The sequence below is a fragment of the Pseudomonas sp. JE3303 genome (assembly GCF_056312565.1).
The window spans coordinates 112339-164830 of record NZ_JBWGIF010000006.1; the positions used below are offsets into that span (position 1 = coordinate 112339).

At 62.0% G+C, this 52492-nt stretch carries 75 protein-coding genes and 1 tRNA gene (2 of these 76 running past the window's edge); 43 read left to right on the plus strand and 33 right to left on the minus strand.

The window, feature by feature from the left end; translation table 11 throughout:
* Together AC0ZZU_RS10275 and AC0ZZU_RS10280 are read left to right on the plus strand one after the other, a co-directional pair.
* Positions 1-95, plus strand: partial view of a DNA polymerase II gene (locus AC0ZZU_RS10275; RefSeq protein WP_476340451.1) — the 3' end only. 2278 nt of this gene lie to the left of the window's left edge; only the last 95 of its 2373 coding nucleotides appear in the window; the start codon falls outside the window, past its left edge; it ends in the stop codon at positions 93-95.
* 212 nt (positions 96-307) lie between these two features.
* A complete protein-coding gene (locus AC0ZZU_RS10280; RefSeq protein WP_476340453.1) occupies positions 308-859 on the plus strand; it encodes a DUF4174 domain-containing protein in 552 nt (183 codons plus the stop codon).
* A 16-nt stretch (positions 860-875) separates the two neighbouring features.
* Here the strand turns inward: AC0ZZU_RS10280 and AC0ZZU_RS10285 are convergent, their stop codons facing one another.
* The 7 genes from AC0ZZU_RS10285 to AC0ZZU_RS10315 form a co-directional block, all read right to left on the minus strand.
* Positions 876-1883 carry a GlxA family transcriptional regulator gene (locus AC0ZZU_RS10285; protein WP_476340455.1) on the minus strand — a complete coding sequence of 336 codons (1008 nt, stop codon included), beginning with the start codon at positions 1881-1883 and terminating at the stop codon, positions 876-878.
* Between the two features lie 85 nt (positions 1884-1968).
* Positions 1969-2265 (minus strand): curli-like amyloid fiber formation chaperone CsgH, encoded by a 297-nt coding sequence (locus AC0ZZU_RS10290; RefSeq protein ID WP_476340457.1) that lies wholly within the window; start codon positions 2263-2265, stop codon positions 1969-1971.
* A 2-nt stretch (positions 2266-2267) separates the two neighbouring features.
* Positions 2268-2777, minus strand: coding sequence for a curlin-associated protein (locus AC0ZZU_RS10295; protein WP_476340459.1), 510 nt, complete (start codon positions 2775-2777; stop codon positions 2268-2270).
* The gene (locus tag AC0ZZU_RS10300) at positions 2764-3663 is read right to left on the minus strand and encodes a CsgG/HfaB family protein (protein WP_476340461.1); all 900 of its coding nucleotides are present in this window, start codon (positions 3661-3663) and stop codon (positions 2764-2766) included. The genes AC0ZZU_RS10295 and AC0ZZU_RS10300 overlap by 14 nt, the downstream gene beginning before the upstream one ends.
* A gap of 71 nt (positions 3664-3734) precedes the next feature.
* On the minus strand, positions 3735-4883 hold the full coding sequence (locus AC0ZZU_RS10305) for a hypothetical protein (protein WP_476340462.1): 1149 nt from the start codon (positions 4881-4883) through the stop codon (positions 3735-3737).
* A 117-nt stretch (positions 4884-5000) separates the two neighbouring features.
* Positions 5001-5444, minus strand: a complete 444-nt coding sequence (locus tag AC0ZZU_RS10310; RefSeq protein ID WP_476340463.1) for a curli assembly protein CsgF — start codon at positions 5442-5444, stop codon at positions 5001-5003.
* A complete protein-coding gene (locus AC0ZZU_RS10315; protein WP_476340464.1) occupies positions 5441-5884 on the minus strand; it encodes a CsgE family curli-type amyloid fiber assembly protein in 444 nt (147 codons plus the stop codon). Before AC0ZZU_RS10315 ends, AC0ZZU_RS10310 begins: the two co-directional genes overlap by 4 nt.
* A 508-nt stretch (positions 5885-6392) precedes the next feature.
* Between AC0ZZU_RS10315 and AC0ZZU_RS10320 the strand changes: the two genes are divergently transcribed.
* A complete protein-coding gene (locus AC0ZZU_RS10320) occupies positions 6393-6605 on the plus strand; it encodes a PLD nuclease N-terminal domain-containing protein (protein ID WP_158460741.1) in 213 nt (70 codons plus the stop codon).
* Between the two features lie 96 nt (positions 6606-6701).
* Here AC0ZZU_RS10320 and AC0ZZU_RS10325 read toward each other — a convergent pair whose 3' ends face one another.
* From AC0ZZU_RS10325 to AC0ZZU_RS10360, 8 genes are all read right to left on the minus strand, one after another.
* On the minus strand, positions 6702-7670 hold the full coding sequence (locus tag AC0ZZU_RS10325) for a glutathione S-transferase family protein (protein WP_476340466.1): 969 nt from the start codon (positions 7668-7670) through the stop codon (positions 6702-6704).
* A gap of 105 nt (positions 7671-7775) precedes the next feature.
* Positions 7776-8756 carry a glycosyl transferase family protein gene (locus tag AC0ZZU_RS10330; RefSeq protein WP_476340734.1) on the minus strand — a complete coding sequence of 327 codons (981 nt, stop codon included), beginning with the start codon at positions 8754-8756 and terminating at the stop codon, positions 7776-7778.
* A gap of 14 nt (positions 8757-8770) precedes the next feature.
* Positions 8771-9106, minus strand: a complete 336-nt coding sequence (locus tag AC0ZZU_RS10335) for a TusE/DsrC/DsvC family sulfur relay protein (protein ID WP_476340467.1) — start codon at positions 9104-9106, stop codon at positions 8771-8773.
* Positions 9103-9399: a sulfurtransferase complex subunit TusB gene (gene tusB / locus AC0ZZU_RS10340; RefSeq protein WP_476340469.1), complete on the minus strand. Its 297-nt coding sequence runs from the start codon at positions 9397-9399 to the stop codon at positions 9103-9105. The genes AC0ZZU_RS10335 and tusB overlap by 4 nt, the downstream gene beginning before the upstream one ends.
* The gene (gene tusC, locus AC0ZZU_RS10345; protein ID WP_476340470.1) at positions 9399-9758 is read right to left on the minus strand and encodes a sulfurtransferase complex subunit TusC; all 360 of its coding nucleotides are present in this window, start codon (positions 9756-9758) and stop codon (positions 9399-9401) included. The genes tusB and tusC overlap by 1 nt, the downstream gene beginning before the upstream one ends.
* Position 9759: 1 nt before the next feature.
* The gene (gene tusD / locus AC0ZZU_RS10350) at positions 9760-10152 is read right to left on the minus strand and encodes a sulfurtransferase complex subunit TusD (protein ID WP_476340472.1); all 393 of its coding nucleotides are present in this window, start codon (positions 10150-10152) and stop codon (positions 9760-9762) included.
* Between the two features lie 86 nt (positions 10153-10238).
* Positions 10239-11618, minus strand: a complete 1380-nt coding sequence (locus tag AC0ZZU_RS10355; protein WP_476340473.1) for a nucleobase:cation symporter-2 family protein — start codon at positions 11616-11618, stop codon at positions 10239-10241.
* A 118-nt stretch (positions 11619-11736) separates the two neighbouring features.
* A complete protein-coding gene (locus AC0ZZU_RS10360; RefSeq protein WP_158460733.1) occupies positions 11737-12408 on the minus strand; it encodes a Bax inhibitor-1/YccA family protein in 672 nt (223 codons plus the stop codon).
* 123 nt (positions 12409-12531) lie between these two features.
* On the opposite strand from AC0ZZU_RS10360, the gene AC0ZZU_RS10365 reads away from it, so the two are divergent.
* A tRNA-Ser gene (locus tag AC0ZZU_RS10365) sits at positions 12532-12619 on the plus strand.
* A gap of 111 nt (positions 12620-12730) precedes the next feature.
* Here AC0ZZU_RS10365 and AC0ZZU_RS10370 read toward each other — a convergent pair.
* From AC0ZZU_RS10370 to AC0ZZU_RS10405, 8 genes are all read right to left on the minus strand, one after another.
* Entirely contained in the window at positions 12731-13792 is a 1062-nt protein-coding gene (locus AC0ZZU_RS10370; protein WP_476340475.1) for a tyrosine-type recombinase/integrase, read from the minus strand.
* A 1-nt stretch (position 13793) separates the two neighbouring features.
* On the minus strand, positions 13794-14039 hold the full coding sequence (locus AC0ZZU_RS10375) for a DUF4224 domain-containing protein (protein WP_476340477.1): 246 nt from the start codon (positions 14037-14039) through the stop codon (positions 13794-13796).
* Positions 14040-14078: 39 nt separating this feature from the next.
* Positions 14079-14402, minus strand: a complete 324-nt coding sequence (locus AC0ZZU_RS10380; RefSeq protein ID WP_476340478.1) for a hypothetical protein — start codon at positions 14400-14402, stop codon at positions 14079-14081.
* 64 nt (positions 14403-14466) lie between these two features.
* On the minus strand, positions 14467-14655 hold the full coding sequence (locus AC0ZZU_RS10385) for a hypothetical protein (protein ID WP_476340479.1): 189 nt from the start codon (positions 14653-14655) through the stop codon (positions 14467-14469).
* A gap of 94 nt (positions 14656-14749) precedes the next feature.
* A complete protein-coding gene (locus AC0ZZU_RS10390) occupies positions 14750-15139 on the minus strand; it encodes a hypothetical protein (protein WP_476340480.1) in 390 nt (129 codons plus the stop codon).
* On the minus strand, positions 15136-15408 hold the full coding sequence (locus tag AC0ZZU_RS10395) for a hypothetical protein (RefSeq protein WP_476340481.1): 273 nt from the start codon (positions 15406-15408) through the stop codon (positions 15136-15138). Before AC0ZZU_RS10395 ends, AC0ZZU_RS10390 begins: the two co-directional genes overlap by 4 nt.
* Positions 15405-15728 carry a hypothetical protein gene (locus AC0ZZU_RS10400; RefSeq protein WP_476340483.1) on the minus strand — a complete coding sequence of 108 codons (324 nt, stop codon included), beginning with the start codon at positions 15726-15728 and terminating at the stop codon, positions 15405-15407. Before AC0ZZU_RS10400 ends, AC0ZZU_RS10395 begins: the two co-directional genes overlap by 4 nt.
* Positions 15725-16054: a hypothetical protein gene (locus AC0ZZU_RS10405; RefSeq protein ID WP_476340485.1), complete on the minus strand. Its 330-nt coding sequence runs from the start codon at positions 16052-16054 to the stop codon at positions 15725-15727. The genes AC0ZZU_RS10400 and AC0ZZU_RS10405 overlap by 4 nt, the downstream gene beginning before the upstream one ends.
* A gap of 176 nt (positions 16055-16230) precedes the next feature.
* Here AC0ZZU_RS10405 and AC0ZZU_RS10410 point away from each other — a divergent pair, with 176 nt between their 5' ends.
* Positions 16231-16545, plus strand: a complete 315-nt coding sequence (locus tag AC0ZZU_RS10410) for a hypothetical protein (RefSeq protein WP_476340486.1) — start codon at positions 16231-16233, stop codon at positions 16543-16545.
* Between the two features lie 59 nt (positions 16546-16604).
* Positions 16605-16868, plus strand: a complete 264-nt coding sequence (locus AC0ZZU_RS10415; protein WP_476340488.1) for a hypothetical protein — start codon at positions 16605-16607, stop codon at positions 16866-16868.
* A 2-nt stretch (positions 16869-16870) separates the two neighbouring features.
* On the opposite strand, the gene AC0ZZU_RS10420 is transcribed toward AC0ZZU_RS10415, so the two are convergent.
* Positions 16871-17794 (minus strand): DNA cytosine methyltransferase, encoded by a 924-nt coding sequence (locus AC0ZZU_RS10420; RefSeq protein ID WP_476340489.1) that lies wholly within the window; start codon positions 17792-17794, stop codon positions 16871-16873.
* A 76-nt stretch (positions 17795-17870) separates the two neighbouring features.
* On the opposite strand from AC0ZZU_RS10420, the gene AC0ZZU_RS10425 reads away from it, so the two are divergent.
* Together AC0ZZU_RS10425 and AC0ZZU_RS10430 are read left to right on the plus strand one after the other, a co-directional pair.
* Positions 17871-18608 carry a DUF4145 domain-containing protein gene (locus AC0ZZU_RS10425; protein ID WP_476340491.1) on the plus strand — a complete coding sequence of 246 codons (738 nt, stop codon included), beginning with the start codon at positions 17871-17873 and terminating at the stop codon, positions 18606-18608.
* Between the two features lie 69 nt (positions 18609-18677).
* Entirely contained in the window at positions 18678-18929 is a 252-nt protein-coding gene (locus tag AC0ZZU_RS10430; protein WP_476340493.1) for a hypothetical protein, read from the plus strand.
* Positions 18930-19027: 98 nt separating this feature from the next.
* Here AC0ZZU_RS10430 and AC0ZZU_RS10435 read toward each other — a convergent pair whose 3' ends face one another.
* From AC0ZZU_RS10435 to AC0ZZU_RS10475, 9 genes are all read right to left on the minus strand, one after another.
* Positions 19028-19843, minus strand: a complete 816-nt coding sequence (locus tag AC0ZZU_RS10435) for a DUF2303 family protein (RefSeq protein ID WP_476340494.1) — start codon at positions 19841-19843, stop codon at positions 19028-19030.
* Between the two features lie 21 nt (positions 19844-19864).
* A complete protein-coding gene (locus AC0ZZU_RS10440; RefSeq protein ID WP_476340496.1) occupies positions 19865-20212 on the minus strand; it encodes a hypothetical protein in 348 nt (115 codons plus the stop codon).
* 88 nt (positions 20213-20300) lie between these two features.
* Positions 20301-20849: a hypothetical protein gene (locus AC0ZZU_RS10445; RefSeq protein ID WP_476340497.1), complete on the minus strand. Its 549-nt coding sequence runs from the start codon at positions 20847-20849 to the stop codon at positions 20301-20303.
* Complete coding sequence (locus AC0ZZU_RS10450; protein ID WP_476340499.1) at positions 20846-21115, minus strand: hypothetical protein; 270 nt, start codon at positions 21113-21115, stop codon at positions 20846-20848. The genes AC0ZZU_RS10445 and AC0ZZU_RS10450 overlap by 4 nt, the downstream gene beginning before the upstream one ends.
* 29 nt (positions 21116-21144) lie before the next feature.
* Positions 21145-21525, minus strand: a complete 381-nt coding sequence (locus tag AC0ZZU_RS10455; RefSeq protein ID WP_476340500.1) for a response regulator transcription factor — start codon at positions 21523-21525, stop codon at positions 21145-21147.
* Positions 21526-21687: 162 nt separating this feature from the next.
* Positions 21688-21879 carry a hypothetical protein gene (locus tag AC0ZZU_RS10460; RefSeq protein ID WP_476340501.1) on the minus strand — a complete coding sequence of 64 codons (192 nt, stop codon included), beginning with the start codon at positions 21877-21879 and terminating at the stop codon, positions 21688-21690.
* Positions 21880-21888: 9 nt separating this feature from the next.
* Positions 21889-22098: a hypothetical protein gene (locus AC0ZZU_RS10465; protein ID WP_476340502.1), complete on the minus strand. Its 210-nt coding sequence runs from the start codon at positions 22096-22098 to the stop codon at positions 21889-21891.
* 56 nt (positions 22099-22154) lie between these two features.
* Positions 22155-22466 (minus strand): hypothetical protein, encoded by a 312-nt coding sequence (locus AC0ZZU_RS10470; protein ID WP_476340503.1) that lies wholly within the window; start codon positions 22464-22466, stop codon positions 22155-22157.
* A 683-nt stretch (positions 22467-23149) separates the two neighbouring features.
* Entirely contained in the window at positions 23150-23800 is a 651-nt protein-coding gene (locus tag AC0ZZU_RS10475) for a LexA family protein (protein WP_476340505.1), read from the minus strand.
* Positions 23801-23901: 101 nt separating this feature from the next.
* Here AC0ZZU_RS10475 and AC0ZZU_RS10480 point away from each other — a divergent pair, with 101 nt between their 5' ends.
* From AC0ZZU_RS10480 to AC0ZZU_RS10650, 35 genes are all read left to right on the plus strand, one after another.
* Entirely contained in the window at positions 23902-24093 is a 192-nt protein-coding gene (locus AC0ZZU_RS10480) for a hypothetical protein (RefSeq protein ID WP_476340507.1), read from the plus strand.
* A gap of 623 nt (positions 24094-24716) precedes the next feature.
* Positions 24717-25382 (plus strand): phage antirepressor KilAC domain-containing protein, encoded by a 666-nt coding sequence (locus AC0ZZU_RS10485; protein ID WP_476340509.1) that lies wholly within the window; start codon positions 24717-24719, stop codon positions 25380-25382.
* A gap of 11 nt (positions 25383-25393) precedes the next feature.
* Positions 25394-26122 carry a helix-turn-helix domain-containing protein gene (locus tag AC0ZZU_RS10490; RefSeq protein WP_476340735.1) on the plus strand — a complete coding sequence of 243 codons (729 nt, stop codon included), beginning with the start codon at positions 25394-25396 and terminating at the stop codon, positions 26120-26122.
* On the plus strand, positions 26119-26802 hold the full coding sequence (locus AC0ZZU_RS10495; protein WP_476340510.1) for a replication protein P: 684 nt from the start codon (positions 26119-26121) through the stop codon (positions 26800-26802). Before AC0ZZU_RS10490 ends, AC0ZZU_RS10495 begins: the two co-directional genes overlap by 4 nt.
* Positions 26799-27020: a hypothetical protein gene (locus tag AC0ZZU_RS10500; protein WP_476340511.1), complete on the plus strand. Its 222-nt coding sequence runs from the start codon at positions 26799-26801 to the stop codon at positions 27018-27020. Before AC0ZZU_RS10495 ends, AC0ZZU_RS10500 begins: the two co-directional genes overlap by 4 nt.
* A complete protein-coding gene (locus AC0ZZU_RS10505) occupies positions 27017-28342 on the plus strand; it encodes a tyrosine-type recombinase/integrase (protein WP_476340512.1) in 1326 nt (441 codons plus the stop codon). Before AC0ZZU_RS10500 ends, AC0ZZU_RS10505 begins: the two co-directional genes overlap by 4 nt.
* Positions 28305-28634: a hypothetical protein gene (locus tag AC0ZZU_RS10510; protein WP_476340514.1), complete on the plus strand. Its 330-nt coding sequence runs from the start codon at positions 28305-28307 to the stop codon at positions 28632-28634. The genes AC0ZZU_RS10505 and AC0ZZU_RS10510 overlap by 38 nt, the downstream gene beginning before the upstream one ends.
* 16 nt (positions 28635-28650) lie before the next feature.
* The gene (locus AC0ZZU_RS10515) at positions 28651-28986 is read left to right on the plus strand and encodes an antiterminator Q family protein (RefSeq protein WP_476340736.1); all 336 of its coding nucleotides are present in this window, start codon (positions 28651-28653) and stop codon (positions 28984-28986) included.
* Positions 28987-29180: 194 nt separating this feature from the next.
* On the plus strand, positions 29181-29501 hold the full coding sequence (locus tag AC0ZZU_RS10520; protein WP_476340515.1) for a phage holin family protein: 321 nt from the start codon (positions 29181-29183) through the stop codon (positions 29499-29501).
* Between the two features lie 13 nt (positions 29502-29514).
* Complete coding sequence (locus AC0ZZU_RS10525; RefSeq protein ID WP_476340517.1) at positions 29515-30246, plus strand: hypothetical protein; 732 nt, start codon at positions 29515-29517, stop codon at positions 30244-30246.
* A gap of 191 nt (positions 30247-30437) precedes the next feature.
* Positions 30438-30983, plus strand: coding sequence for a terminase small subunit (locus AC0ZZU_RS10530; protein ID WP_476340519.1), 546 nt, complete (start codon positions 30438-30440; stop codon positions 30981-30983).
* A complete protein-coding gene (locus tag AC0ZZU_RS10535; RefSeq protein WP_476340520.1) occupies positions 30946-32985 on the plus strand; it encodes a phage terminase large subunit family protein in 2040 nt (679 codons plus the stop codon). Before AC0ZZU_RS10530 ends, AC0ZZU_RS10535 begins: the two co-directional genes overlap by 38 nt.
* The gene (locus AC0ZZU_RS10540; RefSeq protein ID WP_476340522.1) at positions 32976-33185 is read left to right on the plus strand and encodes a primosomal replication protein PriB/PriC domain protein; all 210 of its coding nucleotides are present in this window, start codon (positions 32976-32978) and stop codon (positions 33183-33185) included. The genes AC0ZZU_RS10535 and AC0ZZU_RS10540 overlap by 10 nt, the downstream gene beginning before the upstream one ends.
* Positions 33182-34738 (plus strand): phage portal protein, encoded by a 1557-nt coding sequence (locus tag AC0ZZU_RS10545; protein ID WP_476340523.1) that lies wholly within the window; start codon positions 33182-33184, stop codon positions 34736-34738. The genes AC0ZZU_RS10540 and AC0ZZU_RS10545 overlap by 4 nt, the downstream gene beginning before the upstream one ends.
* Entirely contained in the window at positions 34677-36719 is a 2043-nt protein-coding gene (locus AC0ZZU_RS10550) for a ClpP-like prohead protease/major capsid protein fusion protein (RefSeq protein ID WP_476340524.1), read from the plus strand. Before AC0ZZU_RS10545 ends, AC0ZZU_RS10550 begins: the two co-directional genes overlap by 62 nt.
* A 66-nt stretch (positions 36720-36785) precedes the next feature.
* Positions 36786-37100, plus strand: a complete 315-nt coding sequence (locus AC0ZZU_RS10555; protein WP_476340526.1) for a hypothetical protein — start codon at positions 36786-36788, stop codon at positions 37098-37100.
* A 26-nt stretch (positions 37101-37126) separates the two neighbouring features.
* Complete coding sequence (locus AC0ZZU_RS10560; RefSeq protein ID WP_476340528.1) at positions 37127-37483, plus strand: head-tail joining protein; 357 nt, start codon at positions 37127-37129, stop codon at positions 37481-37483.
* Positions 37455-37997 (plus strand): hypothetical protein, encoded by a 543-nt coding sequence (locus AC0ZZU_RS10565; RefSeq protein ID WP_476340529.1) that lies wholly within the window; start codon positions 37455-37457, stop codon positions 37995-37997. The genes AC0ZZU_RS10560 and AC0ZZU_RS10565 overlap by 29 nt, the downstream gene beginning before the upstream one ends.
* A 29-nt stretch (positions 37998-38026) precedes the next feature.
* Complete coding sequence (locus AC0ZZU_RS10570) at positions 38027-38557, plus strand: phage baseplate assembly protein V (RefSeq protein ID WP_476340737.1); 531 nt, start codon at positions 38027-38029, stop codon at positions 38555-38557.
* Between the two features lie 35 nt (positions 38558-38592).
* On the plus strand, positions 38593-38796 hold the full coding sequence (locus tag AC0ZZU_RS10575; protein WP_476340530.1) for a hypothetical protein: 204 nt from the start codon (positions 38593-38595) through the stop codon (positions 38794-38796).
* A 4-nt stretch (positions 38797-38800) separates the two neighbouring features.
* The gene (locus tag AC0ZZU_RS10580) at positions 38801-39127 is read left to right on the plus strand and encodes a GPW/gp25 family protein (RefSeq protein WP_476340531.1); all 327 of its coding nucleotides are present in this window, start codon (positions 38801-38803) and stop codon (positions 39125-39127) included.
* Positions 39124-40005 carry a baseplate assembly protein gene (locus AC0ZZU_RS10585; RefSeq protein WP_476340532.1) on the plus strand — a complete coding sequence of 294 codons (882 nt, stop codon included), beginning with the start codon at positions 39124-39126 and terminating at the stop codon, positions 40003-40005. The genes AC0ZZU_RS10580 and AC0ZZU_RS10585 overlap by 4 nt, the downstream gene beginning before the upstream one ends.
* Position 40006: 1 nt before the next feature.
* A complete protein-coding gene (locus AC0ZZU_RS10590) occupies positions 40007-40612 on the plus strand; it encodes a phage tail protein I (protein ID WP_476340533.1) in 606 nt (201 codons plus the stop codon).
* Positions 40609-42303, plus strand: a complete 1695-nt coding sequence (locus AC0ZZU_RS10595; protein ID WP_476340534.1) for a phage tail protein — start codon at positions 40609-40611, stop codon at positions 42301-42303. Before AC0ZZU_RS10590 ends, AC0ZZU_RS10595 begins: the two co-directional genes overlap by 4 nt.
* 9 nt (positions 42304-42312) lie before the next feature.
* Positions 42313-42753: a tail fiber assembly protein gene (locus AC0ZZU_RS10600; RefSeq protein ID WP_476340535.1), complete on the plus strand. Its 441-nt coding sequence runs from the start codon at positions 42313-42315 to the stop codon at positions 42751-42753.
* A 72-nt stretch (positions 42754-42825) separates the two neighbouring features.
* Positions 42826-44004, plus strand: coding sequence for a phage tail sheath subtilisin-like domain-containing protein (locus tag AC0ZZU_RS10605; RefSeq protein WP_476340536.1), 1179 nt, complete (start codon positions 42826-42828; stop codon positions 44002-44004).
* 12 nt (positions 44005-44016) lie between these two features.
* The gene (locus AC0ZZU_RS10610; RefSeq protein WP_476340537.1) at positions 44017-44526 is read left to right on the plus strand and encodes a phage major tail tube protein; all 510 of its coding nucleotides are present in this window, start codon (positions 44017-44019) and stop codon (positions 44524-44526) included.
* A gap of 28 nt (positions 44527-44554) precedes the next feature.
* Positions 44555-44851, plus strand: a complete 297-nt coding sequence (locus AC0ZZU_RS10615; protein WP_476340538.1) for a phage tail assembly protein — start codon at positions 44555-44557, stop codon at positions 44849-44851.
* A gap of 132 nt (positions 44852-44983) precedes the next feature.
* Entirely contained in the window at positions 44984-48094 is a 3111-nt protein-coding gene (locus tag AC0ZZU_RS10620) for a phage tail tape measure protein (protein WP_476340540.1), read from the plus strand.
* 8 nt (positions 48095-48102) lie between these two features.
* Entirely contained in the window at positions 48103-48948 is an 846-nt protein-coding gene (locus AC0ZZU_RS10625; RefSeq protein ID WP_476340542.1) for a phage tail protein, read from the plus strand.
* Positions 48923-49129 (plus strand): tail protein X, encoded by a 207-nt coding sequence (locus AC0ZZU_RS10630; protein ID WP_476340543.1) that lies wholly within the window; start codon positions 48923-48925, stop codon positions 49127-49129. Before AC0ZZU_RS10625 ends, AC0ZZU_RS10630 begins: the two co-directional genes overlap by 26 nt.
* A 63-nt stretch (positions 49130-49192) precedes the next feature.
* Entirely contained in the window at positions 49193-50239 is a 1047-nt protein-coding gene (locus tag AC0ZZU_RS10635; protein WP_476340545.1) for a phage late control D family protein, read from the plus strand.
* A 34-nt stretch (positions 50240-50273) separates the two neighbouring features.
* A complete protein-coding gene (locus AC0ZZU_RS10640; RefSeq protein WP_476340546.1) occupies positions 50274-50822 on the plus strand; it encodes a glycoside hydrolase family 19 protein in 549 nt (182 codons plus the stop codon).
* Complete coding sequence (locus AC0ZZU_RS10645) at positions 50819-51340, plus strand: lysis system spanin subunit (RefSeq protein WP_476340547.1); 522 nt, start codon at positions 50819-50821, stop codon at positions 51338-51340. Before AC0ZZU_RS10640 ends, AC0ZZU_RS10645 begins: the two co-directional genes overlap by 4 nt.
* A gap of 355 nt (positions 51341-51695) precedes the next feature.
* Positions 51696-52492, plus strand: partial view of a hypothetical protein gene (locus AC0ZZU_RS10650; RefSeq protein ID WP_476340548.1) — the 5' portion only. It continues 184 nt past the right edge of the window; the window shows 797 of its 981 coding nt (coding positions 1-797); the start codon lies at positions 51696-51698; its stop codon lies off the right edge, out of view.

A 52492-nucleotide genomic window follows, 5' to 3' on the forward strand; every position in this document is an offset into this window, starting at 1 on the left:
TGAGCCGCCAGTTGAAGCCGATCGCGGATGCCATCCTGCCCTTTGTGGAGGACGACTTCACGGCGCTGATCAGCCGGCAGATCTCGCTTTTCTGAACCGATTGCAACGCTGTGTCCATCTGCTCATCTGGCAGGGGCTGAACTATGCTCAGTTACAGGGGAATGCCCCTATCCGTGGCGCCTGGACCTGGTAAACGAAAGTTACCTTTGCCTGGCGCACTCGATGCAGAGACTGGTTTAGGCTCGTACGTCGGATATTTCGACAAGATCTGTAGTCTTTGAGTTACGGAAACGTTAAGGAGATGCGCATGTTCGTTCGGTCACTGACCCTCGCCGCCCTGTTTGCCGCCGGCCCCGTGCTGGCCGCCGACAGCGATGCCCCCCTGGCCCAGGACCTTGGCAAGGCACGGCCACTGGTGGTCATTGCACCCAGTTCCGCCGACCCGACGCTACGCGGCCTCAACGAAGCCTTGAAGGATGCCGCGACCCAGTCGGCGTTCAAGGAACGCAGCCTGGTGCTCTACAGCGTGGCGGGGATGGTTGGCAAACGCGAGGACAAGAATCTCGAACAGCAGACCACCATGGCGCTGATCCGTGAGCTCAAGCTTGGGGCCAGCAAGGGCACCAAGGTGATACTGATCGGCAAGGATGGCGAGCGGCACATGCTCAAGGATGATGATGGCGCCACCCGGATCGAGGCGAAAACCATTCTGGATGCGGTGGATGCCCTGCCAGCCACCGAAAAGGCCGTCACCGCGCCCGAGCCGGTCGCCAGCACAACTGCGGCCAAACCCCCCAAGGACACCAAGCCCGCCAAGCCTGTCAAACCGTCTGGTCCACCCAAGCCTCTGGAAGACTGACGGCAGGTGCGGCCGGCTATACGCCCAGGCGCTGCTCTCGCGACGGCGAATAGCCGAAATAGGCCGCGTAGCATTTGCTGAAGTGCGATACCGAGACAAAGCCGCACGCCACTGCCACTTCCATCACCGACAGGTCGGAATACTGCAGCAGGCGGCGGCTCTTGGTGATCCGCAGCTCCATGTAGTAGCGCCGTGGCGAGGTGCCAAGCTGGGCCTGGAACAGCCGGTCGATCTGCCGCCGGGAACGGCCGCTGTAGGCGGCGAGCTGGTCAAGGCTCAGGGTTTCCTCCAGGTTGTTTTCCATCAGCTCGACAATGGTGCGCAGGTGCAGGCTCATCGATTTCTTCGCACCAGGCCCTACCTGCCGGTAGCGCGCGCCGGAAAAGGAAAGTATCTCCTCGACGCCCTCGGCCAGCGCATCGCCAAGCAGGCGGCGCACCAGTCCGAGCATCAACTCCATGGCGCCATTGGGGCTCGCGGCGGTGAGGCGGTCGCGATCCAGGGTGAAGCTCGACGGAATCAGCCGGCTTTGCGGGCTGCGCTCGGCGAGGCTCGCACGCTGCTCGGGGTGGATGCTGCAATCGTAATCGGCCAGCACCCCGGCACGGGCCAGAAAATACGCGCCATTCCACAGCCCGCCCAAGGCCATGTGGTGAGCTGCGCAATCGGCCAGCAGCCGGTCTAGTTCCGGGTATTTCAGCGGGGTGCGCAAGCCTCCGCAGATGACCAGCAGGTCAAGGTGCTTCAGTTCCTGGGGGTTCAGCTCGCTGGCGATCAGTTCGAGGCCAAGGTCGCTGAGGGCGCGCTCGCCTGTCAGCGATATCGGCGCGAAACGAAAGCTGTCGCCCCGCAGCAGGTTGGCCGTGACCAGCACATCCATGGCCACGGTGAAGCTGGCCATGGAGAAGTGTTCGAGCAAGACAAACCCGACGCGGTAGGGCGCCTGGCCCTCGCCTGCGGCGGACTTGGTCCGCAGCATGTTCGAGGTGCTGGTTTTCTTGCTGAACTGGCGGGCGGTAGGCACTTTCGACTCCATGGCAGGTGCTGGGCGGCGAGAGTGTGCGGCGCGGCGAGAGCAAATACAACTGGGCCTGCAGGTGGCCCTTCCGTCACTCTGGCGCGCAGTCGCGCTCGACCGACTTGAGCAGGGTGTCTTTATCAAAGACCTCCAGATGCACCAGGCATGTTCCGCTGCCGGGCAGGCTGAGCCGTACGCTCGACGACGCTTCGTCGGTATGCAACTCACCCTGCTGGTTGATCTGTGAGGTATTGCCACCCATGGTCTGGCTGATGGTCAGACGATAGCCCAGGGTGAGCGGGACGGGATTGTCGATGCGCGGCCGGATCAGCACGGCCGAGTCCCTGTATTCGGTGTCGATGGCTACCGCCAGTTGCGAGTAGTCCATGATCATTGCTGGGTCACCGTTGCAGTGGAGTTGTTGCCGTACTGGGTCACCGAGACGGTTCCGCCGAAACCGCTCTGGGTCACGGTGGCCTGGTTGCCTTGGCCGTACTGGCCGACGAAGGCCTGGTTGTAGGCTCCGCTTTGCACCACCGAGGCCTGGTTGCGGCTGCCGACCTGGGCGACGGCTGCCTGGTTGTAGCTGCCTGACTGGTTCAGCGACAGGTCGTTGCCAAAGCCCACCTGATAGGCAGAGGCCAGGTTGCTTGCGCCGCTCTGGGCGATACGGGCGGTGTTCGCGACACCCTGCTGTGTCTGCATCAGCCTTTGCGAAGGGCCGGCCTGATCGATACGTGTCTCGTTGTAGCTGCCTGCCTGGGACAGGTCGAGCTGGCTGCCGCCGCCGAGACCGACATAGCGGCCCTCGGACACCAGGTCGGCCGCCTGGCCCACGGCGGAGGCCAGCAGCAAGGCCGCGGCCAGTGCGGTACCCAGATAACGCCTAGAGTGCGCCATTCTTTTCTCCGTTGGTCAACACGCCTTGGTCAGACACACTGATGGGCCTGGTCATGGTCTGCTCATCGTAGTTTTGCAGGTAGCCTTGCAAGAGCGGCTGCTTGAGATCCTCAGGGTTCTTGAGGTTCCAGCTGCCGTCGCGGGCACCCTGGGCAATCAGGTGGATCAACGCGCTTTCGATCGCTTCGCGCACGCACTGCTGCACCGGCTCGTTACGCGAAAAACCGGTCTCGACTTCCAGCAGGTGCTTGAGCGAGACGAACTTGAAGATGCCGAAGTCCACCTGGGTGGAGAACACGGTCTTGGTGGTGGTCACGCTCTGGATGATGTCGCCGCTGCGGATGTCCACCGCCCGCAGGTTGATCGTCACCTGGTCCTGGCGATACAGCTCCGATGGCCCGATACCCAGGTAGCGCACGCCGATACCGCCGGTGCGCACGTTGCTTTCATAGGCGACGATGGCGCCGCTGATCAGCAGGTTGGCCGGGCGCAGGGCCGGCAGTTGCATCTGCGACTGATCTTGCGGTTGTTCCAGGGCGCGGATGATCTTGCGCTCGGTCAGTACGTCCTGCAGGTTTTCGCGCTCAACCGGCTTGAACCAGCGTGAGTCGCGCAGCGCGGTCACCAGCAGCGACGCAGCGCCTTGGGTAACCGATGTGGAAAATGAGCTGTCGGGCGAAGGCTTGTACTGACCGGTCTGGTCGCGCAGGCCATATACCGCGACGGAAATGGGGCCGGCAGGTGCCGGTAGCCGCGCCAGGTCCCGAGTACTCTCGGTGGGCGGTGAAATACTGGCTGCGGACGTGGTGCCAGCGGGCCGCGAGGTGACGCAACCACTCGCCAGCAACGCAGCGATGATCACCAATGACAGTTTGCGGGCGCGCATGTTTCTACTCCAGGGAAATCCCCGCCGCAGTGCGCGGCGGGGAACAACATCTTCAAACCGAACGGTGGCGATTAACGCTGGACGATCACAGCGCTGTTGCTGGCGCCGCCGGACTGGCTGACGGTAGCGGACTGCAGGTTGCCGCTCTGGGTCAGGCTGACGGTGTTGGCATAGCCAGCAGCGGCGGTACCGGTCTGGGTGATGGTTGCAGTGTTGTTGTAACCGCTCTGCAGCAGGTTTTCTTCGTTGTACGCGCCAGATTGGCTAACGTAGGCAACGTTGTTGCTACCCCAGGTCTGGGTGACTTCGGCTTTCTGCGAGTTGCCACGCTGGGTAACCGAGACCAGGCCATTGTCCGAGCCCAGCTGCTGCTTGACGTTGGCGGTATGGTTGTGGCCCGACTGGTCAGTGGTAGCGCTGTTGCTGATGCCAGTCTGGTTGATGGTGGCGTTCATGTTGTTGCCCGAGCGCTGGTAGGCGGTGGCATCGCTGAACAGCGCGTTCTGGGTGATGTCGGCGCTGCCGAAGTTGGCGTTGCTCTGCTCGACGGTAGCAACGTTGAGGGCGCCGCTCTGGGTGATGCTGGAGTTCTTGAAGTCGGTGTCGGACTGGGTAATGGTGCCTTTGTTGGCGAGGCCCGATTGAGTCACCTTGACCGACTCGCCCATGTAGCTGTCGTTCTGGTTGATCGAACCGTAGTTGGAGGAACCACCCTGGGTGACGGTCGCGGAGCCTGCGATGGTCTTGTTCTGGGTGATGAAGCCTTTGTTGGCGTCGCCGCCCTGGTTGATCAGCGCCTGGGCATTGCCACGGCCAGCTACCTGGGTAATGCCGGCAGTGTTGAAGCTGCCGCCATTGAGGCCCTGGTTGATGGTAGCGGTGACTTTGGTGGCAGTGGTGCCTTCCTGATAGATGGTGGCGTCGTTGTCACGGCCACCCTGGTTCAGCTTGGCAACTTGCTTGACGTCGTCAGCCACGCCAGCGCCAGACACCTGGGTAACGGTGGCGGTGTTGCGGCGGCCAGTCTGGTCAACGTCCGAGGCGTTCTGGGTGCCAGTCTGGTTGATGGTGGTTTTCGAACCCGAAGCGAAGGACTGGTCGACAGTCAGGGCGTTCTTGGCGCCGGTCTGAGTGGTGTTGACTGTACCGTTGTCAGCGACGGCAGCGCCGGACATGGCAACCAGTACGGCGATGGACAGAAGCGATTTACGTGCGTTCATGGATACCTTCCTATGTTCCAGATTTATCTTTCTTCAGTTTTTGTGCGCAAGCGGACCCGCGCGTCGATTGCAAGGCAATGCGCTAAAAGCTGTGGAGCGTCGGTTACATCAAACAGATCAGGGCTGATTTATTTGAAACTGCGTAGTCTGTCCCGTCGTCTTGTCGGTGGTCACGATCTGCAGCAGGCCGCCCGAAAGATTGGTGATGTTGATCGTGAAATCAGTGGTTTCCACTGTTCCCGGCGTCAGGCGGCCATCTTCGCCAACAATGCTGGACGTCACCGCCGAGGAAACCCGGCTGAGAATCGCGCTCTGCAGCATGCTGTTGAACTGGGTCAAGGCGGTTTGTGCCGATGACGAAGTCGAAGATGAACTTTCGGTGAACTTGTTTTGCGCAGTTGCCTGGTTCAACAGCACTGGGCCATTGAGCGGATTGCCGCCAAAGGAAGGGTTGTTCGGCACGTAGACCAGTTCACTGGCCTGCACCAGGCTGGTTGCCAGCGAGCCCATGACAAGGCTCAGGATAACTGCGGAGATACGAAACATCTGAGATCCCTTCATAATTCGTCACGGCCCAAGTCCGGATCACCAAAGAACTGCGCAACCTGATAATCGAGGATGGCCTGAAACACTTGCGCCGCGGCATTCGCACCCAAGGCAGGGATCTGCGCTCGGTTGGGCGGCAAGAACAATTGCAGCAAACGGCGGTTGCCATAGTCGACGAACACCTGGCTGCCGAGGCGCGCCGTAGGGCGTTCGATCACGGATACGGTGAAGCGTCCCGACTCGTCCAGCTCGTTCCAGGCCGCTGAAAAACTGTCGTAGAACGCCCGGCCCTGCATCGTGACGGTCTGTCCCATTACCAGTCCGGCAACCTCGGCCCGGTTGAGCGTGCGTTGGCCAGACAGCGACTTGGTGGTGTTTACCGTATCTTGCGCATATACCCCTGTGGCGAAGCACAGTTGCAGCGCAACCATCTTCATGAGGGTGGCGTAGTTCATGGTTTAGTGCGCTTCTTTATAATGGTGTGAACTTTATTTCATTAAATGGCCAAGCGCCACTATTAATTATACTTTTTATATGAACGAGTTTTGACGTCAATAAATCAACGCTAGTTTGAGCGAAGATAAACTGGCGTCAGAATTAGTTGGGGGTGAGTTGATTCTGGAGTATTTGATGTGCTGCTGTCACGTTCAATCGTTGGTCTTTTTTGCGCTATCTTGCAAGGCGCTGCAAGGCGGTCGGCGCGTGCATAAGAAGACTTACCTTTTCAAGGGTCAATTGAACATGTCCAGCCAATATCCTGGCAGCGAAAGCAAGGTGCTGTGGCTACAATTGCAGGAAGGCGTACTGATCTCCCAGCAGCAGTACGACAGCGCCGCCGAGCTCAGGGCGGCCCTGGAACAGGTGCAAGCGCAGCAGGCAACCTGGCCCGGGCAAGGCGATTCGAGGGAACCCTTGCCGCACCTGAGCACTCAATGCAGTTACATAACTGACAGGAGAACGCTCATGGAAATCGGAACGATGTGGATCATCCTGGCCGCGGTGCTGATCCTGCTGGAAATCTGGGCCATCTGGCACATCATCGGCAGTGAACGCAGGGCGGAGCGCAAGATGCTCTGGATCATCTTCGTTGTCTGGGTACCCATTGTCGGTCTGATCGCCTGGGCCATTGGTGGACCGAAGGCGGTGAAGGGCAAGGCGGTCATGGAGGAGAAATGATGCTGCGGGGATGGCGTCACTGCTTGCCTCAGTGACCGCGCCGTTCCATTCCCAGGCTGGCTTCTGCTTCCAGCCTGGTCCTCTCGCCTCGGTTCCTCAGATTCCAGTCTTGTGCCAGATACCCCGGCCGCCCAAGCGCTCCCGGTCGTGCGGTGCGGTGAAATCCTGCGCCGGTCCCTTGGGCACGATGCCATTTGGATTGATGGTCTTGTGGCTCATGTAGTAATGCTTCTGGATGTGCTCCAGGTTTACCGTCTCGGCGATCCCCGGCCATTGGTACAGCTCGCGTAGCCAGTGGGTGAGGTTCGGGTAGTCGGCAATGCGCCGCAGGTTGCACTTGAAGTGCCCGAAATACACGGCGTCAAAGCGCACGATGGTGGTGAACAGACGCACGTCGGCCTCGGTCAGGTACTCGCCAGCCAGGTAACGCTGGCGGCCTAGGAGTTCTTCCAGATGGTCGAGTTCGCTGAATACTTCATCGAACGCCTCTTCATAGGCGTGTTGCGTGGTGGCGAAGCCAGCGCGGTAGACCCCATTGTTGACTGCAGGATAGATACGCTCGTTGAGCGCATCGATCACCGGGCGCAGTGGCTCGGGATAGAGATCCAGGCGATTGCCGGTCAGCCCGTCGAACGCACTGTTGAAAATGCGGATGATCTCGGCCGACTCATTGTTGATGATGCGCCGTTCGTGCCTGTCCCACAACACCGGCACGGTAACGCGCCCGGTGTAGCGCGGGTCGTCCAGGGTATATCGCTGGTGCAGGTAGGTGAGGCCGTCCAGGTGGTCGCCGCTTGAGCCTTCGGCCTGGTCGAATGTCCAGCCGTGGTCGCCCATCAGCCAGCTGACCACCGAGACATCGATCAACGGCTCGAGGCCCTTCAAGGCGCGCAGGATCAGCGTGCGATGAGCCCAAGGGCAGGCCAGCGACACATACAGGTGATAGCGGCCGGCTTCGGCGGAGGGCAACTGATTGCGCCGCTGCGCGTTTTCGCGCTGGAACGCGCCATCCTTGCTGTTTTCGTACCACTGGTCATGCCAGCGGCCATCGATCAAAAGGCCCATGCCGAGCTCCTTGGAGTGGTGATTCTCGTTAGAGCCCAGTCTACGGCGTATCGTTCGAGCAATTAGCGCAAAGACTGCGGGGTATTGATCGATTGATTCGATGATTCAGCGGGCGTTACGCGCTTCCCAATAGCGGGCAGCCGTTGCGAACGCTTCGTCGCGATCCTGCCCCAGGCCACGCAAGGCCAAGGCCATGGTCGCCAATACCGCCGATTCACCATAGCTGTCCTCGGCTTCGCCACGCCAGACCGCTTGCAGGTGCTCGGGTTGCAGAGTCGCTGGCTTGACGTGCCGCTGGACGCTCATGGCCGGCCATTCCTCATCCCATGACTCGCCGTCGGCGGTGCCGTAGAGGTGGCTGATGACGTCGGGATTGATCTCGATCTCGCCGCCATCTCCCTTCACCACGATCGCGCGGTCACCCAGCAGGCGGCTTGCCTCGCGGTGCACTGCCTGGTAGCCAGGATGGAAGATACTCTGCAGGCCGCAACGCGCCGACAGCGGGTTGAGTACCCTGGCCAGCGAGTGGATCGGCGAGCGCAGGCCCAAAGTGTTGCGCAGGTCGATCATCCGTTGCAGCTGGGGTGCCCAGTCCTGCAGCGGGAAGAATGCCAGGTGCTGGTCATCCAGGGCCTTCGCCACCGCATCCCAGTCGCGGCACAGGGGGATCTCGAGCAGGGCGAGCAACTGCTCGCTGTACATCCGCCCGGCGGTATGGGCACCGCCGCCGTGCATCAGGATACGCACGCCGTTGGCCGCCAGGCACTTGGCCGCCAGCAGGTACCATGGCAGGTGGCGCTTCTTGCCAGCGTAGGTCGGCCAGTCCAGGTCCACGGCCAGGGCAGGGGCCTGCAGGTGTGCGCGCAGGGCCTCGGTGAAGCCCGCCAGCTCGTCGGCGCTCTCTTCCTTGTGCCGCAGCAGCATGAGGAAGGCGCCCAGCTGGGTGTCCTCGACCTTGCCTCCAAGCAACAGTGTCATGGCGGCGCGTGCTTCTTCGCGGTCAAGGCCGCGCGCACCGCGCTTGCCCTTGCCCAGGATGCGCACGAATTCGGCGAAGGGGTGCTCAGCAGGGGTTTCCAGGGTCAGCGGACGAGGTTCGTTCATATGCAATTGGTCGGCTTCGGCAGGCCCGCCAGCTTGGCGGCAAGTTTGGCGGGAGTGCCATTGAACAGGCGATTGAGGTGCGGGCTGTTGCCCTTTTCAGGGCCCAGCTTGAGCGCGGTGTACTTGATCAGCGGACGGGTTGCCGGCGACAGCTGGTACTCCCCGTAGAACTGGCGCAGCAGCTCGAGGATGTCCCAATGATCCGGGGTCAGGGCGATCTGTTCGCGCCCGGCCAGGGCCTCGGCCACTTCAGGGGACCACTCTTGCAGGTCGACCAGGAAGCCGTCCTTGTCCAGGGCGATCTGCCGATCGCCGACAGTCAGGGTATTCATAGCCAGGCGTTGACCTTGTCATAGTGAAGCGACAGCTCGACGAAGGCCGCGTAGTCGACCGGCTTGGCGAGGTCGGTGCTGATGGCGCGGGCCTGGAGGTCTTCGTCGAGGGCGAACAGCCGCGTCTCGATAGCCGCAGCCTGCAGCGCCTGCCGTGGCGCACTGCCAGGTTGCAGGGCGTGAACCGCATCGCCGCAGAGCAGCAGCCCATCCTCGGGGCCCAGCAGGCGCAGGCAGCTGTCCAGGCGATTGTCGCCGAAAGGCGAATGGGCAATGACATGAAGGGTCGTCATCAGAGGGTCACCACCTGGTCGAATCGGGCTATCAGGGCGGCCAGCGCAGCGGCGTCCAGCACCTGCACCGGCAGGTCCAGCGCGCCGTGCTCGAGGCCGCGCTCAGCCAGGCTATGGGCGCATGCGTACAGCTCGTCGACGCCGAACATGGGCAAGGCCTGCAAGTTGGCGGAGAGGTTTTTCTGCTGGAGCAGGGCAGGCTGTTGCCCACCGCTCAGCTGAAATACACCGTCATCCAGAAACAGCATGCCCAAGGGCAGATCGAATGCCCCGCCCGCCAGGGCGATGTCCAGTGCCTCGCGCGCCGACAGGCCGCTCCACGGCGCGTGGCGGCTGATGATCAACATGGATCTGGCCATCTCAATCGCCTCCAAAACAGACCAGGCGATCGGCAAGTTGCGCCGCCTCGTGCAATTGACCCAGGCCACTCAGTTCCCAGGGTGCCGGCAGGTTGGCCGCCGGGCGCTGGTAGCGGTTGGCTTCGTCGTCGTTGAGCACGCCACGGCGCAGGGCCGCGGCGATGCACACCACGGCATCGAGCTGCTGCTCGGTAACGAAGTCGCGCCATTGGGCGGCGATGTCCGTTTCATCCTGCGGCGCCACCACGTTGGCCGAAGCACTGTGCACGCCGTCCTGGTAGAAAAACAGCCGGACAATCTCGTGCCCGCCGGCCAGCGCAGCCTGGGCAAAACGCAGGGCGCGGCGCGAGGAGGGCGCATGGGCCGGGGAAAAAACCGCGATGGCGAATTTCATGAAGGGCTCTGTCAGCAAATCTGCCGCCATGATAAAGCAAAAAGCCCGCACCTGTAGGCGCGGGCTTGTGTCGCAGCGGGCAGGCGTCAGGCCTGTTCCTTGCTCTCCGGCAGGAACCAGTTCAGCACCAGCGCGCAGATGCCGCCCGTGGCCACGCCCGATTCCAGCACGTTGCGCAGCGCCGCCGGCATGTGCGCCAGGAACTCCGGCACCTGCGCCACACCCAGGCCCAGCGCCAGCGACACCGCGATGATCAGCAGTGCGCGGCGGTCCAGGCGGGTGCTGGCCAGGATGTTGATACCCGAGGCCGCGACGGCGCCGAACATCACCATGGCCGCGCCGCCGAGTACCGGCTCTGGCACCGCCTGGATCACCCCGGCAACGCTCGGGAACAGGCCCAGCAGCACCAGCATCGCCGCGATCCAGATGCCGATATGGCGACTGGCGATACCTGTCAGCTGGATCACGCCATTGTTCTGGGCAAAGATCGAGCTCGGGAAGGTATTGAACAAACCTGCCAGCAGGGAATTGGCGCCGTTGACCAGTACGCCGCCCTTGATCCGCTGCATCCACACCGGCCCTTCGACCGGCTGGCGCGACACCTTGCTGGTGGCAGTGACGTCACCGATGGCTTCAAGCGAAGTCACCAGGTAGATCACCAGCATCGGAATGAACAGTGCCCACGAGAAGCTCAGGCCGAAATGCAGCGGCATCGGCACCTGGAACAGCGCAGCCTCGTGCATGCCAGTGAAGTCCAGCCGGCCCATGTAGCCCGCCAGGGCGTAGCCCACGGCCAGGGCGATAACGATGGCACAGCTGCGCATCCACACCACCGGCACACGGTTCAGCGCGACGATGATCGCCAGCACCACGCCCGACAGCAGCAGGTTGTCGCCGTTGGCGAACGTGCCGTTGCCCATGGCCGCGAACCCACCGCCCATGCTGATCAGCCCCACCTTGATCAGCGTCAGGCCGATCATCAGCACCACGATGCCGGTGACCAGCGGCGTGATCAGCCTCTTGATGAAGGGCAGGATGCGCGACACGCCCATCTCCACGAAGGATCCGGCGATCACCACGCCAAAGATCGCGGCCATCACGCCTTCCACCGGCGTGCCTTGCTTGACCATCAGCGCGCCGCCCGCGATCAGCGGCCCGACGAAGTTGAAGCTGGTGCCCTGTACGATCAGCAGCCCCGCGCCAAACGGCCCGAAGCGACGGCATTGCACGAAGGTCGCGATGCCGGAGATCACCAGGGACATGGATACGATCAGGTTGGTATCGCGCGCCGAGACACCCAGCGCCTGGCAGATCAGCAGGCCAGGGGTGACGATCGGCACGATGATCGCCAGCAGGTGCTGCAGTGCCGCCAGCATGCCGATCAACGGCCGAGGCTTGTCCTCAAGGCCCAGCACCAGTTCGTTGTTGGGCGCGGCCGCGCTCGGCTCATGTTCGATGGAACTCATGGGTAAGCTGCCCCGGCAGAAAAAAGGAGCGCATTCTACGGCCCGGTGCCGCGCAGCGGTAGTACCAGACGCCCACAAAAAAGCCCGCCGAAGCGGGCTTTCTCGAGACGCTTGCCTGTCAGTCATCACGACCCATGATGCCGAACAGCTGCAGCAGGCTGACGAACAGGTTGTAGATCGATACATACAGGCTGATGGTCGCCATGATGTAGTTGCGCTCGCCGCCGTGGATGATCGCGCTGGTCTGGAACAGGATGCAGACCGACGAGAACAGCACGAAACCAGCGCTGATCGCCAGTTGCAGGCCGCTGATCTGGAAGAAGAAGCTGGCCACCACGGCACCCAGCAGGACAAAGAAGCCCGCGGTGATGAAGCCGCTGAGGAAGCTCATGTCCTTGCGGGTGATCAGCACGTAGGCCGACAGGCCACCGAACACCAGGGCGGTCATAGCGAAGGCGGAACTGACAACCTCGGCGCCACCGGCCATGCCCAGGTAGCGGTTGAGGATAGGGCCGAGGATGAAGCCCATGAAACCGGTCAGGGCAAAGGTCGACACCAGGCCCCAGGCCGAATCACGCAGCTTGTTGGTCAGGAAGAACAGACCGTAGAAGCCGATCAGCACGACGAAGATGTTCGGGTAGCCCACCCGCATCTGCTGAGCGACGAAAGCCATGACGCCGCTGAAGGCGAGGGTGAGTGCCAGCAGGCTGTACGTGTTGCGCAGGATGCGGCTAACCTCCTGCTGCTCGACCTGCTGGCCGTGGTTCAGTGCATAATCCTGTTCGCGCATGGCGACACTCCTGTGGGTTTTGTAACGTGAAGATGCAAGGATCATATCAGAGCCGCCGCAGCCCGCGACACACAGTGTTTGACAGCTTGTTTCATTACGGTATTATGGCCGCCGCAAAACGAAGGAAGCGTGGCCGAGTGGTTTAAGGCAACGGTCTTGAAAACCGTCGATGGGCAACTATCCTAGAGTTCGAATCTCTACGCTTCCGCCATATTCAAAGCCCTGATTATTCAGGGCTTTTTGCGTTTTTGGGGCAGAGAGAAACCAACCATGGGAACACCCTTGGGAGGGGTTCGTTTCGGAAGCGCTTCCGATACTTTCCTTATTTGGTCGGTTTCGCGAGCGCGCCGACGCGGCGATACACCCGCTCGGTAATGTCGCCCTTGGTGTGCCCCAGGAGCAGGCTGGCGTGGTCGACATCCTTGATTTCAGAGGCCGCTTTCGGTCGGATGTCCCTGAACTGGAACTGGCTGATGCGGCTGGCTAAGAGGTTGTCGCCAGCAGCGACCGCGTGCTTCACCGCCTCCTCGCGGGCGTCGTCCCATCTATGCCGAAGCATTGAAGCGGTTACGCGCTTGCCACCATCGGTCAGCAGCAAGTAGGGCGAGCTGTGCTGCTCATTCCGCTGCAGAATCATCCTGATCAGCGCGCCTAGGCCGCTCTCCGCTCCGTCAACCTCAAGCATGATCCTGAGCTTCTTGTTCGTCTTCTTCTGCTTGACGCCGAGGGCGTTGTCCTCGATGTCGTCCTTCCTCATCACCAGTACGTCTGCCGGACGCTGGCCCGTCAAATACGCCAAGTCCATGGCGACCTTCAGTTCATCCCCTGCTTTCGCATATACAGCTTTCCAGATCGCATCGTTCGCATAGAAGTCGCGTGGCACCTCTTTGTTCTTGCGCACGCCCTGGCACGGGTTTTCCCGGGTGAATAGTCCCCACTCCCGAGCGGTGTTGATGACATGGGATAGCGTGGCTATCTCGCGGTTAGCACGCACCGGGGCGGTCCTAGCGTCTCGATACTGGGCAATCAAGGCGGGGCTCATGGCATCCGCAGGCGCCCCGTCAAAGAACGGCCTCAGCTGCCGGAGCTCTGCCAGGTTGTCTTTCTGGGTGCGGGGCGCTTTCTTGGGGATGATGTCGCGTTCGTACCTGTCGAAGATTGCCTTCATCGTTCGCAGGTCCTGGGGCTTATCCTTTGACTCGAGCTCGGCCCACTTTATCCTGGCCAGGCTCAGATCCGTTCCCAGCGGAATTTCCTTCCCTGTCCTGTCCAGGTAGTAGTAGCTAACCCAGACCTTCGGGGGCTTCTTCTTGCTTTTGCTGGTGCGCTTACGCCTGTAAACGCCCGGCGGCAAATCCCTGTTCTCTGTGTTCCTGGGGCGCATATCACCTCACCTTCGAAATATCTGGCGTCCAAGCGGGTGCTTGGGGAGGGGGCGGCGGCGCCAGTTGAGTCGCTTCGAGGGCCGCTCCAAGCTTCATGCGGGCGTACTGACGGCCGACCAGTGGGCGCCCGCCGCGGCTCTCGACGTAGTGCCAGTTGCGTTCTTTGAGCCAGCGGCGCTGGTAGCCCCTTGCCTTGTAGCCGGTCAGATCGGCCAGCTCTTCGTCCGAAAGGATCTCGGTTTCCATGGGATGGTCTCCATGCCGCCGGTGGCGGCAGGTTGGTGGTCAGTCGACCTGGTAGTAGACGTAGCAGTTGACGCCCTGGGCCTTGAGCGACTGATACATCGCTTGCACCCCAGCGCTGTGCTGGTTGGCGTGACCCGGCCAAGGCGTGTCCAGATGGACGCCCTGCTGGTGGTAGCGGCTCTTCTTCTGAACGTAGCCCGGCAGACTGGGCAGCTGGCTGGCGCGGAGGCCTGGAACAGGTATGACGACGCGGTCGAGGTTGGCGCTGCCGCCATCATTCGTGCAGGCCGCTGCGGCCGCTTTGCCAGCCTCGACGGCAGCACGCACCTTCTCGGGCAGGCTGGCCAGTTCTTCTTTCGTCATGGCAATAGCTCTCCATGCCCGCGCATGTCTGCGGGCTTGAGTCTTATGGGGGAGGGGGAAGGGGTTACAGCAGGTGGGCACCGGCTTCGAGCAGGCCGTCGCGGTCTTCGCGCAACCGATCCCGCTCGGCGGCCAGCTCCTGCACCTCGCGTAACACATACTGCGCGATGGTCTCGCCGCCCCGAAGGTTGCGGGGCTTGGCGCGACCTTGAAGCGCAGCTTCCAGTTCGTGGATGGTGAATTTCTCGATCACGGCATCACCTCGTCGGCAGGATGCACCGGACACGGCCAGCGCAATATTCCATCGCCGGATGGGCAGGTGCAGGTCTTCGCTTCGATCAGGTCGGTCATTGCGCCACCTGCTTGCGCCAGCCTTTGTCGATCAGGTTCTCGATCCACGCGCGCGCTTCTGGGTCGCCGTCGAAGGCCGTGCTGCACATGCCGGCGTCGATCTCCATGTAGTTGATCGCAGCAAGGCGCTCTTCCGCCGCGATTTGCTCAGGGGTGCGGAAGGGCCGGAAGCGCTCAGCCGCGACCATCCATGCCGAGCCTGAGAGCTCGGCGACCTCTCCGGGAGGGGCGTCTTCACGGCGAACCACGTAGGTTTCATCCGACAGGAAGACAACTTTCACCTTGTGCCAGCTTTCGCCGCCCGCACTGTGGGCCCAGTTCGAGTTGAACTCGCACACTGTGCCGACTGGCGGCAGCCCCCGGCCATTCCATTCAACTTTGCTCACAGCTGATACCTCTCATCAATCCAGCGCCAAGGCGCCAGTGCGGGTGTAGGTTCGGGTTGGGTTTCGTGCGGGGAGAGCTGGGGCTCGGTGCCGGCCTGCAGCTGGCTGTCGGGGATGCAGCTGATGCCGCCTTTGTTGTATTCCTCGAATATCCAACACGTCACCGCGCGCTTTTCGTCGTGGATCACTTTGACTTGACGAGTCAGTTGCTCGGCCTGCGCGCTGGTGCCGGTGGCCAGCAGCAGGAGGAAGAGGGCTAGGCGGGTCATTGGCTCACCTCGCGCGGCCGATTGTAATAGTCACCGGCCGCGCCGGCGTAGCGCAGGGCATCCGTGACGTTCATCCAGCCAAGGGTTTTGGCGAGCGCCCACGCCTCGTCGTAAAGCTCTGCCTTACGGCTCTCCATGTCTTTCTGGTGAGCCTCATGACGAGCGGCCAGCGCGTTGATGCAGCGCTTGCAGGTGACCATGCCTTCCTTCGTTGTGAAGTCGCCCTCGATCAGGCTGGTACCGCAGAAAACGTAGTCGTCGCCGTCGTCTTGTGGCGCGCCTGATCCGCCGAATGTGAAGTGTGTTTTTCGCCTATTCATGGCTTCACCTCGCGGCGCGCCCACCAGCACACAGGGCCGTTGTCGGTATAGTGGATCGAGAGGCAGAACCAGTCGTCGCCATCAGGGCGATCCGGCTCCCAATAGCTGCAGTCCGCGTCGCCAGCGTCGAAGTAGCGTTCAGAGATCGCTTCATCGCTGTGGTACTCGAGCTCGACCATTTTCACCTGCAGGCCCTGTAACGCGATCCATGCCTTGCACTTGTCGCCGTCACCCTCATCGAAGTCGGGGAGGTCGGGATGTTGGAACATTCCGTATTCATCGCGCACTACAGGCGCCGGCTGGATCAGCTGGATTTCTTCAGGCATGACTTCGTCCTTGCCGCTTGGAGCGGCTGTGAAAGATGCAAATTTATGGGTACCGAAAGTTACGGCGCCGGTAGTCCGACTGGCTCTCAAAATCGGCGGATATCCTTGCGGATGCGAAGAGTTCCGTTATCTTTGTCGGACGGATATAAAACTCGACCGACGGATCAGGAGGGGCTATGAGACAGCGAGGCGATCTGTTCTGGGACTGGTCAGACCCAACGCTTCATAACCGTACGCATGGCGAAACGCTCATCGACGGAACCTACATCGATGTGCAGGTACGGCTGTCGCGTGTCGGTGCCACTCAGTTGTTCATCGGTATCTACAGCCCCTCTGGCTTACCTCTACATGAAGAGGCCTATGAAAACCGTCCCGGCGAATCCATGACCCGAGCGCTTGCATGGGGTGTGGGTCGGGCGCGGGTGATAGCCACCCACGGCTTGGCCTCTGCTGGCCAGGTTGAAGGTCAACCGCAGTCTGCGGCGAAATAGAGGGGAGAGGGGTTACTGCCGCTGCGCTACACTCGCGCGATTTAACGGGAGGGCTTGGAATGGATGATTCGTTGCCGGTACTTACGTTTGTCGCGGTCTGTATGGGCGTGTTGGTTGGCCAGTTCGCCTTGCGCGGGATCCGCTTGTTGTCGCACCGCATAGAAGCCATTGAGCTTGACCGCGCCTGGCTCACCAACCACCGCGAAGAGCAGCTGAAAAGCTTGCACTGCGAGGTGCTTGAGTTGCGCAGCCAGGTGGCTGATCTGCTCGACTGCCATGCAGGTACTGCACGACGTCAGCAGGACCTCGATGACCCGCGCTGAGGTTATGCAGCCTCCAGCAGCGCTTCGATCACCCCCTGGCCAGCCAAGGGCGGTACCGCATTTCCCGCCATGTGCATGGTCAGCCGGTGGTTGTCCGGCCGAAGCGTGTCAGCGGGGAAGGACTGCGCGGCCAGGGCCTCGCTGGCGCTGAGCATCCGCATGCGGCCTCCGTCGACCAGCGCCCATCGATCCAAGGTGGTGATGGTGCCGATCGGCCTGCTCATGTCGCGCCCGGTCAGCCCTGAACCTTTGCCGTAGTATGGCATGATGAACCGCTCACCGAAGCGGGTTCGGCCGTTGCGGACCCGATCCAGCGTTGCCTGGGCCCGGCCTGGCTTCTCGATGGAGGACCAGCGTCCGGCGTCGAAGTTAAGGAAACTGGCGGCCGGTACGTGCTGGCGCTGCTGCAGCTGGAGCATGAGCGGCGCCCGGCTGCGGGTGATGACCAGGAACAGGCGAACCCGGTGCTGTGGCACGCCTAGGTCGGCACAGTCCACTACATGTGGCGCCACCTGATATCCCAGCGCTTGCACCGCGCCCAGCCAAGCGGGGTAGAGCGCCCAGTCGGTGAACTCGACCACGTTCTCGACCAGCGCCGCCTGGGGTCGGTGGAACTCCAAGGCCGAAACCACTGCCCAGGCCGTCGAACGCGAAGAGTCATGCTGCGGATTGCCGGACGCTTTGCCACGGGCTTTCGAGTGGCCCTGGCAGCAAGGCGAGGCCAGCAGCAGGTCGTGCGCAGGCACGTGCTCCCATCGAGCCTGGTGCAGGTCCTGGCAGACGTGCTCGGTATCCTTGTGGTTGGCTGCATGCCACTTAACAGCCTCAGGCCAGTGGTTTGCCGCCCAGAGAACCCGGACGCCCGCGGCGCGCGCGCCGGTGCTCCATCCGCCGAGGCCGGCGAACAGGTCGATTGCTGTTGTCATGTAAACCGCCCTCAAGAGTGGCGTAATTCGCCTGGTTAAGGTATGTATCGCTGAGGTTTGCCAATGGAGATAAGTGATGGCGGCGCAAAGACTCACGTTTGAGTTGAAGAGCAAAGAAGGGATTTCTTATAAATTCCCGTGTAGAGAATGTTGCCGTGAAACCAGTCACAAGGTTGTAAGCTGCTATGTGGAGAGTGGCTCAGAGGACACTGGAGGCAATAGCTATGATTGGCACGTAGAGCATCAGATTATTCAGTGTTTGGGGTGTGAAGATATATCTTTTAGAGTTTGCTCAACTAACTCTGAGGATTTTGAGCCGGACTATGAGTCCGACCAGTTTCATTATAATGAGACCGTAACTTTCTATCCTGGTAGGGCTGTGGGGTCGAGAGTGTTGGACCATTGGAGCCTCCCGTTCGGTATTGGGCAAGTTTACAGAGAGGCTCGTTCAGTAGTAGAGAATGACCTTTTAATAACTGGTGGTATAGCTATCCGAGCACTAGTGGAGTCAATCTGTAAAGATGTTGGCGCCGCGGGAGGCGACCTTAGCAAAAAAATTGATGATCTCCATGCGAAGTCGCTCGCAACCAAGGAAGGTATTGATACACTCCATAAGATTAGAAACTTGGGGAATTTGGCTGCTCATGAAGCCAAGGCTCATACTAAGGGGCAGTTATTGTTAGCTCTGGAGGTTGTTGAGCATATCTTGGTGGGGACTTATATCATTCCACAGAGAGTAAAAGCCCAGTTCAAAGATATCAAAGGGAAAGCACAGCCGGCCCTCCCTCCCGGAGAATCGGCTTCTAGCAGCTAGCCTTATTGAGGATCAAAAATTTATGATTGATGGCTTCTCGGTAGGGTAGAGTTTTATTACTGATCGACAATGACTCGGTTTGACTTAGAGGTTGAAATGGGAAAATACAGCATCACTGTAGGAGAGCTTCGACGCCAGCTCGAGTCGTACCCTGATGACGACGAGGTCGGCTTCGAGGGCGGACTAACACTGGGGCGCGTTAAGCGTAGAGGACCTAATCTGGTGAATATTGAATTCGGCGAGGCTCAGGCTGTCCTAGATGATGAGTTCAAGGCGGAACACCCCGATGTTTTAGTGGTATTCCTCAAGTCCGAAGACTGATGAGGTTTCGCAGGGCTGCAAATCCTCGCACTGGATATGCAGCCTTAAGCCTCCGCGCCACAACGGGCAGCATCGTGATATCGTGGTGCGGAGTAACATCACTTCGAATCAAAAGTGCCCAGCGCCAGCTTTGCGGACTCGTCTACCTTCTCCTCCAGAACCTGCTTGAACTCTTGAGCGATGGCCTCGCGCTGCGCCTCTTCGCCGAGCCAGCGCAGCTTGAGCACCGGCTGCGAGCCGCTGGTGATGACGGACATGCGCAGGCGGATCACCTGTTCGCCCAGGCCTTCGAAGGGGATTACCTTGAAGTCCAGCCAAGCTGGCAAGGTTTCCTTGCTGCTGGCCTCGATCGCATCCATGGTGCTGCGGCTGGCGCGAGTCTCGCTGACCGCGTGGTCGCTTTCCGAGGAAGCCTTGACGGTGATGGTGCGCACCGCGGCAATGGCCTTGGCGATCGACATCACCGCGCCGCTCTCATCGGTGGCGCTCAGGTGCTGGTTCCAGTCCTCGATCCAGTCGCTCATGGTCTTCTGGGCCAGGCTCTGGCCGCAGACCGCCTGCACAGCAGCGAACGCCGCCGAGGCCTTCAGGCGCAGCACGGCGCGGTCATCTGCGTGGCCGGGTTCCTCCGGGGTGCCCAGGTTGAACAGCACGATGCAGCTCATGGCGTCCTGATCGATGAAGCCGCGTGCGGCTGGTGCTGAGCGCTCCACCACGTAGGCACTGAAGTCGGCCAGCGAATGCGTGGAGAAGGTGCCACGGAAGCGGTTGCGACCTTCCTGGTAGCGTTCGAGGTCCACCACGTTGAAGTTCTGCGGGACGATGACCACCGGGCCCAGGCCTGGCACATCCCGGCCCACAGCCGCGATGGTTTGTTCCTGAATGAGTTCGAGCGCTTCTTTGCTGAGGGACATGCGAATTTTCCTTGGAGGGGTTTAGGCGCGTGGGTGAACTGGAGCTTGATCGCGAGTGAAAAGTTGGTCGTGCTTCTCCGGGAAGAGGGAGATGTTGCCGCCGGTACCGACGTACATCGGCGTGTCGAGGGTGGTGTTCTCGCTACGGGTACCGCGCTTGGTCGGCACCTTGTAGTCGAGCTTGTGCTTGATCTTCACCTGGTGTGAGTCGCCGATCTGGCTGAAGTCTAAGGTGATCGTGATCTTGCCAGTTTTGCCATGGTCAACGACCCCTGCGGCTACCTCGGAGAGGGCGTGGCCGATCTGACTGGCGAAGGCGCCACCGTTGAGCTCATGCAGGAACTCAGTGGTGTCTGTGGGCTTTGGCATTGTTGCGTCTCCTGGTGAACGATGCCGCTAGGCGGCAGGTTGATATGCTGCTGTCGCCGACCGTGCCGGATGCGCGCGGCCATGCGTTTCATGATTTGCGTTTCGCTCGCCTGTCGGCGGTTGTCGGGAATTCTTCCCCGAACTCCCGAAGAATCCGGCCGAGTTGCTTGAAGGAAATCTGCAGCTCACGAACAACGTCAGCTCGCGTCATGCCGATATTGCGGAAGGCAATGATTTGTTCGGACTTCAGTCGATCCTCTACGGGGTCGCTCAGCTTCTTGCCCAAGTTGCCCTTTCCCCTGTTTGGGTTGGGCTGGAACTTGAAGCCACCTGCTGCGGCAGCTCGAACTAGAGCTGATTGACACTTGCCCGTGTGAACCATGGCCTCTGCATAGGTCATGGTCTCTGCCAGCTTGCGAATCTCTTCGAGGCGCTGCGTGCGCTTGGCGGCTCTTGTGCTGAGTGGTTCCCGTGCTAGGGCGCGCGCGGGATCTTGATCACGGCGAGGCCGGGGCGGTACATATCCGAGGCTCGGGAGGGGCTGCACCGATCCGCCGTTGATGAAGAAGTTGTCAATGCTCGAATTCAGCTGGGCCAGCAGTGCGGCGCGGTGGTCGAGGTCTTGCCCGCGATTCATTGGCGAGGCACCAGCTTGCGGTCAGCAGCTGCCTCCAGCGCCTGGGCGAAATTCAGCGCGGCGCGGTGGGTAAAGCAGAAGCCCTTGGTCTTGCCGGTGAGTCGCTCGACGATGTGGAACGCCTTGCCCTTGCTGATGACCTGGAAGCGGATCTGCCTGGCAGGTGCTGGGCGGCCGATCAAGGCGTACATCTGATCGGTAGCAAGCGTGGTGCGCGCACGCATCGCCTCCAGGCCGGCCACGCGCTCTTGCATAGATGGATGCATTGGAATCTCCTCAAAGGGTTGGGAAGGGGTCAGACGTGGCATTCGAAGGCTTCAGCCGTCCGCTCCACACGAAGATGGGCAACACGGCGATCACCGCTCCGGCGCTCACGGCGGGCGGGGTCATCACCCATGACGGTGTGCATGGCGATCATCGCGGCGAGCATGTAGCAGGCCGGGCTGATGATCTGGCGCTTCATGGCTTCGGCCACCAGGGCGGTACGGCGCAGAACGCCGAGCTTGAACATTGCTGCGGAGAGGCGTTTGTCGACGGTGCCCGGGGCGATGTCGATGTTCTTGGCGATCTCTTTCGCTGTCAGGCCTTGGGCCACGAACAGAACGCATTGCAACTCACGCGGTGCAAGGCCACGCCCAAGGTGGCCCATCCAATCGCCGCTGGTGATCGTAGTCATGATGTATTGCCTCTCTGGGGTGGATGCATTGGTCGTAACGCTCGCTGCCGTGAACCTCCCGGACCAGGGGAGGGCGAGCGTTACGACCGATGCATCCAGGTGATGGGGAACCTGGCGCTCGGGCAGTTAACGTCAGGCTGACGTGGCGTTGGTTGTGAGGGTCTATCGGAATCGCGCTTCGAGCTCTGCGTGCGCGGCCTGTATCTTCTCGATCAGGTCGAGCCGCTCGATGCCTGTGAGCACATGCGCGGCGTAGAAAAGGCCGTTGACCACCTCGCTGTTATGCAGCGACATGACCTTCTTGCCGTCTTCGTGCACAGTCAGGCTGATCGTTTTGAGTGGGGTGGTTGTCATGGTGATGTCTCAGTCGACCCCGATATTTCCGCCGCCGGGCTTTTCGATCGTCTTGAGCATTTCCCGCTGAAGCTCACCGATCGCCCAGGCCGCAGCCATAACAGCAACGTCGCGGCACATGGCACCTTTCACTTCAAAGCCTTCAACACTGATGCCCTGTTTGGTGATGGTCACGCGCCCGAATTTTCGGATCTTCATTACATCGTCGGTCGTATACATGCCTGCCCTCCTGATGGCTCCCCGTCTGGCCCTGATGCCAAGGCCAGCCAGTGAAATCAGATGATTGCCGTCAGGGTTTTCGAGCCGTCAGCGTTCACGGTAGTGAGGTGCATGACTGCAGCAGCTTGCGATTGGTGGCCTTGGCTGATGATCGCGTTCGCTTTCGCAAAGCGCTGGTTGAACTTGCCGTCACCATCCGGCAGGTGGGTGGTACAAGTCAGGCTGGAGCAGTCCTCGCCATTTGGCCCTTCACCGTCATGCGCGATGTCGAAGCTCGCATGCATTGCAATGCCTGCGTCTTTGCAAATCTGGATGACCTTCTGCATGAGAGGGCTGATCTGGTGGTCGTAGATATCTTCTTTGTTCACGGTGCTGCCTCCAGTGGATTCCCAAAGCACCCGGTCGCCCAGGTGCTTCAGTGAATCGTTTGGATCTCGCTCCGCCGCCGATGGCATCGCTTTGCGCTTGTTCGGCCTTGAGCTTCCCTGGTCACGGCGCCTAGATCGGCTTCGGCTCCGTGGTCGTCGGGGTCAATGTTCGCTACACGACTGCCAGCTGCAGCTCTGCGGCCCAGTGAATGGGGCAGCTCGTCGTGGGTTGCCGGTCCGCTTTACGGCTGGGCTTGCTACTTCATGGGCTGTTTCCTCCTGTGGTGTTTTTTCCGCTCCATGCTCGGCGCCGCGGTTTCCCAACCTGGCCGGCGTCACACATTTCGTGATCGATGATCTTCCGGCTGGCTTTCATGGTTTGGCGTCCTCCCATGAGGGGAGTCCGGCAGCTATCCAGAGGCTGCGTGGTCGACGACTTAGCTTGTCCCGACCCAGGCGATGGCCTGGGTGCGTCGAGGTGGTCACGTCGGGTTGTTAAAGAGCGGTGGATCCTTTTGAGGCCCCAACCGGAGCGGCGTAATGCGCTTCGATGGGTCGAACAATACGAAACCGAATTAAAACGGTCAAGCGGTTTTAATCCGAAAGTGAATTAATTTGTGCGCAGGCAATAAAAAACCCGCCGGGTGGTGGCGGGTTTTGTATTACGGGCTAGGCGGGAGGTGCTACAGGAAGGAGGCGGGGTACTTGATATCAATCACTCTGCCGATGATGTGGACCGTCTCATCAATCACAATCATCTTGAAGTCTGGATTCAGCGGCTTGAGGTACTCAATGCCTGAATCCCTCACGTACTGCTTCAGCGTCGTCTCACCGGAGGTGCGAAGGCGAGCGATGTAAAACTTGCCGCTGACCAGATCAAAGCCTTCCGGTTTTACGAGGACTCGCATACCTGGAGTGAAGCCATTCCCCTGTGAAGGGGTCATCGAATCTCCTTGCACTTCAAGCCAGTAGCCATTCTCACCAGCATTCTCATTCGACGCCAACATCTCCGCGCCAAGCCCTAAATGCTTCACATCGCACGATTCAGCCCATGCACCTGCAGCTATCCAACTGATCACTGGGTACTCCTTAGCTTCCCTGTGCGGATGCGGCACTGATACCACATTCCCGTGGGTAGAGCCAAAAAGTAGCCACTCGGGAGTTACACCAAGCGAACGAGCCAGCTTCTCTACAGTGAGCTTCCTGGGGGTTTTGCTGTCCCCATGCAGGATCCGATGAATGGTCGGTTGCGGAACGCCGGCGCGTCGACCCAATTCGTTCTCAGAAAGGCCTTTCTCGGTCATTTTCGTGCGCAGCCGCAGCGCAATCGTCATAGCTTCGACCCGGCGAATTAAGGGAGGGCGAAGTGTATTGCCTGTGCTAATTCGGTAGCGTATTATCATGGCTAATTACAAACCGTATTAAAGGATGCTATATGACCATCACCCAGATGCTGGCCGACTTGGCAGAGGAGGGCTGGAGCCAAGCGCGCATTGCGGAGCAGTGCGGGGCGACTCAGACCACGATCTTCAGGATTACCAAGGGTGGAGGCACCAGATACGAAGTGGGCAAGGCGATTGAGGCTCTTCACAAGAAAGTGATCAAGGCCAAGCGCAACGCCGCTTAACCATTCTGGATGACACGCCGGGCATCAGCCTGACCCTGAAACGAATTATCAACGATCTGGCTTTGCGCCAGTAGTGAGGTCGTCCCGCTGTTCATTCATCCAGTACTTATTTCATAGACATAACCTGGCAGCGGTCAGCAGGAGAAAGCGGTGAGAAAGATTATGAATACTGGCAAGCGACTGTGGCTCGGAGGGCATTTTGAGAACGGGGTTATCTACTCTCCGCTAGAGCTACTGCTGCTCGTAGGTTTGAAAGAAGTGCTTCGACGCAGACTTCGACGGACTCTCCGGTGGTGTGGTTTATCAACCAAGCCGGACCGAAATGTGTGGGATCGAAACTCACAACGTCTCGGAGGTTTAGGTCCCCCTGCATCAGATCCATCACCAGGTAGCCCGCAGGCGACCTCGCAACATACCGGCCAATGTTCAGATTCGCCGCCGCAATAGCGCCCTTAACCATTCCATAGCCTCCTTGGCCAATTTACGGACGAAAAAAAACCGGGTGGCACCCCGGTTTCTTCAAACACTCAACGAGGTCGATTATGCACATCGCACACGATTCAAGCAATACCGGAGCTGGCGCGTCAGTTCTGGCTGGATCACCAAAGCTGACGAATCAGGTGATGTCCTCCCGCGAGATCGCACTGCTCACGGGCAGCACACACGATAACGTGCTCAAGACGGTCCGCTTGCTCATCAAGAAGGGTGTCGTTTCATCGAACGAGACCCCCTACACCCACCCGCAGAACGGCCAGCGCTACGTCGAGTTCCTGCTCACCTACCGAGACACCATGGTGGTCGTCTCGGGGTACAGCGTCGAACTGCGCGCCAAGATCATCGATCGCTGGCAGGAGCTGGAATCGCGAGTGGTGGCCCAGGTCCAGATCCCGACCAACTTCGCCGAAGCCCTGCGCCTAGCTGCCGACAAGGCCGAAGAGAATCAGCGCCTGCAAGTAGCCCTGGCCCAGCAGGCGCCCAAGGTCGCGGCCATCAACCGACTGGCTGGAGCCGGCGGGGCGATCTGCATCACCGACGCGGCCAAGCAGCTGCAGCTGGCGCCGTCGAAGCTGTTCGCCTGGATGGAGGAGAACCGGTGGATATACCGCCGCCCAGGATCGACGCGCTGGGTCGCCTACCAGCCACGCATCACTGCCGGCCTGCTCAAGCACAAGGTCACGTCGCTCAAGCCGCACCCGGAAACGGGCGAAGACCGCGCGGCGTACAGCGTGCTTGTGACCACCAAAGGCCTGGCCTACCTGGCCGAGAAGAACGCCGGGGGTTCGTTGTGAGCGTTCAAGCCATGACCTGGGCTCTCGCCATCCCGAAATCCGAGATCGAGAATCCTGCTGCACGACACGTCCTTCTGTGCCTCGCCAACTACGCCGGTAGCGATGGCCGTGGCGCCTTCCCATCGGCTGCCACGCTGTCCGAAGACACCGGCCTGTCCGAGCGCACTATCCGCCTCAAGCTCGACGAGCTGGCCGCAGCTGGCTGGATTGTCGAAGGCAACCAAGCTATCGCCGCGGCCTACATCGACCGCCGTGACCGTCGCCCAGTCGTGTACGACCTCCAATTGAAACGGGGTGCATCTGCTGCACCTCGCAAAGAACGGGGTGCAGCAAACCGAACGGGGTGCAGCTCACAGCAGAACGGGGTGCAGGAAAACGCAGAACGGGGTGCAGCAGCTGCACCCAATACGTCAATTAACCAATCTACTCACTCTCTGCGCGAGCCGTTCGAAATGTTCCTGGACTGGGAGCCGGATCAAAACCAGCTCAAGGCCTACGCACTTCGTGCAGGACTCACCCTGGACAACTTCGGCTCCAAGGCGATCGCAGGGTTTGTGCTGCACCACGACGCGAAGGGCTTGGTGCAGACCGAGAAGCAATGGCTCGCCGCCCTGGTCAACTGGGTGAAATCGGACCTGGCCCGGGCAGCTCGATCCGCTACCGGCAAACCGAGCGCGCAGCAATCCAGCTCTTTCGATGACGACGACACCTCATGGATCAACGGGGGGAGTGACCAGTGAACCAGGTAGCCACCATCGCCCATGGCCTCTGGGCCAAGGTACAAACCGGCCAGTACATCCCTGCTGGGGACACGCTGCCAGCCGAGGTCAAGGCTGAGCTTGATCGCAAGACCGCAACGGTGATCAACGGGCTGTTCCGTGATCTGCGAACCATCTTCAGCGCCTGGAAGCAGGCCTGGCCGGACATGAACACGTACAAGGCCGCCAAGCAGCAATGGCTGACCGCGTTCCTTGAGGCAGGGATCAATACCCCCGAGCAGCTGCAGTTCGGGCTGATGCGCTGCCGCCAATCGGGCCGCGAGTTCATCCCGGCGCCGGGCAAGTTCATCGAGTGGTGCCAGCCATCGCCGGAGATGCTCGGCCTGCCAACGCTGAAAGCGGCGTTCCACGAAGCGTGCCGCAATGCCCACCCATCGATGGCCGGGGCAGGGAAGTGGTCGCATGACGCGGTATGGCACGCGGCGAAGGAGTGCGGGTTTGAAAACCTGAACCGCCTCGCTGCCGACCTCAGCCTGAAGCTGTTCGAGCGCAACTATGCCATCGCCGTGCGCCGCCTGATGGCGGGTGAGCCGCTCCAGGCAATGCCGCTGGCGCTTCCCGCGAAGGCCCAGCCGCGCCGTACGCCCGAGGTTGGCCGCAATGCGCTGGCCGCGCTGCGCGCCTCGAGGAAAAGCGCATGAGCGATCCAGTGCTGCTGGCGCCTGATCCTGCTGAGTACCGCTACGCACTGTACTGCCACAGCCAGGCCTTCGGCCTCAGCCACCAGCCCCAGCCGCCGGTTGCCCTGTACCGCGACGAGCAGTCGGCCCGGCTGCACGGCGTACGCATGTGGCCATCTGCATTCGAAGTTGTCGATCTTCAAGAAGAACTGCTGCGCGAGAGGCTGGTTTCGGCATGAGTGCAACTGTGGCGGTGAAATTGTCCGATGCTGAAATACGCCGACAGGCAGCCGAGCTCGCGGTGCGCGATCTGCGCGACCCACGTCACCCTGGTTTGAGGTTTCGGTTTGACAAAAGCCGGCAGGCAGGGACGTGGTTCTTGGTTGTCCGCCGTAAGTGGAACCGGCTCGCTCGTTTTCCGGAATACGGTCCGGCTGCCATATTTGCTGAGCTGCCAGCGCTTCGTCAGCGGCTGCTGGGACAACCAGGTGATGCCGTTGCCCTCGAGGGGTTGGTGACGATGGGCGATCTGCTCCGTTGGTTCAGCGAGCGATCAGCCAGCGATGCAGCGTTGTCCGCATCCTGGAAGGATACGGTCAGGACTGTGATCAGTAAGCAGCTGCTGCCGCGGCTCGATGACTTGCCGATTGGTGCGCTGACTGCTGCCACCTTGGATAAGCGACTGATGTGGCCCGCTCAGGCGGAGTACTCGACAGCTTATGTCCGGCAGATGTTCCGAGTGCTGAGCCTGGCTGTTGGGAAAGCACGCGAGCTGGGCCTGCTTGGCGTCAATCCCATGGCCGAGATGAAGTTCAAGCACTTCATCAAGACTAAGATCCTGCCCAAGGACGGCCGCCTGCGTGCAGACCACCTGGCGGAAGTCGTTCCAACACTTGGCGGCCTGTTTGAGCAGGCCCCGGCCGACGCGATGCTGGCCTTGTTGATGATCTGTCACGGCACGCGGTTGGGCGAGTCGCGACAGGCCGAGTGGGCTGACTTCACCCTGAGCCATGCAGAGTGGTTCATTCCTGCGATTCGGACCAAGACCCGGACCGAGCACCGGCTGCCACTAACCCCGCAAGTGTGCGCCCTGTTGCGCCGGTACCGCGCCCTGCAGATCGCAGGCGGGTACAGCGGGCAGTACCTGTTTCCCGGTCGCAAAGGGCAGCCCCTTAGCCAGAGTCAAGCTTCAGCAGTGTTTCGCCGTCTTGCCAGCCGTGCGTGGTCCAGCCACGACCTGCGAAAGGTCGCAAGAACTGCATGGCTCGACATGGGCGTTGATGGGTTCATCGGCGAAATGCTGCTCAATCACTCACTTGGCAAGGTTGCTGATACCTACATCAAAACCAAAGGCAACGGGCTTCGCCGGGAAGCACTTGAGCAGTGGCACGAATGGTTAGACGGGGTCGGTTTTGCAGCCATCCATGGGTTGACGGGCGTGCAATCCGCAATTTCTCACAACGGGCCGCAGCCCAAACCACGCAAGGCGCGGAGCCCCATCGACGAATTTATTACAGGGGAGAATGCAAAACGTGAAAAACAGCATGAGCCGTGGCTTTGATCATCCGCGCCTGGACCTGATTCGGTGTCCAGTTTGTCGGGGTAGGGCGGTGGTGATGGGGGTGTTTTATGAGCGTGCTTGCGGCGACTGCAATGGTTCGGGTTGGGTTGTTGAGGATTCTAGGTTGGTGCTTTCGTTGGAGGAGCTGGTAACGCAGTTGAGCTTCAAGTTGCAGGCGGCAGAACAAGAAATATCGGCACTGAAAGCCCCACAGAGGGTGGTCGGGCCGGAGCAGCAGTACACAGAGTCCAATCGCCGAGGTGCGGGTGGGTCAAATTACACTGGGGATTAAGGTGAAGGGCATGGGGATGTTAGAGCGGACGGTTGAAGATCTGTTGGAGCATTGGGGCAGGTGGGTGGTACTGGGATCGGGGGTATCGTGCTGCGCATCGCGTGAGAACGATGTAGCGACACCCATGATCACGGATGACGAAGCGTTGATGATGGACCGTCTGGTAGGGCGTCTGCGCAATCGATATCCGGAGTGCGGCAAGGTGATCATTCGTTACTACACGTCACGGGACACTGCTTTAGTTGATGTCGGCAAAAAGCTTGGGTTTGGCGCAGAGAAGACCAGGCAGTTGTGGAAGGCAGGAATAGCCTGGATAGACGGCGCTTTAGAAAGTCGGCGCGAGGCAGCTTGACAGCCCCGGGCCGAATCTTTAGATTTACGTTACTTTGCGGTTTTTCCGCGTGCAAAGCCCGTCTCTCAAGGCGGGCTTTTTGCTTTTTAGAGCCCAGCCATCGCGCTGGGCTTTTTCGTTTTCGGCCCTATGCCTGGCTCCTTGCCCCGAGCGGATGACAGTGTCCTAGCGGCCGACCCTACAGAGGAATGCAGATGAGTACCGAGCATCAGGCTCTCGCCGATGTACCGCTTTGGCTATTGATCCTCCTGAGCATGGCAGGACTTTCCGGAGAGATGTTGCGGGCATCAGGCGCCGACCTGAGTCTGCGACAGATTCTGCAGCGGGTGGCTCTACGCTTTCTGGCGTCGGGCTTGCTCGGCATGGCAACCCTTCTGCTTGCCTTGGCAATCTGGAACAACCTGTATCTAGCTGCTGGTCTCGGCATCGTCATTGCTGTGATCGGTGCAGACGTTGCTGGTGGGCTCTACACCCAGTTCCTGGCCAAGCGCGCAGGGGTGCAGTCGGAACAATAATTGAGGTGGCTCAATGATTGACCTGAAGATCGCCGCTGATAGCAATGCGCTGTTCCGGGAAATCTCGGACATCAAGGGTAAGCAGATCCCCTTTGCCCTGGTACTGGCTCAGACGCGCCTGGCTCAGCGGGTCAAGCCGGGCGTGCTGGAGGTCATGGAGAAGCGCCTGGATCGGCCGACCCCCACCACCATGAAAAGCCTGTTTGTCCAGGCGGCGACCAAGTCCCGTCCGGCCAAGGTGTATTTCAAGGATGCCTGGACCACGGGCATTCCGGCCGACACCTACCTGCAGCAGGCGGTGCAGGGCGGCCAGCGTCCGCACAAGCGGTTCGAGAAGTCGCTGATTGCCCAGGGCCTGATGAAGTCGAGGCAGTTCGCCCTGCCAGCCAAGGACCTGCTCAACCAGTACGGCAACGTCTCGCGGGGCACCATGACCCGCATCCTGTCGGGTCTGGGTGCCGCCGAGGGTGGCCGCGGCTATCAATCCAACGCCACAGGCAGCAAGCGCAGTAAGCGCAAGGGCAACGCTGAGCGCTATTTCGTTGGCACCATCGACGGCGAGATGGGGGTGTGGGAGCGCAAGGCGCGCAAGCAAGTGGCGCCAGTGTTCCTGTACAGCAAGGGCGCGCCGGGCTACCGGGTGATCTTCCCGTTCTTCAAGATCGCGGGAAACATCGCCAAGGCGCACCACCAAGCCGAGCTCACCGCCGCGCTCAAGCAGGCGGTCGCCACCGCGCGGCCGTGATCGCGCCCCCGTGGCTGAGAGGTCGGCCAGCTGGTCGCCGAGGCCCCCGCCACCCCCTCGGGCGGCACCCCGACCCCACCCCCACCCCCCGTCGATGGGTCCTCCCAGGCCCACCGGCGATAGGGGGTAATTCGGGCCCCGCTCTTTCGCTATGTATGACCCAATTTCGGAGGTTGGTTGTTGTTTAGTCCATGACAAATCCAACGATCACCCGACAGCCGTACTGGCTGAACAAAAAACGTATGGCCGAAAGCCTCGGGATTTCGGTTCAAGCCTTTGACAAATGGGGCGTCGAGCCAGTCGCCAAGATCGGTCGAGAGTCGTTCTATGACACCCGCTCGGTGCTGGATAACCGCCTGCAGCACCAAAGCGGGAAGCAGCAACTTGGCGATGCCGACAAAGACCCAGACCTTGAGTACAAGACCGCCGTCGAGCGTTTCCGTCTGACCAAAGAGCAAGCCGACGCCATGGAGATGCGAAACGAAGTCAAGCGACGCCACCTGGTCCCGGTTGATTTCATGACGTTTGCCTTCGGTCGGCTCACCAGTTTGATCGGCTCAACGCTCGACACCGTGCATACCAAGGTCAAGCGCAAGCACCCCGATATCGAACCACGCCACCTTGAAGCGGTGCAGCGTGAAGTGGCCGTTACGCGTAACGAGGCGGCCAGTCTTCACGACCGTTTGCCGGAGATTCTCGATGAGTTCCTTTCAACCCTGGATGACGACACTGGCTAACGCGGTGCGTGTTGGCTTGTCGTCGTTGTTCAAAGAACCGCCCATGACTGTGGTGGAGTGGGCTGATAAACATTTCTACTTGTCCTCGGAGTCTTCCTATCAGGAGGGGCGATGGACAACGGCGCCGTTTCAAGTGGCCATCCTCAATGCGATGGGCAATGACCTGATCCGCGAAGTCAACTTCGTGAAATCGGCGCGACTCGGTTACACCAAGATGCTGATGGCTTTCATCGGCTACCTGATCCAGCACAAGAAGCGCAACGTGCTGATGTACTGCCCGACCGAGGGTGACGCCGAGGGCGTCATGAAACGCCACATCGAGGGCATGATTCGCGATGTGCCGGTGGTGCTCGATCTGGCGCCCTGGTACGGCATGAAGCATCGCGACAACACCCTGGAGGCCAAGTGTTTTGCTAATCGCAAGATGCTGTGGTGCCTGGGTGGTAAGGCGGCACGTAACTATCGGGAAAAGAGCCCGGACACCGTCATTTACGACGAGCTGTCGAAATTCGATGAGGATATCGAAGGCGAGGGCGCCCCGACGTTCCTGGGTGACAAGCGTCTAGAAGGTGCCACCTTCAAGAAGTCGATCCGGGGATCAACACCTACTGAATCCGAAAAGTGCCAGATCAGCCGTGCCGCGATCGAGTCGCCGCACGACCTGCGGCTCAGCATCAAGTCGCCGTGCTGCGGTGCCGAGCAGGTGTTGCACTGGGGCGGCAAGGATGAGCCGTTTGGCATCAAGTACCGCCTCAATGAGCGTCAGGAGGTCGAGGCCGCCTGGTATCTGTGCGCGCACTGCCAGGGCGGCACGTTCGAATATCACGAAATGGTCGAGGCCGCCGCCGAGACGGGCCGCTGGATCTGTCAGCGGTCCGGCATCTGGACGCGCGACAGCATGGAGTGGTTCGACGCGTCGGGTGAGCCGACCGTTACGCCCCGTTCGGTGACGTTCAGCGTGTGGACGGGATACTCGACGTTTACCACCTGGATCGATATCGCCACTGACTTTGCCAAGGTCGGCAAGGACCGGGGCAAGCTCAAGACCTTCGTCAACACCACGCTCGGCGAGGTGTGGGAGGAAGACCAAGGCGAAAAGTTGGACTGGGAGCAGCTGCGCGACCGCCGCGAAGTGTTTGGCCAGGTGCCCAGCAGGGCGGTGGCATTGTTTGGTGGCATCGATACCCAGGACGACCGCTACGAGGGCCGGATCTGGGCCTACGGCGCCGGCGAGGAAGCCTGGCTGATTCACCGCTTCATTCTCACGGGCGACCCGGCCAGCATCGAGCTGCGCCGCAAGGTCGGCCGCGAGCTGCACCGTAGCTTCACCCGAGCAGATGGATCGGTGATGCGCGTGGAACGCTGGTGCTGGGACTCGGGCGGCCACTACTCGGACGAGGTCCGCGCCGAGAGCCGCAAGCATGGCGTGCAGTGGGTGATCCCGATTTTCGGGGCCAGCACCTACGGCAAGCCGATTGCCAACTTCCCACGCAAGAAGGACAAGCGCAGCAAGGTCTACCTGACCGAAGTCGGTACCGACAACGCCAAGGAATTGATTTACAGCCGCCTCAAGCTGCAGCCGGACGGTCCTCGACCGGTGCCTGGCTGCATCCACCTGCCCGCTGATGAGCTGGTCTGTGACGAAGACGAGCTGCAGCAGCTGACCAGCGAGCGCAAGAAATGGGCGGTCATCAAGGGCCGCCGAGTCATGCGTTGGGATGCCGGCGGCCGCCGTAACGAAGCGCTCGACTGCGCGGTGTATGCACTGGCCGCCCTGCGCATCAGTCAGCAGCGGTTCGGCCTGGACCTGGATCTGCTGGCCAGCCAGAACCCTGACACCGGGGTATGGGAAGTGGAAGAAGACGATGACGTACCCGTTGCCGAGGACGCGCCGTCCCCGGCTGCAGTGTCAGCGCCTGAACCGTCGGCGGCCCCGCCGGCATTAGAAACCCAGCCTGCCGCCGGCGGCTGGATCGAGACAGGAGCAAACGCATGGCTGTGACAGCCCAAGAAATGGTCGACCGTTACCTGCAGGCTGAAATGGCGCTACTGGAAGGCGGCAAGGATGTGCAATTCAATGGCCGTCGGGTCGTGATGGCGGACCTACCGCAGATCCGCGCCGGTCGGGTGGAATGGGAACGCCGGGCGGCGCATGAGGCCCGCGGGGGGCGTCCAGGGCATTCCCTGGCGACGTTCGGGTGATCGGCGAACTGGTGGACCGGGCCCTGGAGCCCTTTTTCCCCAGGGTAGTGGCCGAGCGCCTGCGGGCGCGCAATGTGATCCAGGCCTTCGAGGCAGCGCGACCGTCACGGACACACAAGGCGGTGAAGCAGACGCGCGATGCGGACAGCGCGTTGCAACCCGCGCTCAAGTCGATCCGCGAGCAGATCCGCGCGCTGGATGAGGACCACGATCTGGTCACTGGTCTGTTCGATCGGATGGATGAGCGAGTGGTGGGTGGCCCTGGTATTGCCGTGGAGCCTATTCCGATGCGTTCCGACGGCACGGTGCATACCGAGTTCGCCAGCGCGATCAAGGCGTTGTGGGGGGAATGGTCGCTCAGGCCCGAGGCTTCTGGCGAGCTGACGCGGCCGCAGATGGAGCGCTTGGTGTGTCGCACCTGGTTGCGCGATGGCGAGGCCTTGGCGCAGATGCTGATGGGTACGGTTCCGGGTTACCAGCACCTGCATGGGGTGCCGTTTGCCCTTGAGTTGCTGGAGCCGGACTACCTGCCGGTGGAATACGACGATTTGTCTCAGGGCATCGTCCAGGGCGTCGAACGCGATTCCTGGCGCCGTGTACGTGCCTACCACCTTTTCAAATCGCACCCCGGGGCCAAGATGACCGGCGGTCTGGCGCAGAACACCAAGCGCGTGTCGGCCGACAGGATGATTCACATTGCCCACCGCAAGCGCATTGGCCAGAACCGTGGCCAGCCGCTGCTGCACGCCGTGGTGATCCGTCTGGCGGATATCAAGGACTACGAGCAAAGCGAACGGGTGGCCGCGCGGATCAGCGCGGCGCTGGCCATGTACATCAAGAAGGGCACGCCCGACGACTATGTGATGCCCGGCAGAGGGCAAGCCCAGGAGCAGCGTACTTTCCCCTTCGCCCCGGGCATGGTGATCGACAACCTGCTACCGGGTGAGGAAGTCGGGACCATCGAGAGCAACCGCCCTAACCCGTTCCTCGAGGGTTTCCGTAACGGCCAGTTGAAGGCCGTGGCGGCCGGGACGCGCAGCACCTATTCCAGTGTGGCCCGCAGCTATGACGGCACCTACTCGGCGCAACGCCAGGAGCTGGTCGAGGGCCAGCTGGGTTACGACCTGCTGCAGCATGAGTTCATCGACTACTGGTGTCGCCCGGTGTACCGCGCTTGGCTGCGCATGGCGGTGATGAGCGGGCAGCTCAAGGTGCCGGCGGACGTCGACCAGCGCACTCTCTACGGCGCTTTCTACCAAGGTCCGGTCATGCCTTGGATCAACCCGGTGCATGAGGCGACCGCCTGGGAAATTCTGGTCAAGGCCGGGTTTGCCGATGAGGCCGAAGTGGCCCGTTCACGGCAACGCAACCCATCGGAGCTCAAGGCGTCCCGCATCGCGGAGATTGCCGCGAACCGTGCGAACGAGCTGGTGTACAGCTCGGACTACTACCACCAAATCTATGGGGCGAATCAACCCAATGAACCTGCAAATGACAAAGACCGAACCCCCGATGCTGATGGTCCCGCAAGGGTCGGCGGGGGTGACGAATAGCGGCGGTGCGAGCTGGTACACCATCCAGGCGGCTGCGACGCAAGGTGTAGCTGATGTGTTCCTGTTTGGCGATATCGGCGATTCAGGCATCACCGCGCAGCAGTTTGCCAACGACCTGCGCGCGCTCGGTGACGTGTCACAGATCAATCTGTACGTGAATTCGCCGGGCGGCGCCGTGTTCGAGGGCATGGCGATGTACAACCTGCTCAAGGGTCACAAGGCACGCAAGATCGGTACCGTGACCGGCCTGGCGGCGAGCATGGGCAGCGTGGTGCTGATGGCCTGCGACGAAATCCGCATCCCGGCCAACGCCATGATCATGGTGCACAAGCCCTGGGGCATCCAAGGCGGTGATGCCGAGGCCATGCGCACGTATGCCGCAACGCTTGACCAGTTCGAGAGCGGCATGGTGGCGGTGTACGTCACCAAGACCGGCAAGAGTGTTGCGGAAGTCGAAGTACTGCTGGCCGCCGAGACGTGGATGACCGGCGCCGAGGCAGTCGCCCTGGGCTTTGCTGACACGCTGCTGGAGGCCGTCGAGGCCTTTGCACAATTCAACTCCAACCGCATGAAGGACTTCACCAAAATGCCCCCAGCTGCAAAACACCTGTTCGCCCCAAGCGGCTCGGTCACCCTGCCGACCAACGTGCCCGGCAATCCGGCGCCGACCAACCCGGCGGAGACCGCCGAACAGATCGCCGCGCGCGTCCTGGCCGCCGACGGCACCCGTCGTCTCGCGATCAACGCCGCATTCGTGCCATTTGCAGGCCATGAGGCGCTGCGCGACACCTGCCTGAACGACGTCAACTGCACGGTCGAGCAGGCCAACGCCAAGCTGCTGGCCGCCATCGGGCAGCAGACCACACCAACAGGCAGCCTTCGCCAGCCGGGGCACACCACCAACGGCAACCTGGTCGGCGACTCGGTTCGCGCCTCGCTGTATGCCCGTGCCGGCCTGGGCGAGTTGGAGGCCGACAACGGCTTCAACAACATGACCCTGCGCGAGCTGGCCCGCGCTTCCTTGGTAGAGCGTGGCGTCGGTGTAGCCTCGCTCAACGTGATGAGCATGATCGGCCTGGCCTTCACGCACGGTACCAGCGATTTCGGCAATATCCTGCTGGACGCTTCGCACAAGTCGCTGCTGGAGGGCTGGGCCAAGGCGGATGAAACCTACCACCTGTGGACCAAGAAAGGCCGTCTCGGCGATTTCAAGGTGCACAACCGTGTAGGCCTGGGCTCGTTCTCGTCCTTGCGCGAGGTTCGCCCAGGTGCCGAGTACAAACACATCACCCTGACCGATACCGGCGAAACCATCCAGCTGGCCACCTTTGGCGAGCTGTTCACCATCAACCGTCAGGCGATCATCAACGACGACCTGGATGCGCTGACCCGCATCCCGTACCTGTTGGGCGAGGCGGCACGGGCCACCATCGGTGATCTGGTTTACGGCCTCCTGACCGGCAACGTTCAGATGAAGGACGGCAAGCCGCTGTTCGATGCCTCGCGTAAAAACCTGTTCACCGGTGCCGGTTCCAAGCTGTCGATTGAAGCACTGAGCGCGGCCAAGACCGCCATGGCGCTGCAGCCAGCTTTGACTGCCAAGGGTGCGCAAACCCGGCCACTGAATATTCGCCCGGCCTTCCTGTTGTGCCCAGTGGCGCTGGAAGACAAGGCCAATCAGTTGATCCGTTCGGCGTCGGTGCCAGGCGCTGACACCAATGCGGGCATCGACAACCCGATTCGCAATTTCGCCCAGACGATCGCCGAGCCGCGCCTGGATGCCGCTTCGTCGAGCGCCTATTACATGGCCGCCAAGCAGGGTGCGGACACCATCGAGGTGGCGTACCTGGACGGCATCGATACGCCGTACATCGACCAGCAGGAAGGCTTCACCAGCGACGGTATCGCGTCCAAGGTCCGGATCGATGCGGGCGTGTCTGCGCTCGATGCGCGCGGCCTGAATAAGTCCGTCGGCGCGTAACCCGTCGTGACCCTCAAACACCCCGCTTAGGCGGGGTTTGTTGTTTCTGGAAAGGAGTAAAACGCAATGCCCACCAACTATGTAAGTTCGGGCGACACCGTCACGCTGCCAGCCCCTACCGGTGGCTCGGTCGCCGGTGTGCCACAGGTGATCGGTGATCTGGCGGTGATGCCGCTGCAATCAGGCTCCAAAGGCGCCGCGATCGTCTATCGCACCGGTGGCGAATGGGACGTGCCTGCTGCTGTGGGCCTCAAGGCTGGCAGCAAGGTCAGCGTGCTGGCGGGCTCGCTGGTGGCGGCGGACACCCCCGAGTCCAGCCCCTACGGCAAGCTGACCAGCGACACGGTCAACGGCTTCGCCTCTGTACTGATCGTCCAGTAATGGCGGGCGCGTCCTTTCGTGAGCGCATGGCTGCACTGACTGGGCGAATCCTGGTACGCGTGGGTGACCGCGCGACCCTGGAGGATGGAACCCCAGTGTTGGGCACCTTCGAGGACCCGTTCCTTGATCCCCAGATGGGCGCCAAGGGAGGCAACGGTCGATTGGCCATAACGGTTAATGCCGACGCGGTGCGCGAACCCCGCTTTACCGTGCTGGCTGCGGACGTGGCCAAGCTGGGCAAGGGCGTCGTGCTGACCGTGGAGCTGCCTGCCGCCGAGGGCGGCGGACGTTACAAGGTGGTCCGGCCCGAACCGCAAGGCGACGGCATGGTTGCCCTGGTGCTGGAGGTGGAGCGTGAGCGAACAGCAGACATTTTCGCCTGAGCTGCACCAGCTGCACGACGCCATGACAGCGGCGATCAAGGCGGGCATGCCGCAGGTGGTGTACATCAAAGACCATCCGGTGCTGGAGGAGGGCATGCCTCTCCCGGCGCTGATCTACGCGCTGACCAACCTGGCGCCGGGACCTGACCCGGGCGACGGCCGGGTGTGCCTGCTGGCCACCTTCGAGGCCTGCGTGCTGGTCGAGTCGTCGCGCGATCGGGCACCGCTGCAGGCGGCCATTCTGGCGGGCAAGCTGGTGCAACTGCTGCACAACCAGTATTGGGATATGGACTTTGTCGACCACGTCCAGGACGTGCAGGCGATACCGACCGAGTCCATACCCGTGCTCGAGCATTGTTCGGCCTGGTCAGTTTCGTGGCGGCAGCCGGTCTACCTGGGCGACACGGAATGGCTGTGGCCAGACGAGCCGCCGGGCACGCTGGTGTTCGGGTTCAGTCCGGACACGGGTCCAGGCAGCGAGCAGCATTACCAACCTCCGGAGGCCCTGGAGTGAGCGGCTACGCCAGTGCGCAGCACGACCGCATGCTGGCCGGACTGATCATCCCGTGCCGAGTCGTCGCCGTGGACCTGCCCGCTGCCATGGTGCGCGTATCCGACGGCGGCGACTGGACCAGCGCCTGGGTGCGCTGGCATAGCCAGGCCGCAGGCAAGGCCCGCCACTGGCGTGCGCCGAGCCTGGGCGAGCAGGGCGCGCTGATCAGTCCGAGCGGCGAACCGGCGCAGGGTACGTTTGTGCCCGGGCTGTACGGGAATGCCGGCGCGCAGCCGGACAACCGCGACCATGTCGAGGTGTGGCGTTTCGACGATGGCGGCTCGCTGGTCTACGACTGGCAGGCCAAGAGCTACAGCATCACCCTGCCCAGCGGCACCGTGGCCATCAAGGTCGGCGGCAGCGAGGCGGTGGTGACCGACAGCGCGATCACCGCCAAGGCAGGCGATATCACCCTGACTGGCAATGTGCTGATCAATGGACCGTTACGCGTAACGGGCGATATCAAAGGCGGCGGGAAGATCATCGACACGACTGGCAACACGCCTAACCACAAACACTGACAGCCCGCCGCGTGCGGGCTTTTTTTGGAGCAAATATGGCTACCAAGCAAACAACCGCGGCACCCGCTGCAGCGGCGACGATTACCTATGTCGACAAGGAGTACGCGTCTCGCTCGCTGTTCTTGGGCGGTGGTCGCCCCCTGGCGATCGCCCGGGGCCGTATCAGCGTGCCAGCGGATGACGCCGAGGCGCTGGCCTATCTGGATCAGCGCGCGGACTTCGAGCGCCTGGCGGAGTAATCCCATGATCGGAATGGACCGCCGCACGGGGCAGCCGCTGTCCGGCCAGGCGCATCTGCGGCAGTCGATCGAGGTCATTCTGAGCACGCCGATCGGCAGCCGCCGGATGCGTCCTGAGTTCGGCAGCAAGCTGCGCCGCTATGTCGACCTGCCGGTCAATGAGGGCTGGAAAAGCGCGGTGCAGGCCGAGGTGGCCCGCGCCCTAGGACGGTGGGAACCCCGCCTCAAACTGGAGCGGGTGCGTGTCACCGCCATTGTCGGCGGGCAGATCACCCTGGAGCTGACGGGCCGTTATCTCGGCGACGGCGTCGTGCTGGAGGTAAGCGCATGAGCACAATTGAACTGTCGGCGCTGCCTGCGCCGCAGGTGCTGGAAAGCCTGGATTACGAGGAAACCTATCAGGCCGGGTTGGCGGCCTTTCGCGCATTCATGGGCGAGAACTGGGACGCCGCACTGGAAAGCGATCCGGTGGTGGCGCTGGTCGAGCTGGGCGCCTACAACCGCCTGCAGAATCGGGGCCGGGTCAATGACGCGGCCAAGGCGCTGCTGCTGGCCTACGCCAAGCGTGCAGACCTGGACCAGCTGGCCGCCAACGTGAACCTGCAGCGCCTGGTGGTGCAGGCCGAGGACCTGAACGCCGTGCCACCTGTGGAGGAGGTGCTGGAGGAGGACGACGCGCTGCGCGAGCGGGTGCAGCTGGTGTTTGAAGGTCTGACCACGGCCGGGCCGCGTAACAGCTACATCCTGCACGCGCGCAATGCCTCGGGGCTGGTCGCCGATGCCACCGCCGAAAGCCCGTCACCGGCGACGGTGGTGGTCACGGTGCTAGCGCTTGAGGGCACCGGCCAGGCCGCTGCCGATCTGCTGGAAACGGTGCGCACGGCGCTGAGTGATGAGGATGTGCGCCCGGTCGGTGATCGTCTCACCGTGCAGAGCGCCCAGATCCTGCCGTACCGCATTGACGCGGTGGTGTACCTGTCAGGCTCCGGACCGGAAAACGAGGCGATTCTGACCGAGTGCAACCGTCGGCTGAGCGCGTGGATCAATCCCCGGCGTCGCCTGGGGGTGGAAGTGGCCCGCTCGGCCATCGACGCGCAGCTGCATATCGACGGGGTCAGCCGGGTGGAAATTCCTGGCTGGGCCGACATTCGACCGACCAAGGCCCAGGCGGCATGGTGCCAGGGCGTTACCGGAACGCGGGGTGCCTGACGTGAGCAGTTTGCTACCGAACAGCAGCACCCTGCTGGAGCGGGCGATTGAGGTGGCGACCGTTGAGACGATCGAGGCGCCGCTGCGCACGCTGTACAACCCGGACACCTGCCCGGCGCACCTGCTGCACCAACTGGCCTGGGCCTGGTCGGTCGACCGCTGGGACAACAACTGGTCCGAGGCGGTCAAGCGCTCGGTGATCCGTTCGGCGTTCTTCGTCCATGCCCGCAAGGGCACCATCGGCGCGCTGCGCCGGGTAGTGGAGCCGCTGGGCTACCTGATCGAGGTGCGCGAGTGGTGGCAGACCGTCCCCCTGGGTGTGCCGGGCACCTTCGAGCTGCAGGTGGGCGTGCTCGATACCGGCATCACCGAGGAAATGTATCAGGAGCTGACCCGCCTGATTGACGACGCCAAACCCGTTAGCCGGCACCTGACAGGACTGGCCATCGCCTTGTCCAGTGCCGGCAGCCTGCGCTTGGCCGTGAGCATGGCCGAGGGTGAAGAAATCGACGTGTACCCGCCGATGTCGCGCGACATCGAGGTCAGCGGGTCCTATGGCCATGTCGGCCGCGAACATCAAATCGAATATCTGGACGTGTACTCATGACGACAGCGAGCAGTCAGTTTTTTGCCATCCTGACGGCGTTGGGGGAGGCGAAGCAGGCCAACGCCAACGCCTTGGGCACCCCCTGGACTTTCTCACAGATGGGGGTGGGAGATGCCAACGGCACAGAGCCCATCCCGGATCGGCTGCAAACGAAACTGATCAACGAGCGTCGGCGCGCCGCGCTCAATCAGGTCAAGGTCGACCCGAGCAATGCCAGCATCATCATCGCCGAACAGGTGATCCCGCCGGACGTGGGCGGCTGGTGGATTCGCGAAATCGGCCTCTACGACTCGGCGGGCGACCTGGTCGCCGTGGCCAACTGCGCGCCGAGCTTCAAGCCGTTGCTGACACAAGGCACCGGCAAAACACAGGTGGTGCGGCTCAACATCATCGTTACCAGCGCGGCCAACGTGCAGCTCAAGATTGATCCGGCCGTGGTCCTGGCGACGCGTGGGTATGTCGACGACCAGTTTCTCAGCATTCTGCCGCCGAGCAGAACTGCCGGGACCTATACCAAGGTACAGATCAATAACCGCGGCATCGTGGTCGCGGGGTCCAACCCGACCACCCTGTCTGGCTATGGCATCACCGATGCGCTTCCCAAAGATGCCGGCGGCCTCCTGGCGGCACCCGTGCAGATCAAAGGGACCGTGGGCGGGCTGGCGGGCAGTCAGTTTGTCACCGTGGGCAACCTCACCACCGACAAGCCTGCAGACATCGAATATGGCGCCGGCATACACGTCAAGTATCCCGAAGGTCAGTACGGCCTGCAGCTCATTGGTGGCGTCAATACCGATTGGCTTGGCTTCCGCCGTGTAGATGCTTCGGGCGCCGGTGGAAACTGGCGAAAGCTCTGGCACAGCGGCAATTTTGACCCGGACGGGAAGGCTGACAAAGCGACCTCGCTGGCTGGTTATGGCGTTACGTTTGCGACCCAGGCCGAAGCGGAAGAGGGAACTAACAGCACCAAGCCAGTAAGCCCCTCGCGTGTGCTGCAGGCCATTACGGCGAAGGTCGTTCAGGCCACCGAGACCGTGCTGGGCATCGCCAAAATTGCTACCCAGGCCCTGGTCAATGGTGGAGCCGATGACAGCACCATCGTCACCCCCAAGAAACTGGCGACCCAGTTCCCGTACCGGGGCATTGCCATCTATGCAGCGCCTGGGGTGTTCAACTGGGTGGTTCCGGCGGGCGTCACCAAGGCATGGGTTGAGGTGTATGGCGGCGGTGGTGGCGGCGCGATGAACAGCGCAACGGCAGGGGCCAGCGGCGGCGGTGGCGCCGGGGTGGCGATGAAGCTGGTGACGTTGACGCCGGGCACCTCGGTGACCATCACTGTCGGCGCCGGGGGTGAGGGTGCGGCGTCAAACGGCACGAACGGGTCGGCGGGGGGTGCCAGCAGCTTTGGCTCTGTCTGCTCCGCTACAGGCGGATCTGGCGGCCGTGTGGACTCGGTCCTGGGCGCGCCGGGGTCTGGGAGCGGTGGCGATATCAACTATCGCATCGGTGTGGGCGGCGGTCCGATCACTACCCCCAATGGCGGCTTGCATGGCGGCATCGGCGGTGGTGGCGAGAGTGCGGGGGCGGGATCTGATGTTGGCCGCCCATCGCAGCCCGGAATGGGCGGCGGCGGCCGCACCGTCAGTAACGGTGCGCCAGGTGCGCACGGTGCGGTCAGAATTTACTACTAGGGGCAAATCATGTGGGCACGAATTGAAGGCGAGGCGGTCGCGGAAGTCACGGACAGCGACCCCGCCGGGCGATTTCACAAGGCGCTGATCTGGGTCGAATGCCCTGCTGAGGTCGGCGAAGGGTGGACCGTGCAGGAGTCGCAATTTCGGCCGCCGCGTCCGTCGTCATTCCACGTCTGGAGCCAGGGCGAGTGGACCCTTGACGTGGAGGCAGAAGCGGAAGGCCTTAAGCAGCAGGCCCTCGCCGAAGCCGCGCGCTTGATGGCTGCCGCGACTCAGGCGATGGCGCCGTTTCAGGATGCGGTCGACCTCAAGATTGCGACCGCTGACGAGCAGGCGGCGTATGACGCGTGGCGGCTGTACCGCGTCGATCTGAACCGCATCGAGCAGCAGAGCGGTTTCCCCCGCACGATCGATTGGCCCGCGCTGCCGACCGCCAATACCGAGTGACGCGAGCGCGTCGGTTTCACCTTCCTCTTCCTGGCCCCGCTTGCGGGGCTTTTTTGTATCTATGGAGTACCCATGAGCGGATTTTTCCACGGCGTTACCGTAACGAACGTCGACACCGGCGCGCGCACCATCGCCTTGCCGTCGTCCTCGATCATTGGTCTGGTCGACACTTTCACCCCGGGCCCAGGTGCTGACGGCACCCCCACGGCGAAAGCCAATGACCTGGTGCTGATCACCAACGAGCGCGAGGCAATCGCAGCCTTCGGTTCCGATTCGGCGATCACCAAGGCCTGCCAGGCCATCTACACCCGCGCCAAGGCGGTGATTGTCGCCTGCGGCGTGGCCAAGCTGGAGGAGGCGGCCGAGCAGACCTCGGCCATCATCGGCGGCGTGAAGGCCGACGGCACGCGGACCGGCCTGCAGGCGCTGCTGAACGGCAAAAGCCGCTTCAACGCCCAGCCACGGTTGCTGGTCACCCCCAACCACAGCGCGACCCTGGCGATTGGCACCGCGCTGGTGGCCCTGGCCGACAAGCTGCGCGGCATCGCCATTATCGACGGCCCGGGTACCACCGATGAGGCGGCCATGGAGTACGCCGAAAACTTCGGCGCCAAGCGCGCGTTCATGGTCGACCCCGGCGTGCAGTACTGGGACACCACGGCCAATGCCACGGTCGACGCGCCGGGCTCGGCCTGGGTCGCGGGCCTGTTCGCCTGGACCGACAACGAGTACGGCTTCTGGGCCTCGCCATCGAACAAGGAGTTTGTCGGCATCACCGGTACCACCCGTGCGGTGGAGTTCCTGGACGGCGACGAGACCTGTCGGGCCAACCTGCTGAACAACGCCAACATCACCACGATCATTCGCGACGACGGCTTCCGCCTGTGGGGCAACCGCACGCTGTCCAGCGATCCGAAGTGGGCCTTCGTCACCCGCGTGCGGACCATGGACATCGTCATGGACGCGATCCTCTACGGGCACAAGTGGGCGGTCGACCGCTCGATCACCGCGACTTACGTCAGCGACGTGACCGAAGGCCTCCAGGCGTTCATGCGCGACCTCAAGAACCAAGGCGCGATCATCAACTTCGAGGTCTACGCCGACACCGAGCTCAACACGGCCAGCCAGCTGGAGCAGGGCAAGGTGTACTGGAACATCCGTTTCACCGACGTGCCGCCCGCCGAAAACCCCAACTTCCGCGTCGAGGTCACCAACCAGTGGCTGACCGAAGTCCTCGATACCGCCGCTTAAGGAGCGACCGCAATGGCAATGATTCCCGAAACCCTGACCAACACGAACCTGTTCGTGGACGGCACCAGCTTCCAGGGCGATGTTCCCAGCCTGACCCTGCCCAAGCTCACCCTCAAGATGGAGGAGGGGCGTTACGGCGGCATGGATGTACCGATCGAGCATGACATGGGCATGGAAAAGATGGAGGCCGGCTTTGTCACCACCGGCGTGCGCCGCGAGTCGCTGAGGTTCTTCGGCCTGGCCGATGGCACCGCCTTCAACGGCACCTTCCGAGGGGCCTACAAGGGCCTGAAGGGCAAGACCACCCCGGTGGTCGTGACCCTGCGCGGCAGCATGAAAGAGGTGGACATGGGCGACTGGAAGGCCGGCGACAAGGCCGAGATCAAGCACAACCTCGCCGTCACCTACTACAAGCTCGATGTCGACGGCCGCACCGTCTACGAAATCGACCCGCTGGGCATGAAGCGTGTGATCAACGGCGTCGACCAGTTGGCCGCGCAACGCTCGGCCCTGGGCCTCTAACTCCCATCTCTGACAAGGACACCGCACCATGAGCAAGCCAATCCCTAAATTCCTGACCCTGACCGCTGACCGCGTCGTCGTGAAATTGACCGTGCCCAGCGAGCTCAACGGGGTGCGCGTCGACAGCCTGTCGATGCGCACCCCGACCGTGCGCGACGTGCGTACCGCCCAGGCGACTGCCAGTGGCGACGACGAGCAGCGCGAATTGAACCTGTTCGCCTCGCTGGCCGAAGTCAGCCCCAAGGACCTCGAAGGCCTGTCCCTCAAGGACTACAACCGCGTGCAGGCCGGGTATTTTCGCCTGGTGCAGGACGACGAGCTTTGACCCCGAGGTGCAGCGGCGGCTGGCCCGGCGCGTAGCCGCAGAGCTGCACTTTTCCATCGAGGAAATCATGACCATGCCGTTCAGCGACATGGTCTGGTGGCTCAGGGAGTGAGCCGGTAATGAGGATTGCCGATGGCAAGTAAACTGGCGTTAGCGGTGATGATTGGCGGCGCCGTCAGCTCGACGGTAGGGGCCGCGTTCAACACGGTCGAAGGCCGCATCAAGAAGCTGGAGGACAAGGGCAACAAGGCCAAGGTGCTGAAAAGCACCATTGGCGAAACCATCCGGTTGCGCGAGGAATGGAAGAAAGCGCACGACAGCGGGTCGGCCTCGGCCACGGGCCTGCTGCGCAAACTCAATGGCAACCTTGATTCCTTGCGCAAGCAGGGGGTCGAGGTCGCCAAGCTGGGTCAGGAGTACCAGCGCCTCGGACGTGCGGCGAAGGCGGCCGATCTGCAGCTCAAGGGGCACCAGCAGCTTGAGCAGGGCAAGACCGGCCTCAAGTCGAGCTTGGGCCAGGCGGCCATTGGCGTCGGCGCGGTGGCGATACCGACCAAGGTCAGCGCGGATTATCAGGCGATCATTCGCGACATTGCGATCAAGTCCGACATCGTCAACAAGCCGGAAGAGGCGCAGCTCAGCCAGACCGTGATCCAGACGGCGCAGGACACGGGCATGGCCCGCAACGACGTGGCCGACCTGGTCAATCAGCTGGTCGGCGCGGGTATGGACGTCAAGCAGGCCATGGCCTATGCACCGACGGCCGCCAAGTTCGCCGTGGGCCAAGGGGCCAGCGGGGTCGACACGGCCAGCATGATCATGGCGCTGCAGCAGAACGCCAAGATCACCGATCCCAGGATCATGCAGCAGGCGCTCGAGGCGATTGCCCTGCAGGGCCAGGCGGGCAGCTTTGAAGCTGCCGACATGGCCCGGTGGTTCCCCCAGCTGTTGGCGGGCATGGAGAAGAACGGCAGCACCGGCATGGATGCGGTCAGTTCACTGGGCGCCATGCTGCAGGTGCAGATGAAGACCGCCGGCGGCTCGGATGAGGCGGCCAACAACCTCAAGAACTGGATGGAGAAAATTGGTTCGGGCGAGGTGGTGGACGCCTACAAAAAGGTCGGCATCGACTATCAGGCGTCGTTGAATACCGGAATTCAAAAGGGCATGTCGACGCTGGAGTCGAGCTTTGCCCTGGCCATGAAGTACATCCAGGCTACCGACCCGGCGAAGGCCGCGAAGATGGCCGAAGCCCAGGCCAGGATCAGCAAGGAAACCGACCCCGAGAAAGCCAAGGCCATGCTCAATGCCTTGGAGCAGTCCCTGCGTACCGGCGATATCTTCGCCGACATGCAGGTCAAGGCGGCGCTGACGGCTTATGCGGCCAACCGTGGGCTGTATGAGCAGCTGAAAAAGGACTCACAGAATGCCGCGGGCATTCTCGACAAGAACCTTGCCGAGCGCCGCGAAGCCTCGTCGCAGATCTGGTCCGAAACCGCCCAGGCGGTCAACGACTCGATGCGCAGCATTGGCGATGCTATCCGGCCGATGACCGACGGGGTGGCCAAGGCCATTACCGCGACAGCCAAAGGTTTTACCGGTCTTTCGGATGAGGCCAAGCCGGTGGTCGCGGGTGTGGTCGCGGTGGGGGCCGGCTTTGTGGCCCTGCGGACCGCGTTCAATGCCTTCAAGATCGGCAAGGGTCTGCTCAACATCGGGCGTGGCGCGCTGCAGGGCAAGACCGGCAGTGTGCAGAAGGTTTTCGTGACCAATGCGGCCGATGGTGAGGGCGAAGACGGCAAGCCGGAAGGCAAGCGGGAAGCCGTGCTAAGCCTGGTCGAAGCCGGGCTTAAGGCGTTGGGCCGCAAGGGCGACGCGGAAGGTGGCGACGGCGCCGAAGCGGCGGGTGAAGGCGGCAAGCAAGGGTTTGATCCCGTCGAGACCGGGCTGAAAGTGATTGACCTGTTCCGCTCGGCCAAGGAGGACGGCGGCGGGGAGGGCGACGGCGGCGCGCGCGGCGGCAGTTCAGAGCCGCAGAAAGTGTTCGTGGTCAACGCCCATGACCTGGGTGGCGGTCCTGGTGCGCAGAGCGGACAGGGCGGTCGGCGTGGCTCGCGCCGTCGTCGCGCAGGTCGTAACGGCGGCGGTGCAGCGGGTCGGCCACCGACTCCACCGCCTGCACCCCCAGCACCACCGCGTCCGGCACTGGGGCGGATGGCCAGAATGACCAGTATGGTTGGCAAGGTCGGTGCGCTGGGCAAGATGGTGCCGGGCGGCGCGCTGCTGGAGACGGGCCTGAGTCTCGCCAGTACCTACCAAAACGCCGAAACCCAGGACGAGAAGGCCGAAGGCTACGGCGGTGCGGCTGGCGGCCTGGCGGGCACGCTGGCCGGTGCTGCAGCGGGTGCGGCCATTGGCTCGGTAGTGCCAATCATCGGGACCGCAATCGGGGGGGTGATTGGTGCCGCGCTTGGCAGCATGGGCGGCGAGGCCGCCGGTGGCTGGCTGGGCAAGTCCTTGTTTGGTGAAAGCAAACCGGCCGAGGTGGCCAGCGCAGAGCCGGATGAAAAGGCGGAGAAGGCCGAAAACCCTCCCGCACCTGGGGATGCTATGCGGGCTGCAGTTGCCGTTGCGCCGGCACCGGCCACACCAGAAACGGTCACCCCGGAGCCGGTCATGCCGCAGAAACCGCCCGCGCCCGGGGATGCGATGCGGGCTGCGGCTACACCGGCCCCGGCACCAGTCACGCCGGTACCGGTCACGCCGCCGCCGGTTGTGCCGCCGAAGCCGGCCGTGCCAGCGCTTGGGATCGCTACGGCCCCCGTGGCCCAGCCGAAGGGCGAGCCCTTGCCTGTACCTGGGGAAGCAATGCGGTCCATGGCGGAGACGGCCCGCCAGCAAGCCAAGGCGCAAGTGGCCGCCGGCAGCATGCCGTCGCCGCCGCAATTGCAGGCCCCCGTCCCGGGTGCCGTGGTGCGTGCGATGGCCCAGGCGGTGCCGCAGGCGCCCAAAGTGGCGGAGGTGGCCAAGCCCGCCGAGAAAGCCGAACCGGTAGCGCCCAAGGTCGACCAGTCGTTTGAGTTCAAGCCCAGCCTGACGATCACCGTGCAGGGCGATGTCAAGGACCCAGCACAGCTGGCCCGCGAACTGGAGCCGCACATGCGCGCCCAGTGGGAGGCTTTCTCCCGCGAGGTCGCCGCGCGGCAGGCCTCAAGCCGGCTGTTCGATGAACCACACATCTAGGAGGTGCCATGGCCTACATGGAGCAACTGCAATCGGTGCTGAGTTACCTGGTGTCGGCGGGGGAGTCGGGCCGCACCAGTCTGGACGGCATGCTCGGGCCGCTGACCGGCGCCGTCAACGACATGACCGGCGCGGCCGCCGAGCTGGAGAGCGTGCCGTTCATTGGCCCGGCCATCGGCGCCAAGCTGCAGCGGACCATGCGGGCGGTGAATGCCGCTCAGTCCGCGGTGGGGCAGGTGGCGGCGGGGTACAACCAAGCCGTCTCGGCAGCCAGTCAAGTGCAGGAACGGCTGGGCTCGCTGAAGGAGCAGGCGGGCAAGGCGGGGGCGGCGATCAACCGCATTGCGGGCAAGGTCAGCCCGTCGCTCGGCAACATTGTGCCTACGGGCGCCCTGGCGCCCGAGGTGACCCCGGCGGCCGAAGCCGTAACGCCGTTCCCGCACCTGCTGATCCTGCAGCCGCTTGATCCGAATGCGCAGCCGTACTACTTCAACATGGATACGGCAGCCTTCGAGGAGCTGCGCCGGCAGACTGCGTTCCGCTGGGCCGGGCAGGAGCGCCTGACGCGCAGCATTGCCCAGCAGGCCATCGGCCTGGGTGAGGACAAGCTGAGCCTCAAGGGCGTGATCTACCCGGGTTTCAAGGGCGGCCTCAAGCAGCTGGACACCCTGCGCAGTATCGGCCGCACGCTGCAGCCGGTGAGCCTGACTACGGGCTACGGCGAGGTGCTGGGGTCCTGGTGCCTGCTCAGTGTCGACGAAGAACAGGGCGCCCTGCTCGCCGGTGGCATTCCCCGTAAACAGTCCTTTTCCTTGGAGTTCGTGAGCTATGGCGACGACCTGCAGAACGTCTGACGGCGACCTGCTCGACACCCTCTGTCACCACCACTACGGCCACCTCAACGGTGCCGTCGAGGCGGTGCTCGATGCCAATCAGGGGCTGGCCGAAGAACCGCAACCCTTCCGCGCTGGCGTGCTCATTCGCCTGCCGGAGCTGGCCACGCCGTCGGTGGAGTCGATCCAGCTGTGGGATTGATCCCGCGTTACGCGTAACGAACCCCGCCGAGTGCGGGGTTTTTCATTTCAGGAGGCAGCCCCCGTGCAACCCACTTTCCGTATCGTCGCGGACGGCAAGGACATTACCGCGCTGATCAACGACCGTTTGCTGCTGTTGCGCACCTCGGACAAGCCCGGCATGGAGTCGGACGAGTTCGAGCTGCGCATCGACGACCGTGATCAGGCCGTCACGCTGCCCAAGCGCGGCGCCGGCATCGAGGTGTACCTGGGCTACGTCGGTGCCGCTCTGGCCCGCCTGGGCCGCTACACCGTGGACGAGGTCGAGGTGTCAGGCCCGCCCGATACGATCGTGATCCGGGGCAAGGCCAGCGACATGCGCGGCAGCGGCAAGACTGTACGCAGCGGCAGCTGGGAGGGCGTGCCCTTGTCGCAGATCGTGCGCGACGTGGCCGCCCGCAACGGCTGGCAGCCGGTGTGCCCGGTGCAGACCAAGGTCGACCGCGTCGACCAGCGCAACGAATCCGACTTCAACTTCATCACCCGCCTGGCCAAGCAGTACGACTGCACCGCCAAGGTGGCCGACGGCAAGCTGCTGGTATTGCCCCGGGAAGCCAGCGAGAGCGCAAGCGGCAAGGCGTTCGGCGCCGTCACCCTGGGCCGTGCCGACCTTAGCCGCTACCAGTTTCGCCTCGGCGATCGCAGCACCAACAAGGCTGTGCGCACCCAGCATCAGGACAAGAAGACCGGCGAGCTCAAGGTGGTGGAGCTGGGCAACGACGAGTCCCCCGACGGCCTGCCGCCGGTGCATACCGACCGGCATGTCTACCCCAACAAGACCGCCGCCGAGCAGGCCGCCAAGGCGCGGCTGGCTGCGTTCAACCGCAGCACGGCCGCAGTGCGCCTGGAAATGACAGGGCGTACTGACCTGTTCGCCGAACGCAAGATCAACGTGCAGGGCCTCAAGGCCGGGCTCGATGGCGAGTACCTGGTGGACAGCGTCGAGCAGGTGTTCACCCAGTCGGGCTGGACCACCACGGTCGAGTGCAACGGCGGCAAGAAGGGCAAGGCCAAGGCCAAGGGCAAGAAGACCAAGAAGACCGAAAAGCCGCTCAGGACCGAGCAGCTGTAAACGGGCCGTACGCGGCCATCACTGGAGACACGCTATGACCATCACCGTGCAGCAGCTGCTGCAGATCCTCCCTAACGCCGGCGCGAAGAAAGCCGGCGTTTTTGTTCCTGTGCTCAATGCCGCCATGGGCAAGTGGGGCATCGTCACCCGCGAGCGCCGCGCTGCATTCATCGCCCAGGTGGGCCATGAGTCTGGGCAGTTCCTCTACCTGCGTGAGCTGGGCAGTGACAAGTACCTGAGCAAGTACGACACCGGCACGCTCGCCGCGCGCCTGGGCAACACGCCCGAGGCCGACGGCGACGGGCAGAAGTACCGCGGCCGGGGCTTGATCCAGATTACCGGGCTGGCCAACTATCGGGACTGCGGCGAGGCCCTGGGCCTGGACCTGGTCAAGCACCCCGAGCTGCTCGAGCAGCCCGAGCACGCGACCAGCTCGGCGGGCTGGTACTGGCAGTGTCGAGGCCTGAACACCCTGGCCGATCGGGGCGCCTTCGAGACGATCACCCGGCGCATCAATGGTGGGGTCAACGGCCTGGCCGATCGTAAGGCGCTGTATCAGCGCGCCCTCGCGGTGCTGCAGTGACGGGGCTGAATTGGCGCCTGGCAGCACTCGCGCTGCTGCTGGGACTGGCCGCGGGCGGTCGTGGGGCCTGGCTGTGGCAGGCCAACAACTACGGCGCCCAGCTGGCCAAGCAGACCGGGGCCTACGACACCGAACGCGAGGCGGCGGCGAGCGCTGCCCTCGACCAGCTGCAGGCGCAGCAGGACGCCCGCAGCACCCTGGAAAGCCGCCTGCAGGCGCAAGACGCTACCCACTTCAAGGAATTGCAAGATGCCCAACAAGACCGCGCTCGCCTGCGTGACAGGCTTGCTACTGCTGACCTCCGGTTGTCAGTCCTACTCGCCCAGCCCAGCATCGCCCCGGGTAGTGACGGTGGGTTGCCAGTCGCCACCGGCGCCGGCGGCGTGGTTCATGGTGCCGCGCGAGGCGAACTTGACCCAGCGCATGCTCAACGAATTGTCGGCATCACCGGCGACGGTGACCGGGGGCTGATCGCGCTGCAGGCCTGCCAGGCCTACGTGCGCGAAATCACCAAGTAAGTAACGAGCAAGGTGAATGCGCGAACATCTAGCTTGGACCGCTGAACCCGCAGACTCTTCCTGCAAGTCCAGCTGCGGCCTCTGGCTTGTGCCGAGAACGCGGTGACCTTGCACCTGTTTATCCGCACAGTAAAAACTTGCAAGCCTAAAGGAGTCAAGGTACTTGGGCGGCCTACTGCGCTCGTTGACAGTAAGATAACAATGGTTGTACGAAAACTTTCCGGCGACGACTGGTCGCTCACTACGCTAGTCTCGACCTGCCTCACGCACGGGAGGAAAATCCCGTCATGATGGCGGTGGTGACGGCTTTGCTATGAATTTATTTATTGCGAATTACAATGGAGTGTAACGTTTAATGGTTAAACCCCGAATTGCACTTGTTGTTGGGAATGGGCTTTCCATGAGTTTCGGGAAGTTTACAGGGTTGTCAGGGAAATGGAATTCCCAGACTCCTTTGGCATGGGAAGTGGAGTGTCCACATAACGGAGGTTCATTTATTGACCAGCTCCCTCTTTTAAAAAAGCTCCACCAGTCTTTTCCTTTGCTCAGCGATTTCGAAGTTTTCAAGCAAATTCATGATCCAGAGACTTGCCGTAAGCTAGGTGTTAATCCCGATTATTGTTTGATCGAGGCAAGGCACTATTTGACCATTGCCTTTGCAAAGCTTTCGCTATTGCAAATTGAGAGTTTCAATAAAGGCTGGGGGTGGTTTAGGTGGCTTGATTATCACAAGAATGATCTAGTTTGCGCACTCTCTCTAAATTATGATTTATTACTGGAGCAGTGTTTGGATGAGTTAGGTGTGCTTTATACATCTTTTGAGGATAATCGTCCCCACTATGGCATACCACTTGCGAAGCCGCATGGTTCGGTAGATTTCGATCCTCCTGGGTTGGTGGTAGGAATACCTATAACTTATCCGATATGGATGTGGTTTGATTTAAACGATTCTCTCATGGCAAGGCTGAATAAGAATGAGTTGATGCAGCCAAGAGCTCAGCCACTTTGCATCACGCCAAACGAAGCAAACAAGTATACCAATTACCATTGGGTTAAGCCTATTAGGAATAAATTCTTACAGGAGTTACAAAGCTGTACTCACTGCGTTTTTGTCGGGATTTCATACTTTGACTGCGATCGCCCTGAGATTGA

Coding starts and splice junctions, on each gene's coding strand:
- AC0ZZU_RS10280 (WP_476340453.1), top strand. CDS start 308: ATGTTCGTTCGGTCACTGACCCTCGCCGCCCTGTTTGCCGCCGGCCCC.
- AC0ZZU_RS10290 (WP_476340457.1), bottom strand. CDS start 2,265: ATGGACTACTCGCAACTGGCGGTAGCCATCGACACCGAATACAGGGAC.
- AC0ZZU_RS10295 (WP_476340459.1), bottom strand. CDS start 2,777: ATGGCGCACTCTAGGCGTTATCTGGGTACCGCACTGGCCGCGGCCTTG.
- AC0ZZU_RS10300 (WP_476340461.1), bottom strand. CDS start 3,663: ATGCGCGCCCGCAAACTGTCATTGGTGATCATCGCTGCGTTGCTGGCG.
- AC0ZZU_RS10305 (WP_476340462.1), bottom strand. CDS start 4,883: ATGAACGCACGTAAATCGCTTCTGTCCATCGCCGTACTGGTTGCCATG.
- AC0ZZU_RS10310 (WP_476340463.1), bottom strand. CDS start 5,444: ATGAAGGGATCTCAGATGTTTCGTATCTCCGCAGTTATCCTGAGCCTT.
- AC0ZZU_RS10315 (WP_476340464.1), bottom strand. CDS start 5,884: ATGAACTACGCCACCCTCATGAAGATGGTTGCGCTGCAACTGTGCTTC.
- AC0ZZU_RS10320 (WP_158460741.1), top strand. CDS start 6,393: ATGGAAATCGGAACGATGTGGATCATCCTGGCCGCGGTGCTGATCCTG.
- AC0ZZU_RS10325 (WP_476340466.1), bottom strand. CDS start 7,670: ATGGGCCTTTTGATCGATGGCCGCTGGCATGACCAGTGGTACGAAAAC.
- AC0ZZU_RS10335 (WP_476340467.1), bottom strand. CDS start 9,106: ATGAATACCCTGACTGTCGGCGATCGGCAGATCGCCCTGGACAAGGAC.
- tusB (WP_476340469.1), bottom strand. CDS start 9,399: ATGACGACCCTTCATGTCATTGCCCATTCGCCTTTCGGCGACAATCGC.
- tusC (WP_476340470.1), bottom strand. CDS start 9,758: ATGGCCAGATCCATGTTGATCATCAGCCGCCACGCGCCGTGGAGCGGC.
- tusD (WP_476340472.1), bottom strand. CDS start 10,152: ATGAAATTCGCCATCGCGGTTTTTTCCCCGGCCCATGCGCCCTCCTCG.
- AC0ZZU_RS10355 (WP_476340473.1), bottom strand. CDS start 11,618: ATGAGTTCCATCGAACATGAGCCGAGCGCGGCCGCGCCCAACAACGAA.
- AC0ZZU_RS10360 (WP_158460733.1), bottom strand. CDS start 12,408: ATGCGCGAACAGGATTATGCACTGAACCACGGCCAGCAGGTCGAGCAG.
- AC0ZZU_RS10370 (WP_476340475.1), bottom strand. CDS start 13,792: ATGCGCCCCAGGAACACAGAGAACAGGGATTTGCCGCCGGGCGTTTAC.
- AC0ZZU_RS10375 (WP_476340477.1), bottom strand. CDS start 14,039: ATGGAAACCGAGATCCTTTCGGACGAAGAGCTGGCCGATCTGACCGGC.
- AC0ZZU_RS10380 (WP_476340478.1), bottom strand. CDS start 14,402: ATGACGAAAGAAGAACTGGCCAGCCTGCCCGAGAAGGTGCGTGCTGCC.
- AC0ZZU_RS10395 (WP_476340481.1), bottom strand. CDS start 15,408: ATGACCCGCCTAGCCCTCTTCCTCCTGCTGCTGGCCACCGGCACCAGC.
- AC0ZZU_RS10400 (WP_476340483.1), bottom strand. CDS start 15,728: ATGAATAGGCGAAAAACACACTTCACATTCGGCGGATCAGGCGCGCCA.
- AC0ZZU_RS10405 (WP_476340485.1), bottom strand. CDS start 16,054: ATGCCTGAAGAAATCCAGCTGATCCAGCCGGCGCCTGTAGTGCGCGAT.
- AC0ZZU_RS10410 (WP_476340486.1), top strand. CDS start 16,231: ATGAGACAGCGAGGCGATCTGTTCTGGGACTGGTCAGACCCAACGCTT.
- AC0ZZU_RS10415 (WP_476340488.1), top strand. CDS start 16,605: ATGGATGATTCGTTGCCGGTACTTACGTTTGTCGCGGTCTGTATGGGC.
- AC0ZZU_RS10420 (WP_476340489.1), bottom strand. CDS start 17,794: ATGACAACAGCAATCGACCTGTTCGCCGGCCTCGGCGGATGGAGCACC.
- AC0ZZU_RS10425 (WP_476340491.1), top strand. CDS start 17,871: ATGGCGGCGCAAAGACTCACGTTTGAGTTGAAGAGCAAAGAAGGGATT.
- AC0ZZU_RS10430 (WP_476340493.1), top strand. CDS start 18,678: ATGACTCGGTTTGACTTAGAGGTTGAAATGGGAAAATACAGCATCACT.
- AC0ZZU_RS10435 (WP_476340494.1), bottom strand. CDS start 19,843: ATGTCCCTCAGCAAAGAAGCGCTCGAACTCATTCAGGAACAAACCATC.
- AC0ZZU_RS10440 (WP_476340496.1), bottom strand. CDS start 20,212: ATGCCAAAGCCCACAGACACCACTGAGTTCCTGCATGAGCTCAACGGT.
- AC0ZZU_RS10445 (WP_476340497.1), bottom strand. CDS start 20,849: ATGAATCGCGGGCAAGACCTCGACCACCGCGCCGCACTGCTGGCCCAG.
- AC0ZZU_RS10450 (WP_476340499.1), bottom strand. CDS start 21,115: ATGCATCCATCTATGCAAGAGCGCGTGGCCGGCCTGGAGGCGATGCGT.
- AC0ZZU_RS10455 (WP_476340500.1), bottom strand. CDS start 21,525: ATGACTACGATCACCAGCGGCGATTGGATGGGCCACCTTGGGCGTGGC.
- AC0ZZU_RS10460 (WP_476340501.1), bottom strand. CDS start 21,879: ATGACAACCACCCCACTCAAAACGATCAGCCTGACTGTGCACGAAGAC.
- AC0ZZU_RS10465 (WP_476340502.1), bottom strand. CDS start 22,098: ATGTATACGACCGACGATGTAATGAAGATCCGAAAATTCGGGCGCGTG.
- AC0ZZU_RS10475 (WP_476340505.1), bottom strand. CDS start 23,800: ATGACGATTGCGCTGCGGCTGCGCACGAAAATGACCGAGAAAGGCCTT.
- AC0ZZU_RS10480 (WP_476340507.1), top strand. CDS start 23,902: ATGACCATCACCCAGATGCTGGCCGACTTGGCAGAGGAGGGCTGGAGC.
- AC0ZZU_RS10485 (WP_476340509.1), top strand. CDS start 24,717: ATGTCCTCCCGCGAGATCGCACTGCTCACGGGCAGCACACACGATAAC.
- AC0ZZU_RS10490 (WP_476340735.1), top strand. CDS start 25,394: ATGACCTGGGCTCTCGCCATCCCGAAATCCGAGATCGAGAATCCTGCT.
- AC0ZZU_RS10500 (WP_476340511.1), top strand. CDS start 26,799: ATGAGCGATCCAGTGCTGCTGGCGCCTGATCCTGCTGAGTACCGCTAC.
- AC0ZZU_RS10505 (WP_476340512.1), top strand. CDS start 27,017: ATGAGTGCAACTGTGGCGGTGAAATTGTCCGATGCTGAAATACGCCGA.
- AC0ZZU_RS10510 (WP_476340514.1), top strand. CDS start 28,305: ATGCAAAACGTGAAAAACAGCATGAGCCGTGGCTTTGATCATCCGCGC.
- AC0ZZU_RS10515 (WP_476340736.1), top strand. CDS start 28,651: ATGTTAGAGCGGACGGTTGAAGATCTGTTGGAGCATTGGGGCAGGTGG.
- AC0ZZU_RS10520 (WP_476340515.1), top strand. CDS start 29,181: ATGAGTACCGAGCATCAGGCTCTCGCCGATGTACCGCTTTGGCTATTG.
- AC0ZZU_RS10525 (WP_476340517.1), top strand. CDS start 29,515: ATGATTGACCTGAAGATCGCCGCTGATAGCAATGCGCTGTTCCGGGAA.
- AC0ZZU_RS10530 (WP_476340519.1), top strand. CDS start 30,438: ATGACAAATCCAACGATCACCCGACAGCCGTACTGGCTGAACAAAAAA.
- AC0ZZU_RS10535 (WP_476340520.1), top strand. CDS start 30,946: ATGAGTTCCTTTCAACCCTGGATGACGACACTGGCTAACGCGGTGCGT.
- AC0ZZU_RS10540 (WP_476340522.1), top strand. CDS start 32,976: ATGGCTGTGACAGCCCAAGAAATGGTCGACCGTTACCTGCAGGCTGAA.
- AC0ZZU_RS10550 (WP_476340524.1), top strand. CDS start 34,677: ATGACAAAGACCGAACCCCCGATGCTGATGGTCCCGCAAGGGTCGGCG.
- AC0ZZU_RS10555 (WP_476340526.1), top strand. CDS start 36,786: ATGCCCACCAACTATGTAAGTTCGGGCGACACCGTCACGCTGCCAGCC.
- AC0ZZU_RS10560 (WP_476340528.1), top strand. CDS start 37,127: ATGGCTGCACTGACTGGGCGAATCCTGGTACGCGTGGGTGACCGCGCG.
- AC0ZZU_RS10570 (WP_476340737.1), top strand. CDS start 38,027: ATGCTGGCCGGACTGATCATCCCGTGCCGAGTCGTCGCCGTGGACCTG.
- AC0ZZU_RS10575 (WP_476340530.1), top strand. CDS start 38,593: ATGGCTACCAAGCAAACAACCGCGGCACCCGCTGCAGCGGCGACGATT.
- AC0ZZU_RS10580 (WP_476340531.1), top strand. CDS start 38,801: ATGATCGGAATGGACCGCCGCACGGGGCAGCCGCTGTCCGGCCAGGCG.
- AC0ZZU_RS10585 (WP_476340532.1), top strand. CDS start 39,124: ATGAGCACAATTGAACTGTCGGCGCTGCCTGCGCCGCAGGTGCTGGAA.
- AC0ZZU_RS10595 (WP_476340534.1), top strand. CDS start 40,609: ATGACGACAGCGAGCAGTCAGTTTTTTGCCATCCTGACGGCGTTGGGG.
- AC0ZZU_RS10600 (WP_476340535.1), top strand. CDS start 42,313: ATGTGGGCACGAATTGAAGGCGAGGCGGTCGCGGAAGTCACGGACAGC.
- AC0ZZU_RS10605 (WP_476340536.1), top strand. CDS start 42,826: ATGAGCGGATTTTTCCACGGCGTTACCGTAACGAACGTCGACACCGGC.
- AC0ZZU_RS10610 (WP_476340537.1), top strand. CDS start 44,017: ATGGCAATGATTCCCGAAACCCTGACCAACACGAACCTGTTCGTGGAC.
- AC0ZZU_RS10615 (WP_476340538.1), top strand. CDS start 44,555: ATGAGCAAGCCAATCCCTAAATTCCTGACCCTGACCGCTGACCGCGTC.
- AC0ZZU_RS10620 (WP_476340540.1), top strand. CDS start 44,984: ATGGCAAGTAAACTGGCGTTAGCGGTGATGATTGGCGGCGCCGTCAGC.
- AC0ZZU_RS10625 (WP_476340542.1), top strand. CDS start 48,103: ATGGCCTACATGGAGCAACTGCAATCGGTGCTGAGTTACCTGGTGTCG.
- AC0ZZU_RS10630 (WP_476340543.1), top strand. CDS start 48,923: ATGGCGACGACCTGCAGAACGTCTGACGGCGACCTGCTCGACACCCTC.
- AC0ZZU_RS10640 (WP_476340546.1), top strand. CDS start 50,274: ATGACCATCACCGTGCAGCAGCTGCTGCAGATCCTCCCTAACGCCGGC.